The 57,671-nt window shown below is 42.6% G+C and carries 44 protein-coding genes and 1 tRNA gene (2 of these 45 running past the window's edge); 6 read left to right on the plus strand and 39 right to left on the minus strand.

What is annotated here, in order from left to right:
• The 9 genes from J0L60_11095 to J0L60_11135 form a co-directional block, all read right to left on the minus strand.
• On the minus strand, positions 1 to 683 hold the 5' end (the start) of the coding sequence (locus tag J0L60_11095; GenBank protein MBN8546663.1) for an FAD-binding protein. It extends 769 nt beyond the left edge of the window; the window shows 683 of its 1,452 coding nt (coding positions 1-683); its start codon is at positions 681 to 683; the stop codon falls past the left edge of the window.
• Positions 680 to 844, minus strand: coding sequence for a hypothetical protein (locus J0L60_11100; GenBank protein ID MBN8546664.1), 165 nt, complete (start codon positions 842 to 844; stop codon positions 680 to 682). The genes J0L60_11095 and J0L60_11100 overlap by 4 nt, the downstream gene beginning before the upstream one ends.
• Positions 845 to 985: 141 nt before the next feature.
• Complete coding sequence (locus tag J0L60_11105) at positions 986 to 2,647, minus strand: S41 family peptidase (protein MBN8546665.1); 1,662 nt, start codon at positions 2,645 to 2,647, stop codon at positions 986 to 988.
• Positions 2,644 to 3,291, minus strand: coding sequence for a dTMP kinase (gene tmk / locus J0L60_11110; GenBank protein MBN8546666.1), 648 nt, complete (start codon positions 3,289 to 3,291; stop codon positions 2,644 to 2,646). The genes J0L60_11105 and tmk overlap by 4 nt, the downstream gene beginning before the upstream one ends.
• A 4-nt stretch (positions 3,292 to 3,295) precedes the next feature.
• The gene (locus tag J0L60_11115; protein MBN8546667.1) at positions 3,296 to 4,204 is read right to left on the minus strand and encodes a YbbR-like domain-containing protein; all 909 of its coding nucleotides are present in this window, start codon (positions 4,202 to 4,204) and stop codon (positions 3,296 to 3,298) included.
• Positions 4,205 to 4,239: 35 nt separating this feature from the next.
• Positions 4,240 to 4,902 carry a BMC domain-containing protein gene (locus J0L60_11120; GenBank protein MBN8546668.1) on the minus strand — a complete coding sequence of 221 codons (663 nt, stop codon included), beginning with the start codon at positions 4,900 to 4,902 and terminating at the stop codon, positions 4,240 to 4,242.
• Positions 4,903 to 4,913: 11 nt separating this feature from the next.
• Entirely contained in the window at positions 4,914 to 5,195 is a 282-nt protein-coding gene (gene eutM / locus J0L60_11125) for an ethanolamine utilization microcompartment protein EutM (protein ID MBN8546669.1), read from the minus strand.
• Positions 5,196 to 5,269: 74 nt separating this feature from the next.
• Positions 5,270 to 6,382 (minus strand): PAS domain S-box protein, encoded by a 1,113-nt coding sequence (locus tag J0L60_11130; GenBank protein ID MBN8546670.1) that lies wholly within the window; start codon positions 6,380 to 6,382, stop codon positions 5,270 to 5,272.
• A 2-nt stretch (positions 6,383 to 6,384) separates the two neighbouring features.
• The gene (locus J0L60_11135; protein MBN8546671.1) at positions 6,385 to 6,966 is read right to left on the minus strand and encodes a TIGR00730 family Rossman fold protein; all 582 of its coding nucleotides are present in this window, start codon (positions 6,964 to 6,966) and stop codon (positions 6,385 to 6,387) included.
• Positions 6,967 to 7,110: 144 nt separating this feature from the next.
• On the opposite strand from J0L60_11135, the gene J0L60_11140 reads away from it, so the two are divergent.
• Positions 7,111 to 7,704 carry a hypothetical protein gene (locus tag J0L60_11140; GenBank protein MBN8546672.1) on the plus strand — a complete coding sequence of 198 codons (594 nt, stop codon included), beginning with the start codon at positions 7,111 to 7,113 and terminating at the stop codon, positions 7,702 to 7,704.
• A 2-nt stretch (positions 7,705 to 7,706) separates the two neighbouring features.
• On the opposite strand, the gene J0L60_11145 is transcribed toward J0L60_11140, so the two are convergent.
• Entirely contained in the window at positions 7,707 to 8,852 is a 1,146-nt protein-coding gene (locus tag J0L60_11145; GenBank protein ID MBN8546673.1) for a HAMP domain-containing histidine kinase, read from the minus strand.
• A gap of 409 nt (positions 8,853 to 9,261) precedes the next feature.
• Here J0L60_11145 and J0L60_11150 point away from each other — a divergent pair, with 409 nt between their 5' ends.
• Positions 9,262 to 9,429, plus strand: coding sequence for a hypothetical protein (locus J0L60_11150; GenBank protein ID MBN8546674.1), 168 nt, complete (start codon positions 9,262 to 9,264; stop codon positions 9,427 to 9,429).
• Between the two features lie 100 nt (positions 9,430 to 9,529).
• On the opposite strand, the gene J0L60_11155 is transcribed toward J0L60_11150, so the two are convergent.
• The 3 genes from J0L60_11155 to J0L60_11165 form a co-directional block, all read right to left on the minus strand.
• A tRNA-Ala gene (locus J0L60_11155) sits at positions 9,530 to 9,602 on the minus strand.
• Between the two features lie 47 nt (positions 9,603 to 9,649).
• Positions 9,650 to 10,831: an MFS transporter gene (locus J0L60_11160; GenBank protein MBN8546675.1), complete on the minus strand. Its 1,182-nt coding sequence runs from the start codon at positions 10,829 to 10,831 to the stop codon at positions 9,650 to 9,652.
• Between the two features lie 52 nt (positions 10,832 to 10,883).
• Positions 10,884 to 12,197, minus strand: coding sequence for a M20/M25/M40 family metallo-hydrolase (locus J0L60_11165; protein MBN8546676.1), 1,314 nt, complete (start codon positions 12,195 to 12,197; stop codon positions 10,884 to 10,886).
• 394 nt (positions 12,198 to 12,591) lie between these two features.
• On the opposite strand from J0L60_11165, the gene J0L60_11170 reads away from it, so the two are divergent.
• Positions 12,592 to 17,493 carry a DUF11 domain-containing protein gene (locus J0L60_11170; GenBank protein ID MBN8546677.1) on the plus strand — a complete coding sequence of 1,634 codons (4,902 nt, stop codon included), beginning with the start codon at positions 12,592 to 12,594 and terminating at the stop codon, positions 17,491 to 17,493.
• A 358-nt stretch (positions 17,494 to 17,851) separates the two neighbouring features.
• Positions 17,852 to 20,986 (plus strand): T9SS type A sorting domain-containing protein, encoded by a 3,135-nt coding sequence (locus J0L60_11175; GenBank protein MBN8546678.1) that lies wholly within the window; start codon positions 17,852 to 17,854, stop codon positions 20,984 to 20,986.
• A gap of 191 nt (positions 20,987 to 21,177) precedes the next feature.
• Here the strand turns inward: J0L60_11175 and J0L60_11180 are convergent, their stop codons facing one another.
• From J0L60_11180 to nadA, 19 genes are all read right to left on the minus strand, one after another.
• The gene (locus J0L60_11180; protein MBN8546679.1) at positions 21,178 to 22,554 is read right to left on the minus strand and encodes a glycosyltransferase family 39 protein; all 1,377 of its coding nucleotides are present in this window, start codon (positions 22,552 to 22,554) and stop codon (positions 21,178 to 21,180) included.
• 116 nt (positions 22,555 to 22,670) lie between these two features.
• Positions 22,671 to 23,831, minus strand: coding sequence for an ATP-grasp domain-containing protein (locus J0L60_11185; GenBank protein ID MBN8546680.1), 1,161 nt, complete (start codon positions 23,829 to 23,831; stop codon positions 22,671 to 22,673).
• Positions 23,832 to 23,839: 8 nt separating this feature from the next.
• Positions 23,840 to 24,475 carry a hypothetical protein gene (locus J0L60_11190; GenBank protein ID MBN8546681.1) on the minus strand — a complete coding sequence of 212 codons (636 nt, stop codon included), beginning with the start codon at positions 24,473 to 24,475 and terminating at the stop codon, positions 23,840 to 23,842.
• 61 nt (positions 24,476 to 24,536) lie between these two features.
• The gene (locus J0L60_11195; GenBank protein ID MBN8546682.1) at positions 24,537 to 25,466 is read right to left on the minus strand and encodes a glycosyltransferase family 2 protein; all 930 of its coding nucleotides are present in this window, start codon (positions 25,464 to 25,466) and stop codon (positions 24,537 to 24,539) included.
• 198 nt (positions 25,467 to 25,664) lie between these two features.
• Complete coding sequence (locus J0L60_11200) at positions 25,665 to 30,851, minus strand: T9SS type A sorting domain-containing protein (GenBank protein MBN8546683.1); 5,187 nt, start codon at positions 30,849 to 30,851, stop codon at positions 25,665 to 25,667.
• Between the two features lie 277 nt (positions 30,852 to 31,128).
• A complete protein-coding gene (gene argF, locus J0L60_11205; protein ID MBN8546684.1) occupies positions 31,129 to 32,061 on the minus strand; it encodes an ornithine carbamoyltransferase in 933 nt (310 codons plus the stop codon).
• Between the two features lie 12 nt (positions 32,062 to 32,073).
• Positions 32,074 to 33,018, minus strand: coding sequence for a carbamate kinase (gene arcC / locus J0L60_11210; protein MBN8546685.1), 945 nt, complete (start codon positions 33,016 to 33,018; stop codon positions 32,074 to 32,076).
• Positions 33,015 to 34,334 (minus strand): GTPase, encoded by a 1,320-nt coding sequence (locus J0L60_11215; protein MBN8546686.1) that lies wholly within the window; start codon positions 34,332 to 34,334, stop codon positions 33,015 to 33,017. Before J0L60_11215 ends, arcC begins: the two co-directional genes overlap by 4 nt.
• Before the next feature lie 15 nt (positions 34,335 to 34,349).
• Positions 34,350 to 36,182 (minus strand): glutamine--fructose-6-phosphate transaminase (isomerizing), encoded by a 1,833-nt coding sequence (gene glmS / locus J0L60_11220; protein MBN8546687.1) that lies wholly within the window; start codon positions 36,180 to 36,182, stop codon positions 34,350 to 34,352.
• Between the two features lie 102 nt (positions 36,183 to 36,284).
• A complete protein-coding gene (locus J0L60_11225; GenBank protein MBN8546688.1) occupies positions 36,285 to 36,965 on the minus strand; it encodes a class I SAM-dependent methyltransferase in 681 nt (226 codons plus the stop codon).
• A gap of 8 nt (positions 36,966 to 36,973) precedes the next feature.
• The gene (locus J0L60_11230; GenBank protein MBN8546689.1) at positions 36,974 to 42,727 is read right to left on the minus strand and encodes a hypothetical protein; all 5,754 of its coding nucleotides are present in this window, start codon (positions 42,725 to 42,727) and stop codon (positions 36,974 to 36,976) included.
• Between the two features lie 88 nt (positions 42,728 to 42,815).
• The gene (locus tag J0L60_11235; protein ID MBN8546690.1) at positions 42,816 to 44,456 is read right to left on the minus strand and encodes a hypothetical protein; all 1,641 of its coding nucleotides are present in this window, start codon (positions 44,454 to 44,456) and stop codon (positions 42,816 to 42,818) included.
• 3 nt (positions 44,457 to 44,459) lie between these two features.
• A complete protein-coding gene (locus J0L60_11240; GenBank protein ID MBN8546691.1) occupies positions 44,460 to 45,035 on the minus strand; it encodes a sugar transferase in 576 nt (191 codons plus the stop codon).
• Between the two features lie 184 nt (positions 45,036 to 45,219).
• Complete coding sequence (locus J0L60_11245) at positions 45,220 to 45,912, minus strand: SDR family oxidoreductase (protein ID MBN8546692.1); 693 nt, start codon at positions 45,910 to 45,912, stop codon at positions 45,220 to 45,222.
• Positions 45,912 to 46,487, minus strand: coding sequence for a GTP cyclohydrolase I FolE (gene folE, locus J0L60_11250; protein ID MBN8546693.1), 576 nt, complete (start codon positions 46,485 to 46,487; stop codon positions 45,912 to 45,914). The genes J0L60_11245 and folE overlap by 1 nt, the downstream gene beginning before the upstream one ends.
• A gap of 2 nt (positions 46,488 to 46,489) precedes the next feature.
• Complete coding sequence (locus J0L60_11255; GenBank protein ID MBN8546694.1) at positions 46,490 to 46,906, minus strand: 6-carboxytetrahydropterin synthase; 417 nt, start codon at positions 46,904 to 46,906, stop codon at positions 46,490 to 46,492.
• A gap of 3 nt (positions 46,907 to 46,909) precedes the next feature.
• The gene (gene bcp / locus J0L60_11260) at positions 46,910 to 47,368 is read right to left on the minus strand and encodes a thioredoxin-dependent thiol peroxidase (GenBank protein MBN8546695.1); all 459 of its coding nucleotides are present in this window, start codon (positions 47,366 to 47,368) and stop codon (positions 46,910 to 46,912) included.
• 56 nt (positions 47,369 to 47,424) lie between these two features.
• Positions 47,425 to 48,243 carry a phenylalanine 4-monooxygenase gene (locus J0L60_11265; GenBank protein MBN8546696.1) on the minus strand — a complete coding sequence of 273 codons (819 nt, stop codon included), beginning with the start codon at positions 48,241 to 48,243 and terminating at the stop codon, positions 47,425 to 47,427.
• Between the two features lie 32 nt (positions 48,244 to 48,275).
• Entirely contained in the window at positions 48,276 to 49,229 is a 954-nt protein-coding gene (gene nadA / locus J0L60_11270) for a quinolinate synthase NadA (protein ID MBN8546697.1), read from the minus strand.
• A 281-nt stretch (positions 49,230 to 49,510) separates the two neighbouring features.
• On the opposite strand from nadA, the gene J0L60_11275 reads away from it, so the two are divergent.
• Positions 49,511 to 50,626, plus strand: coding sequence for a DUF2334 domain-containing protein (locus J0L60_11275; GenBank protein MBN8546698.1), 1,116 nt, complete (start codon positions 49,511 to 49,513; stop codon positions 50,624 to 50,626).
• Positions 50,627 to 50,643: 17 nt separating this feature from the next.
• On the opposite strand, the gene J0L60_11280 is transcribed toward J0L60_11275, so the two are convergent.
• From J0L60_11280 to J0L60_11295, 4 genes are all read right to left on the minus strand, one after another.
• Positions 50,644 to 51,714, minus strand: coding sequence for a 3-dehydroquinate synthase (locus J0L60_11280; GenBank protein MBN8546699.1), 1,071 nt, complete (start codon positions 51,712 to 51,714; stop codon positions 50,644 to 50,646).
• The gene (locus J0L60_11285) at positions 51,711 to 52,268 is read right to left on the minus strand and encodes a shikimate kinase (GenBank protein ID MBN8546700.1); all 558 of its coding nucleotides are present in this window, start codon (positions 52,266 to 52,268) and stop codon (positions 51,711 to 51,713) included. The genes J0L60_11280 and J0L60_11285 overlap by 4 nt, the downstream gene beginning before the upstream one ends.
• 9 nt (positions 52,269 to 52,277) lie before the next feature.
• Complete coding sequence (locus tag J0L60_11290) at positions 52,278 to 52,985, minus strand: hypothetical protein (protein ID MBN8546701.1); 708 nt, start codon at positions 52,983 to 52,985, stop codon at positions 52,278 to 52,280.
• Positions 52,986 to 53,077: 92 nt separating this feature from the next.
• Complete coding sequence (locus J0L60_11295; GenBank protein ID MBN8546702.1) at positions 53,078 to 55,153, minus strand: peptidylprolyl isomerase; 2,076 nt, start codon at positions 55,151 to 55,153, stop codon at positions 53,078 to 53,080.
• 173 nt (positions 55,154 to 55,326) lie between these two features.
• Between J0L60_11295 and J0L60_11300 the strand changes: the two genes are divergently transcribed.
• Positions 55,327 to 55,911 carry a TetR/AcrR family transcriptional regulator gene (locus J0L60_11300; protein ID MBN8546703.1) on the plus strand — a complete coding sequence of 195 codons (585 nt, stop codon included), beginning with the start codon at positions 55,327 to 55,329 and terminating at the stop codon, positions 55,909 to 55,911.
• Here J0L60_11300 and phoU read toward each other — a convergent pair.
• The 3 genes in view from phoU to pstA are tightly spaced (at most 4 nt apart) and all read right to left on the minus strand, a layout consistent with a single transcriptional unit that may run on beyond the window.
• Positions 55,908 to 56,615, minus strand: coding sequence for a phosphate signaling complex protein PhoU (gene phoU, locus J0L60_11305; protein MBN8546704.1), 708 nt, complete (start codon positions 56,613 to 56,615; stop codon positions 55,908 to 55,910). The two genes, J0L60_11300 and phoU, sit on opposite strands and share 4 nt — an antisense overlap.
• Before the next feature lie 4 nt (positions 56,616 to 56,619).
• Entirely contained in the window at positions 56,620 to 57,381 is a 762-nt protein-coding gene (locus tag J0L60_11310) for a phosphate ABC transporter ATP-binding protein (GenBank protein ID MBN8546705.1), read from the minus strand.
• Positions 57,378 to 57,671 carry the 3' portion of a phosphate ABC transporter permease PstA gene (gene pstA / locus J0L60_11315; protein ID MBN8546706.1) on the minus strand. Its footprint extends 651 nt past the window's final position, so the window shows 294 of its 945 coding nt (coding positions 652-945); the start codon falls outside the window, past its right edge — the gene reads right to left on this strand; its stop codon occupies positions 57,378 to 57,380. The genes J0L60_11310 and pstA overlap by 4 nt, the downstream gene beginning before the upstream one ends.

Here is a 57,671-nt window from a genome sequence, read left to right on the forward strand (position 1 = left end):
GTATCAAAATATGCGGTCATCGTAATTGATTTCTGAGGCTTGGGGATAAGTTTTAGCAACACCTTGGTAAATATTCCAAGCGTGCCCTCACTCCCGATCATTACATCCTTAAGATTGTAGCCGGCAACATCTTTTACATTTTTCCCGCCAACTGCAAGTAACTCACCATTTGGCATGATAGCCTCAAAACCAAGTACATAGTTTTTTGTAACGCCATACTTCAAACCCCTCAATCCGCCGGCATTTTCAGCTACATTTCCGCCAATCGTACAAATTTTCATGCTCCCCGGGTCAGGCGGATAGAAGAGACCGATCTTTTCCACTTTGTTCTGCAGGGTTTCAGTTATTACTCCCGGTTCAACCCATGCGGTAAGGTTCTCATTGTCAATTTCTATTATTTTATCCCATCGCGTCATTACCAGTACGATGGAATTTTCTACCGGAACAGATCCTCCGCTGAGTCCGGTACCGGATCCGCGGGGCACAACTGCAAATTTTTCCTCATTTGCAAGTTTCATTATAGCAGCAATTTGTCCTGCATTTTCCGGAAAAACCACTGCTTCGGGTAATTGTCTGAGAATCGGTGTGCCGTCGTAAGAATAGGCTTCTTTGTGAACAGGATCGAGAAGGAGGTTTTTTTTGGTTACTATCTCTCCCAGTTTGGAGAGAGTTGAATCTTTCATTTGACGAATCTCTGTATTACGAATTTAACTGCGTAGCCGGTTGCAAGCGCTATCGCGATATAAGTGGCTATCAGTTTTACTCCATCCATTGTAACTATGAATGTCGATTTATAACCCCTCCAGCCACAATTTGTACATCTGTAGATCTTGAACCAAGTCAAATTTTTGATAGCCCCTTCCAACAGACTTCGGGTTTTCGACCTTCTGAGTGTATTGTACTGAGTGCAGGAGGGACATTTTGAAAAGGACGCATCCCTGTGAAAAACTACTTTCTTGGATTTTAATCTTCGCTTTTGAGCCATTTATTTGATTGCCAGTATTTTTCGATAAAGTGGTTTGTTGTTGATTATATCAAGTGCGGTCTTGAATTGCAGGTCATTTATTAGTTTGTATCTGATTCTGAAACCGCTGTTGTGGTATCTGCCCGAAAGTTCGGTGAGAAGCTCTGCCGCAATTTCGTCCTTCTGAAAACGAAGAATATCTTTGGATATGCTGCCAATCTCTTTTGATAATTCATCAAATTTGACCTGCAAATGTACATAATTTTTATCTTGTCCGAAAGTTTTAACGAGCTCTTCGAGCTGACTGCTCTTTGGATGCTTAAATTTATACTTCTTCAATTCAAGAAACTCCCTGAATTCTGCAAAAAGCTTTTCACTCTTTATTTCGTTAAAATTACTGTTTTTGTGCTTCTCATAATAAGCATTGACGAATTCAAAAATGAGTCCTTTCGCCAAAAGATCTTTTAACAAATCCGATTTCTCCGGTGTAATAACTATGGAATCGGGTACAATTCCCCCGCCACTATAGACAAGACGGTTGTTCTTCGTGCGAAATACTGCTGTTAGCACGGAATCATGTTTGCCTATAACTTTGTTTTGTGAAGCATAATCAATTTTTTGGATGCTTCTTCCCGAGGGTGTGTAGTATCTCGAGGTGGTTATCTTTAAAGAGGTATTAAAACTTAAGGAAGTGATGGTCTGTACAAGCCCCTTACCAAATGATTTTTCACCAATCAATACAGCCCGGTCGTAGTCCTGTAATGCACCTGCCACAATTTCTGAAGCAGACGCAGACCCGTCATCAATTAGAACTGCCATTTCCACTTTTCCGAGTAACGGCTCCTGTTCTGCAAAAAATTTCCTGATAGAGACAGAGTCCCGACCTTTAGTAGTGACAATCAAACTGCCTTTCTCCAGGAATTTATTTGAAACATCGATAGCCATATCGAGAAGTCCGCCCGGATTTCCGCGTAAATCAAGAATAACCGATTCGATTTTCCTTACCGAGGCGAGTTTTGCAATCTCACTCCTCAGCTCTTCACCGGCTGTTCTCGTAAATCCTGATAATTTTATATAGACATTCGAAGAATTTTCGGGTACAAATCCGGCATAGGTTACATTCTTTACGATAATTTCTTCCCGCATCAGGGTGAAACTTAGTGTGTCGGCTGGATCACCTCTCCTCACCTTAAGATCAACAAAAGTGCCGGGTGTTCCTTTTACAAGCTTTGAAATTTCGTCATAGTTGGCGGGTGAAACCCTGGTGCCGGCAACTTCATGTAGCGCATCCCCGGGAAGCAATCCCTGTTTTTGAGCCGAATAACCGTCAAGAATTTCAATTATAAGGACATTCTCTCCCCTTATTCCTACCGTAATACCGATTCCACCATACTTCCCTTTTGTCATCAGTTCGATATCGTCCTGACGCTTCTCGTCAATAAATGTGGTGTAAGGATCAAGTTCTTTCAACATTCCTCTGATACCGGCACGAATAAACTCTTCAGCATTGATCTCGTCAACATAATTCAGAGTTATTTCTTTATAAACCCGGCTGAAAATGTCAATATTCTTACCGATTTCATAGTAGATGTCACCAAAAGCAGAATAGGCACCAAGTGACAGGCTGACAGCAAAAAATATTACTATCCACTCGGCTCTTTTCTTAAAAAAGTTTTTCTTCAAAGCAACTCCCGGTTTTTCTTTTCAAGACTGAAATTCATCGTCTCATTTAAAATCCTTACAATATCCAAATGTATCTCTGTGGCATCTCTTTCACCATTTACAGTTTTAATCCTGTCGGTATATTCGATGGAGATTCTTTCGTAACCGTCAATAACTTTTTTATAAAATTGATCGTTCGATTTCTCTATTCTGTCAAGTTCGGCATCACATGCATGTTTTCTTCGTGCTGATTCTTCAATTGAGATTTTTAGATAAAAAGTAAGATCCGGAACAGTTCCACCGGTCGCAATCTCGTTTATCTTTTTAACGGCATCCCCATTCAGTCCCCTTCCAAATCCCTGATATGCAGTAGTGGAATCATGAAACCGGTCTGCAATGACGACCGCACCTTCATTTAGCAAAGGTCTTATCACTTCCCTCACAACCTGCGCTCTGGCACCTGAAAAAAGAAAAATTTCTGTTTCATCACACATTTCAAGGTGTTTCTTGTTCAGCAATATTTCTCTGATTTTTTCGGAAATTTGAGTTCCACCCGGTTCACGAACTATATGGACTTTCCTGCCAAGACGCTCGAGGTAATCTTTCAAGAGGTTTATTTGTGTGGTCTTGCCACAAAAATCGATTCCTTCAAAACTTATAAACATGCTGTTACTGCTTTACTAAATATTTGATTCTGGGTGGTTTTACATCAATAAAAGTTATGTTGTCGGGAAGAACTATATTTGGCAATGCGGTTCCTGTGGAATCACTTACCAGTTCCCTGTAATTTAAAAGTGCTTTTACATCTTCCGGTTTTAGTGCCCCGATTCTGTCGATACCTCCTCTTACAACAACTGTAACTTCTTCGGGTACGAGTACTACTTCCTTCCCTTGTGGATTCTCGATCACTACAAGTTTAACACCCTCTATCTCCCTGTCCGCAATTTTTTGTACATCAATTTCTGCGGTAACTTTGGCAGGAAATATTTCCAAACCATCAACCAGATCAAGATTAATCTCGATCGTGGTTTTCTCTTTCAAACCGGTCAATTCCATTCTTTGAGACTTGATAGATCTGATTTTATCTGTCAGTTGTTTACTCCCTTTTATCCTCACACGGTCAGGAGTTATTTTTACTCTGCTCGCCAATCCAAATCCTTCTTCATACTGCAACACCAGATCGAGAGTTACGGGTTTTTCGGCGTATTCCACTTCCTCCGTTTTTATCTTAAGAAATGAAGGTGAAATATCTACAACTGTAAAGTCGGAAGAGAGCCACCCGTTCTCGGAAATCAGAGTTCGAAGATTTATCTCCGAATTAACATTCTCTTTCGATATGGGAATTACAAATTTATTCTCCGGATTGAAATAGAGGGAAATAAATTTCCAGCCTGAACCTTTTAACTTCACATTAACATATCTGGGTATGGTGTAATCAACGGCCAGATTAGGGGGCAGGTTTGTATAGGCTATCGGGATGGATGAATTTAAATAGAAATCTCCGGACAAGGTTATGAATATCCATGCCCCGGCAGCTAAAAGCAGGGAGACAATTATTGATGGCAGATTTTGCTTCATTACTGAGTGCCGTGGATCCCGGGTCTTTTATCCGTTCAGGATCCTTTGCCTAAAGCAGCGAAAAGCCTGAGCAATTCTTCTTTATTGGCAACCGAAATCTCCCTCCCTTTTATCGGGAAACCGGCGGTTGATCTGGCAAGTGTTCTTAAATCGGTTACCTTCATCTCCTCCAATCCGGCCGGCAGCGAAATTTTTGTCACTTCCTGTTGCGGTTTTGTTTCCGGGTTCTTTTTAGGGGGGCTTGCCGGTTTCGCCTTTTCAGCTACTGCCGTTTTAGCAACAACAACTTTCGGTTGAAGTGGCGGCGAAGGTTCATCTTTCGATACAAGCCGGGGTGTTTCCGCTGTGGACTTTGGGGCTACAACGACGGTTTCCGGAGATTTCTCAACTTTAACACTCTCGACAATCTCCGTTTTTTCAACCACACCCGGGACGATAAAATCCAGTTGCAGATCGGGACGGGGTATAACATGGGTGGATACAAGTTCACCAACCCGCGAAGCAGCGGCTGCACCGGCTTCCACCGCCGTTTTTACAGCCGCTGTTTCACCAATTATTTTAATTGTTATGAGTGCCGGATTGGTTTTTTCTCTCCCGATCAGTTTCACATTGGCTGCCTTGCACATCGCATCGGCAGCTTCAATGGCTCCTACCAATCCTTTAGTCTCTACCAATCCCAATGCGGGTTGCTGTCTCAATTCTGTCCTGCTTATCTTGGTCTGTTAGGAATAATCAGTTCTACATCGCTGTGTGGTCTTGGAATTACATGAACAGAAACGAGTTCACCAACTCTCTGAGCCGCAGCAGCACCGGCATCAGTGGCTGCCTTAACAGCACCGACATCTCCGCGTACCATTACTGTCACATAACCACCACCGATGGTCTCTTTTCCAATCAATTCAACATTGGCGGCTTTAACCATTGCGTCTGCTGCCTCGATTGCGCCAACCAATCCTTTTGTTTCGATCATTCCTAAAGCATCTAATGCCATTATCTTCTCCGAAATTTATGTTATTTTGAACTATAAAATAGTCAGTAGAACAATAATAGTCAATTTAATTCTTACTATTGTGGCAATTCTACCGTAAAAAACATTGAAGTACCCTTGCCCGGGGCACTTTTACACCAAATTCTGCCGTTCAATTTTGTTATGAACTCGTAACACAGAGTCAAACCAATGCCCGTGCCGGCCTCATTTGCCGTTCCGTGGCGAGAGCGAATCCCCGGTTTGAAGAGTTCTTTTTGTATCTCATCGTCCATTCCGATCCCCTGATCATTAATGATAAACACCGCCTCATTCTTTTCCTCCCTGATCTCAATCTCAATCAGACCGCCAGCCGGACTGAATTTAATCGCGTTGGAAAGAAGATTCCGAATCACAGTTTTTATCATCTCCTCATCGGTATAAACGACAACAAGAGCATTCCCTGAAAAATCCACTTGCAGATTCTTCCCGATCAACTGTCCTGCAAGTTCACCAACGACCAAAGTGGCAAGGTCATTTAAGAGCACCACATCTTTACTGACTGAAAGATTGCCTGTCTGGCTTCTCGCCCAGTTCAAAAGATTCGATAACAGCCCGTAGGTTGATCTCGACACATTTTCGATCTGACTCAGGAAATAAAACCGCTGTTTCTCCTCGAGTGAGTTCATATCCTTCAATAACAGTTCAGAGAATGAGATCAAAACATTGAACTGGTTCTTCAAATCGTGAGCAATAATTGAAAAGAATTTATCCTTTGTCGAGTTGAGTTCACCGAGCCTTTTGTTCATTTCCATAATTTTTTCTTCAGCCTCGAGCCTCTCCTTGATGCTTCTGAGTACTGTAAGAATAGCGTTTTTCCCCTGAAAACCCACCATTGTCAGAGACATTTCAACAGGAACCGGGTCCCCGGTTTTTCTCCTTAAAAGCCGTGATGACACCACAGAATCGTGGGTCATAATCTTCTCAAGCTCCTCGGCATTCTCTATCTGTTCATCACAAAAAACAGTTGAGAAATGTTTTCCTACAATTTCAGATTTCTTAAAACCGGTTGTCGATTCCCAAATATTGTTGACCTCGAGAATTTCTCCGGTTTCACCATCGACAAGCATGAGATAATCGAGCATCTCATTAAAAATCTCCCGATAACCGTCACTTTCCTTTTCACCGGATTTTTCCCGAGCGAATGGGTCCATTTTCACACCAGAGCTTTGTTTATATCATCCTCGCTCCACGCGTGGGAGTTATCAATGGCATCGTAAATTCTTTCGGAGCTTTCCACCACCGTGTACATCTTCAAATGATCCCTCCCCAAAAAATCCTCCGTGACCGTGTGTTCCATAAATTCGAGCCATTTATCGTAAAACCTGTTCACATTTACAATCACCACGGGATTTGTATAATGACCGAGTCGTTTCATTGTGAGTACCTGATAAAGTTCTTCCATGGTACCACTTCCACCCGGCAGCACGACAATTGCGGAGCTTCCTTCAATCATCTTTAATTTCCGGCTTTCCATGTCACCGGTCAGTTCAAGAGAGGAAATGTCGTCTCTTCCCCATTCCAAATCCATCATAAATTCAGGAATAATGCCCGTCACCCTTCCGCCTGCCGACAAGGCACCGTCAGATACAGCTCCCATTAATCCGTGCCGCCCTCCTCCGTACACTAGAATATCACTCTGTGAAGCGATAGTCTCACCCAGACGGAATGCATCAGAAAGGTAAACTGCCTTTGATTTGGTGCTTGAAGCACAGAAAACGGCTATTCTTCTATCCATCGATTTTATTAAATTCAAAATTGAAATATAGGTATTTCAAAAATTCCCGTAAACATAAAAATAAATTATTGTCATCACATTCGAAGAATAGTAAAATGTCTATATTTGCAGGAACTTATATGCATTTATTTAAGTAAAACCAACATGAAAACTTCAAAATTAATCACTATCATAGCTTTGTTCGTGGTTTTTGCTCTTTTTCCACAATCACTGGTAAAGACAAAAGCCGGGATCCTCGTTTCATCAGGAAATGACCTGGTTAAACTGAAATCAAACTCCACACTAAAAATTGGAGATAAATACCGAATACTCCTTCAACCTGATTCGGGTGGATACGGTTATTATGTTCTGGTAAGCGGGAAAAGTGCCAAGTCTCTTTTTCTCGGAAGGGCTTATAAAAATCAGATTCTTGCCTACCCCGGCAAGGGCGATTTCGTAAAATTTCCCTCTAAAGGCGATCACCAGCTCTTTCTGATCTATTCACTAAAGAAAATATCGGATATTGAATCGTTATTTAAATCGAAGGATGAAGCAAAGGCGGATGATTTCCTGAAACTGGCGGGAAAGATTAAAAAGCAGACAAAACAAAATGTTACGGATGATTCACAGGTTGATATCATTATCGCCGGTAACGCCAGAGGTAATCAGGATGTGCTCGACAAGGATTTTCTGCAAAAAGTAAAACCCTTCGCCACGAAGGATATACTTTTGCTTGAATACAAAATTAAAGTTAAATAAGTCTAAATCAGAGCAGGGATTTTGACAAAAAATTTGGAGCCGTTCCCCTCTTTGCTTTCAAAGTAGAGGTCGCCCCCATTCTTGAGCATGAATTCTTTTGAGAGAATCAGACCAAGGCCTGTGCCCGATTCCCCGTCTGTGCCTTCACGCGACACGCGATATCCCAATTTAAACATCTTTTTCTGTGACTCTTCAGAGATTCCAATGCCACTGTCTGCCACGAATACTGTAATAAATCCCTCTTCGACAGTGTAACCGACATGAACAACCCCACCTTTGGGTGTAAACTTCAGGGCATTTGTAATAACATTCCTGATTACAGTATCCACCATGTTTGCGTCAGCACAAACGGAGAGCCTTTCATTCACTGAATTAATCAAATTAATCTCTTTTTTGATAATCTGCGACTCACACAACTTCAATATTCGTTCTATGGTTTCCTGAAGATCAAAGGGGACAGGTTCAAAATCCATGTTACCCGTGCGGAGTCTGCTCCAGGCAAGTAGATTTTCGATCAGATTGTAAACCAGTTGAGCCGATTCATACATTCTTACAGAAAAATCTCCAAGGTCTTCCTTGCTAATCTCTTCATAATATTTCGCAATGTACTCTGAAAAACCAAGGAATCCGGTAAAGGGATTTTTCAGATCGTGGGCAATCAAAGCAAAGAATTTATCTTTGGCTACATTTTGCTCTTCAAGTTCGAGGATAACTCTTTCAAGGTCGTTTTCTGCCCCGTTTTTATGATCAGAAAGAGTTGGTGGTGGATTTTGAGAAAGGATTCTTTTATAAAGATTTAATCTTTTTTCGACCAGCAGATTATCTGCCGGAAAGATAAGGTGATCAGACATCAATTCCCTTGAATGAGCACTTAGCAGTCGTACTTCTGTTGATCCTGAAACAAGAACGAGCAGTTTCCCTGACCCTGCTTTCCCGCTGAAGAAATTGAGTGCATCTTCCACCAGCCATGTGTCTTTCGTGAAGAAGATGAAAATCACCGACACACCCGCAAAACTCTGCGATTTATAGTTCGAATAAGTAAACGATTTTGCAGAAAACCCGCCCGGAGAGAGCAACTTTCCGAAAAGACTCATATCTATCAAGTCTTCGCCGATTATAACGGCAGAATATTTTATCGTCTCTTCCATAAGTATCTTTTGAGCGGCATTCCGGATTCTATGAAAATTTTGTGATTAATGGAAACGAAAATATAAAAAACAATTACATATTTATGTAATTTGGGGTGGAGAGAGTAATTTTAATACATATTTGTCAGTCAGATTTTGTGAAAGTAACCTGATTTGGCCGAAGAAATGAAATTAGTTCGAGTATCCCTCTAAGTTAGGAGGACCTGAATCCCAACCTTAAATATTAATCTCAATTCCCGAAAAATCAAATCCAAGAATTTAATAACTGTTTTTTAAGGGTGTTACTTTACCGGGTTGATCAATACAATAATGTCCGAATGGTTACTCAAACTTGTCTTTGCCCCTATTGAAAGGCATTTTGTGGTCGATAAACAGTATTGTCAGGCTTTTTGATACCGGGAAGCGGGAAATGCTTGACACATTCAGCATGGTACATTATTTGAAATCTTTGAACCCCATCGAGGTATTTGAAGCAGGTGAAGCATTTTTTGTGGCACAATTGAACGAAGGAACGGAATATCTGAATCTTCCGGCACCTGCCGAAGGTGAACAGATTTTTAAACCCGCTAACAAATAAACGGGTTTTACCAACAAATTTTAACTAAAATTTTGGTTTGTAATAAAACAAAAAACCCTGCAACAATTTATAAAATAAAGAGTTACAGGGTTTTTTCCGGTGGAGATAAGGGGAGTCGAACCCCTGACCTCTTGAATGCCATTCAAGCGCTCTCCCAACTGAGCTATATCCCCGGAATTCAGACTGCAAATATAAAAAAAATTTATTTTCTGTGCAAAACTTACCTTGATTCTGGTGCCAATTTTGGAACTTCTGTCTTCATCCGCCACATCAAAACCACTCCGAGTATTGACATGAAGAAACAGGCAATCCACATCCACTTTGATCCCAAACCCTCCATCATGAAAGCACCAGTAGCGGGACCTATGAACAAGGAGATATTAAATACAAGTTGCAGGAATCCCATGTACATTCCCTTCGAATTTACAGGGGCTATTTCCGCAAGATAGTTTGCAGAGGCGGGAGAAAATATCATTTCGCCAAAGGTTAATATAACCATGCAGATTACAAGTGCAGGGACTGTGGTGGAGAAAGCAAACATTCCGAATCCAATTCCTGTGAGGATGCCTCCAAGACTGAGCAGTTTTCGATCTTCCCAGTCAGTCATTGCATTATTGATCGGCACTTCCAGGAAAATAATCATTATGGTGTTCACTAAAAAAAGGACGCCGATGAAAGGTTCAGGAAACTTAAGTTCATTCACCACATAAAGCGAAACGGTACTGATTTGCGAGAAAAAAACAATGTAAACAGGTGACAAAGCTATTACATAGTAGATCAGTCTTGGGTCCTTGAACGGATTCAACTTTGTTTCACCAGCCTGACGCTCTCTTTCTGCAACTTCCCTCCGTTCCTTTTCCTCCCTCGAAAGCGAGGTGAAATAGAGAAATGCCAATGCTGACAACGAGGTCAGTCCATCGAAAATGAACATCCAGTGATAATCAAAAATTATCAAAAAGCCTCCGAGAAGGGGACCTATACTGAATCCAAGATTGACTGCAAGCCGGTTCAGTGCAAAAGCTATTTTACGGTCTTCGGGCTTGACAATCTCCGATATCAACGCAAGGTTTGCGGGTCTGAAGCCCTCACTCACCCAGGAAAGAAGTGTAGTCAAAACGATTATCATCCAGAATTCATGAAAAAACGGAAAGATAAAGAGAACGACAGCACTAAGAAAAAGGGAGAGTTTCATTATCGGCATATTGCCAAACTTGTCTGCCAGTTTTCCGACAACCGGACCCGCTGCGAGGGACCCGATTCCATAAGCCGCCAGCACATACCCGGCGTAATCTATCGAGTATCCCTGATATTTTGTCAGATAGATTGCGAGAAATGTGAGGAACATCGACCCGGCACGGTTGATGAATGTTGCAAAGGAGATAGCCCACATGCTCTTAGGCATCCGTGCGAGCGAACTCCATGGATTTATTTTCCGTAATACCGGTTTTATTTTTTTAGAAACCAAACTCTGAAATCAAAATTGTTAATATTGTTATAGCCACTGAACCGAGTTCAAGTTCCCGATGATTAACGGCTTCAAAAACATCATTATCTGAATGGTGAAAATCGAAATATCTCTGGCTGTCGGGAACATAACCAATGAGTGCTCTGGCATTTTTTATTCGTGAAATGTCGGCACCACTTCCCCCTTTTCTGAACCATTCGATACCTGTTCTTTTGAAGTAAGGGAGCCACGATTCCATTTTACTGATAATTTCGGGAGTCGAATCCACACTAAACCCCCTGGGAGTGAAGCCACCTCTGTCAGATTCTATCGCCGCATAATGAATGTTTTTTTCAGTAGCGGCAAATTCGCCATAACCCTTTCCACCAGCAAGCCCGTTTTCCTCGTTTGCGAAAAGTACAACCCTTATAGTTCTTTTTGGTCTGAATCCGGTTTTTTTGATCAATTGAAGAACTTCCACAGCCTGTACACAACCTGCTCCGTCATCGTGAGCCCCGACCCCTTTATCCCAGGAATCGAGGTGACCACCAGTGACTATTATTTCATTTCGTTTTTCGCTTCCCCATATCTCTGCGATTATGTTTCGAACAGTAGTTGTTCCCTTTGTTTCGCAATTGAGCTCAAATTCGAAAATGTAATTCTCCGGATTTGGGGACTTGGCGATTCCGGCTAAAATTTTATTCAACCTGATTGCGCTCTGCACTCCAAGTGCTGCGGCAGGAATTTTAGGAATCGTATCGAGGTACCTTAATGTACCCGTGTGGGGAGTGTCGTCAAAATTGGAAGCTACTGAACGGATAAGTACCGCTTTCGCACCGTAGGCTGCAGCTCTGTAAGCCCCGTTAACCCGATAATTTACTGCAGGTCCATACGATTCAAATGACTCGTAAACATCCTGTGGGAATTCGAAATTGAAGAAGACTATCTTCCCTTTTACTTCCTCTTTTCTTTTATCGAGTTCATCAAAACTGGAGATTTCGATAACCGCGCCTCTTAAGATTCCTTCCGTACCAACTGAACCACCCAGAGCGGCGATGTTGAAGTATGTGTCAGCTCCGGAGTTTTTCCCGCGTAACTTGAATTTCTCTACATTCCCTCTCTGCCAGTTCACAGTAGTAAAAGATTGAGTGTAAACAGTGTCAACTCCAATTTCTTTTAACTTCAGGATGAAAAAATCTTCAGCTCTCACAAGATTTTTACTTCCGGCCAATCTGTTACCAATCTTGCAAAGTTCACGAAGCAGATTATAACCGAATGTGTCAACCAGGGCAGTTCTGTGCATCCTTCGAAAAGTCGTCTCCAATGTGGAGTCGGTTTTTTCGATGGATTGAGAAGCGGAATTAAAAGATAATACAGACAGGGCGAGTAATAATACGAAGAAAAAGCGTCTCATAAGCCGATAAAGGTACCTGAAAAAATGAAACGCAAAGATACTTTAATCAGAGTGAATATTCAATGAAAATAAATATGGGTGAATCGGGTATTTATTCCGTTGAGGCAGCGACGGTCGGGCTAAAACATTCTGCTGTTGATATACCAACTTCAACTTGTATCATTATGAGACATTTTTGGCAATTATTCTCATTTTGAAAATGGGAATACCTTCATTTTAATACGAAAACAGAGTAATACCTTTTGGTACGGTTTTTGCATATTTATTCTTATTTTTTTAATCATTTATAAGTCAGATGAAGAATATGCCGAATAACAAGACAATTTTTTCTAAGGCTATTGCGATCGCAATATTCCTTACTCTGTTGCTCACAGGCACCACAGAGCTTTTCTCCCAGGTGACAACTCCTTTTCAGCCCAGGTTTCAATCCAATGAGAAGGGTGATATTCAAATTTTTGGAAATGCTCTGTTGAAATGCCCTGCCGGTAATTGTGGCGGGAACAACAACAGCTACAGCATGGTAAATATTGATATTGACGGTGATGCCGCCACTTTCAACTCCAGCTCTGCAAATTTTACCCTCCCTGCAGGTGCAACTGTGCTCTGGGCGGGCCTATATTGGAACGGCATTTCGACAAATTCGGCAAGGAACACGGCATTATTCAAAACACCCGCATCGGGTGGTTATGTAAGTCTGACAGGTATCACTTACGACAACAGTTACGGTTATCAAGGATTTAAGGATGTAACTTCCCTTGTCCAGGCAGGTGGCACCGGCACATATATGACAGCCAATGTCAGAACAAACACCGGTACAAACACATGGGCGGGATGGGCACTTGTCGTAGTTTACAGAGACCCTTCAAAACCACAGAGAAACCTTACGGTATTTGATGGTCTGGCAAATGTCAGTACGAGCAATGCAAATGTAAATATTACTATAAGTGGATTTACCACTCCCCTTTTCGGTCCTGTGAATGTTGCCCTCGGCGTGGTTGCATATGACGGTGATGCTGATCTAACAGGTGACGCTCTCAAATTTAACAATCAGGTAATTTCAAACGGTTTGAATCCTGCATCCAACTTCTTCAACAGTACAATCAGCAGATTAGGCACAGCGATTACTGACAAAAATCCAAACTATGCAAATCAGTTGGGACTTGATATTGACATCGTGGATGCAACCGGCAAATTGAGCAACGGGCAGACAAGTGCGGTGCTTAATCTTACCACGGGCGGTGAAAGCTACAACCCGGGTGTTGTAACAACCGTTATCGACATCTTCGCTCCTGATATTAACATTACTAAAAACTTTACAGATCTCAATGGTGGAAGTGTAACCCCCGGTGACACTCTTCTCTACACAGTCAGCCTTGTAAACAACGGACAGGATGCTGCCAACAAAGTGGTGGTTGTCGACTCTATTCAAAATCACATGACCTATCTCCCCGGAAGTATGGTAGTTACAAGCGGTGCAAACAGCGGTAACAAAACTGATGCCGCAGGAGATGATCAGGCATTTTTTGCTTCCGGAAAAGTTAACTTTAACCTCGGATCTAGTGCAAACGCCTCAACCGGAGGTAATCTTAATCCGGGTGAATCGACCGCTGTCAGCTTCAAAGTGGTCATTGACCAGCCACTCCCCGACAGTCTGAGTGCAAACAATTTCGCTTTGGCAAGCTACAAAAGTCAGTCCGTTCCTATTAGAGACTACTCAAGTCAGTCTGCTACAGTTACAGCACCAATTATTTCATTGTCTGATCTGTCACTCACAAAAACAGTTTCCAACTCCGCTCCCGTGGTAGGAAGCAATATAGTTTACACAGTTAAAGTGACTAATTCAGGACCGGAAATTGCCACCAGTGTCAGTGTTAACGATCTTCTCCCCGCAGGTTTACAGTTCGTCAGTTATTCATCTTCAACCGGAACATATGACGATGCCACCGGGGATTGGGTTATCGGCACAATGAATCCGGGCAGAACCGATTCATTAAGAATCACCGTATTGGTCAATGGTACCACCGGAATCACTAACTTCGCTGAAGTAAAATCCCTCGATCAAACAGATCCTGACTCGAGTCCGAACAACGGAAATCCTGCAGAAGACGATTATGCTTCTGTCTCGATTAATCCCGTCAACTCTGCAGACTTGAAAATAAGGAAGCTGGTTACCCCTGCCAATCCAACTGTGGGTTCAACTGTCACTTATACTATTACGGTATCAAATGATGGTCCCGGCAATGCAACCAATGTGATGGTGAATGATCAGTTGCCTGCCGGAATTTCCTATGTTTCCCATACCGCCTCCCAGGGTTCTTATATACCCGGTACAGGTGACTGGAACATTGGAACAATCAACAATACGGGTGATGCAGTACTTACACTTGTCGGAACAAAAACATCACCAAATATAATTACTAACATAGCAGAGATTACCGCTGCCGATCAGTCCGATCCATTTCCACTGGACAGAAAAGACAGCGCTACAATTCCTATACAGGTAGCCGATCTTTCTATCAGCAAAACCGTTTCGCCACAGGCTCCTCAGTATGGTCAGCAGGCAACTTTCAGGGTTGTTCTTAAAAACAACGGACCAACTGCTGCCACAGGTGTGATCGCACAGGATTCACTCGTTAGTGGATTAAGCTATGTGAGCTCAAGTGTAACACAGGGTGTCTACGATCCCGTATCTGGCGAATGGTTTATTGGTACGATCGCCAATGGTGACAGTGTTGTATTGTTGATTACGGTAAATATAACATCATCAACCGGTTTATCGAATACCGCATCGATCAAGTTTTCACACGAGATAGACCCGACTTTGGGTGACAGAACTGCAACCGTTAACTTTACGGCAGCCTCTTCCGATTTGAGTATCCTGAAGACTGTTGATAATGCAAACCCGGGTGATGGTTCAACCATTAACTACACAATTACCATTACAAATAACGGACCGTCAGCTTCGACAAATTCCACGGTATATGACAAACTGCCGAATGGTCTGGTTTATCAGTCTCATTCAACATCGCAGGGTCTTTACACCATTGCAACAAATCAGTGGGAAGTCGGTCCAATTCCTTCCGGCGGTTCGGCAACTTTGCAAATTTCCGCCAAGGTAATCTTTGACAGTCTCAGTGCGACTGTAATCAATCTCGGACCCGCTACGGGCTTCAACCTCTTTGTTCTGAATGATTTCTCAGCACCTTCATCGGATGTCGAGGGGAAAGCCGCAATAGGAAGGGATGTGAATGTAGCCGGTTACAGTTTTGGCGACAAGTATCCTAACTCGAACGGTACTGAAGATATTCTGATAGTCGGAAGAAATCTTACTTATATCTCAGGAGCCATCTATTCAGGCAATGTGGTGTATGGCAATTCAACCAACCTGCCGATTAATGGTGTCTCCATCAATAATGGAACACTTAGAAAAGATACAGTAATAGATTTCGCTGCAGCAGCTACATATCTGCAGAGTCTCTCAACTTCCATCAGCCTCTATCCTGTGAATGGTACCACCCATTTCGAATGGAACGGACTCGAACTTACGGGTACAAATCCATTTCTGAATGTCTTCTCAGTGACAGGAGCACAACTTTCTCAGGCTAACAGCGTGGCATTGAATGTACCAAACGGTTCGGCTGTTCTGGTTAACATCAGTGGCACAAATGTAAGCTGGACTGGCGGACTTACAGTAACAGGAACCGCGAAAGAAAATGTAATCTATAATTTCTACGAAGCCACTGCTCTCAGGATTGTTGGAATAGACATCCGGGGTGCCGTCCTCGCTCCATTCGCTTATGTAACTTTCCCTTCGGGTGTTCACAACGGACAGATGATAGCCTATAATGTTACCGGAAGCGGACAGTTCAATCTTTCCAATTTTATGGGAAATATTCCTATAAACAAAGATATCTGGAATGTTGCAGAGATCATGTCAGCCGATCAGTATGATCCCGATTCAACCCCGGGTAACAACGACCCTTCAGAGGATGATTATTCCAAAGTCAAGATTCATGTCACTAATATCGTTCCGGCTCCAAACCTCAACTTCGGCAACTGGAACTATATGGCTAACTTCGGTCAGGATCAGATGGTAATGACCATAGCCCGTGACAACACAACTAATCTGTTCGCAGGAACTCTCGGAGGTGTGGTTTACAAGTCAACTGACAACGGTACCAACTGGACACAATTACTGAACACTATCAATAATGCCACTCTCATTTGGAATATCAAGGTACTCTCGAACGGGAAAATTCTCGCTGCTACTGAGCAAGGTATCTATATCTCCTCTGATAATGGTGCAAGCTGGGAACTCTCCACACTGAACGGGAAAGATACCAGATCGATTGTTGTTGATGCTCAGGGTATCATCTATGTTTCCACCTGGGGAAGTGGTGTCTATAAATCAGCCGACAACGGTAATACATGGACAACCATGAACACAGGTCTGACTAATAACAACATCAACACCCTCGCAATAAATGCGCAGGGTACCCTGTTTGCCGGTTCATTTGGTGAAGGAGTTTTCAGATCAAACGGTACGGGTTGGGATCGCCTCTCAGGAGACAACCATTTTGTCTGGACACTTTATGTTGACGGTCAAGGTTCACTAATTTGTGGTACTTATGGAAGTGGCGTTTTCACCTCAAACGATAACGGATCATCATGGACACACCTTGCCCTCTCTTCTAACCTGAACTACACCTACGGTATAACAGGTGATCAAAATGATAACCTCTATTTCATCTCCTTCACAGGAGGTGTTACCGTGAGAAATCACCAGACAGGTGCTTTCAATATGCTTGGACTTTCTGCTCTTGGCGTAAGTTCAATCTATATAAACCAGAACAATCAGGTTATCGTCGGTACTTCACCCGGTTACCTCTATAAAAACGATTCACCATTGACTTCAGTTCAGACAGAAAACAACGGTATCCCCGCAAAATTCGAACTGAATCAGAATTTCCCGAATCCGTTTAATCCTTCGACTCAAATAAGCTTTGCAGTGCCACAAAAATCGTTTGTGTCTCTCAAGATATACGATGTTCAGGGTTCTGAGGTTGCAACTCTCGTTAATGAAGATAAAGAACCCGGTTTCTACTCGGTCAATTTTGACGCTAAAAAACTCTCCAGCGGCGTTTATTTCTATAAAGTTGTCGCCGGTGATTTTAACGCAGTAAGAAAAATGATTTTACTCAAGTAACGCAGTAATCCAATAATGCAGTAATGCAGTAATTTTTGTGGCATCCGGGGTTCGGGTGCCATTTTTTTTATTTGCTTCCATTCCCGTCCCACAACCATTATAATTCCGTGTAAAAAAAAGTTAATTTTCCCTGAAACTGTGCTGTACCTCACATATTTACCCGATGACTTAAAAAAATATCTTCTGATCTGAAAAAAAATGTGATAATTAACTTTGATTGCAATAATACTTTGATTACATTAATGTAGCTAAATTTTAATAATCAGTTAACCGTCTGATAAAGGCGGTTCGTCGGCGGAAAATCATCATCTGACGAAAATATTGTTTTTAATCACCTCATAATCAAAGGAACAAATACATGAAGTATTTAAAGTTCTTTTTATCAGTTTTCGTTCTCTTCTCGCTGGCATTCACTCTGAATGCGCAACCAACAGTGAACATAACAGCTCCTGCAGCGGCTTCGATCGGGGTTTCACTTACCCCGACACTCACATGGGATATTCCCGCCGGAACACCACCTTACAGCAGTACCGTGAGCATCTACAGTGATGTCACGATGACGACACTCGTCTATACTCTGAATGTTGGTATTCTAACGAGTTTAGCCATACCGGGCGGAACTCTGCAGAACAATACACATTACTGGTGGAAAGTTGAAGTGACGGATCTCGGAATGGGAGGCCCCGGAAGCGCAACCTCCGATTTCGTTACCCTTCTCGCTACTCCAGTTCTTGCCTCCCCTGCCGATGGCTACATTTCCAATACAATGACTCCAACACTCTCCTGGACAATGGACGATAATAAAGGAAATGTAAGATACAGACTTCTCACGGGAACTTCACCCGGACTGACCGTTGGAGCGAACCTCAACACAACTACCGGTGTAAATCCCGGTTCACTTTCAACTACACCTTTGGCTTTACTCCCTGCAACCAAATACTGGTGGACAGTGAACGCAGAAGTAAGCGATGGAGGTGCGCTGAATAATGGTGAGTTTAAACAGGCTTCTACCGAGAGAACTTTCTATACACCCCTTGATGTTCTTACCACTCCTATAAACGGAGTTACCGGTCATACACTCGAACCGACCTTCGCCTGGACAGATGTGAATTTCGAGACAGAGTATGAACTTAGAATTTCAACTGCAGGTGGATCACAATTGGCTTTCGATGCAGGCCTCCTTTTTACTGATCTTGCAATCCCGGCGAACACTACTTCAGTTATCTACAACGAAAATACACTGAATGAAGGTCCCGGAGCAACTTATGCTTTTCCTTTGACCGCTAACACTACCTACTACTGGCAACTCGTTGCAAAAGATGGCAGTGTAAGTATTCCATCCCCAATCTGGCATTTTACCACATACCCCGCGGTTACTGTAAGTCAATACAATCCGGGTGTTGGTGACTCAGTCTTTTTGAATGATGTCATCTTCTCTTATGGTATTAATCAGGCAACCAACGACCTGAAGTTCAAATTACAGGTTAAAGCAGCTCTTGCACCTCCTGTTAAAACAGAATGGCTCACTTCCAATTTTACCGGAACATCAGTTAATCTGAATCAGACAGTCAACCTTTTGGGAGGAAAAAAATATTACTGGAGAGTTGTTCTATTGAACAATTCAAATCAGGTAATGGCTTATTCACCAACGAGCTACTTTAGCACAAGCGGTGGTGCAACCGTTCCTTATCCTTCATGGCCTGTCGGCAATCCTCAGGTATATACTAATGCTCCACAACTTTACTGGTACACTGCCGGTTACAGCCCCGACATCACATTTGATGTACAGGTTAAACTGTTACCTATGGGTGCACCTGTTTACAGTGCAACCAACATTACAAACATCTACCATCAGGTAGGTTTGAACCTTCTCCCCGGTACATTATACTACTGGCAGGTTAGAAGTGTTTACAAGAGAGGCACTCCTGATGAACAGACATCTGCCTGGAGCACTGACAATACCTTCACCACATGGGGAGTAGGTACTGTTGTAGTGCCAAATCCTTCATATCCTGTTGATAACCTTTTGGTTTATACAGCATCACCATATCTTTACTGGTGGCTTGGTCAGGACGGTACAGGATTAACCTACATACTTGAGTACTCTACTTTTAGCAACTTCTCAAGTTCAATTACGCTCAGTGCAATTCCAAACCAGTTTGTACAGCTTTTTGGTTTGATTCCCGGACAGACTTATTACTGGAGAGTTAGATCCACAAACGGAGTTCAGGTCTCTGCTGCTTCGGTAACTGCTTCGTTTACGGTTGCAGGTGGTGTTACCAATGGATTTACAGTTCTTAACTGGCCAACAGGTAATCCAACTGTCTATACCACAACCCCAACCCTCTCCTGGTACCTTGAAGGCTCACCAATGGGCATAACAGGTTACCTCGTCAGATGGAAAGTCGGTTCCAATTCATCGAACTGGGATGTCGATTATTCAGGTTTGGCATCCGTTGGTGATGTTTACAATACTTCTTACACATTTTCAGTACCTTTCGCTGAAGGTCAGGTTGTATACTGGGCAGTAGCTGCCACAAACGGTATTACACACTCAGCCTGGTCGAGTGATCATTTCACAATATACAGTGGAACCACCCCGGGTGCACCAGTTATCTCGTGGCCCTCAGGAAACGCACTCATTTATACTGTAGACCCTCAGTTGAACTGGTGGGTAAATGGTTCAACAAGTGGAATTGTCGGCTATCAGGTTGTGTACAGCTACTCTGATGTCTTTGCACCTGCTGCAACTACAACAGCCTACTCAACCGGTACATCTTTGAATATAACTGGTCTCGTGGAAGGCGCCACCTACTGGTGGAAAGTAAGAGCCCATCTCGGTGGTCTCTCTTACGGTCCATTCTCTGCAGTTGAATCGTTTACGGTTAATCCGGGTTCATTTGCCCCTGTTACTCCAATCGTCGGAGGACCAAATAATGTTATGATCGGTACCACAACTCCGATTGTATCATGGGCACTGCCTACAGCTCTTCCTTCAGGTGCGAAATTCGAACTTGAAGTTGCTGACAATTCACAATTTACAGGTTCAACTGTATTTGAAAACCTGACAGCAAATAACAAGATGCTTCAGGGTTTGACAGCCAACAAGAGCTACTTCTGGAGAGTAAGAACCAAAACCAGTGATGGAAGTTATTCATTCTATTCAGGAATGGGTAAATTCAATGTCATGGATGGTGCAACCGATGTGAAAGAAGTTGCAGAAATCCCGAAAGAGTTTAACCTCGATCAGAACTATCCGAATCCGTTCAACCCTTCAACAAACATCAGATTTGCCTTACCGGCTGATGTGAATGTGAAACTTGATGTTTACAACACCCTCGGTGAAAAAGTGGCTGAACTGGTTAACGGTCCTATGACTGCAGGAAGTTATGCGATCGCTTTTAACGCATCAGCATTACCTTCAGGAATCTACTTCTACAGAATTGAAGCCGGAAGCAATGTTGCCGTTCGCAAAATGATTCTGATGAAATGATCTGAAGGCTGAAAAGCGAAGGCTGAAATCTGAAGGCTGATGGATGAATGACGAAGGCTGAAAAGCGAAGGCTGAAGGCTGAAAAGCGAAGGCTGTTGGCTGAATCAATCATAACTTTCAAGTCAATCTAATAATTAAAAAGCCGCTCCTAAAACGGGCGGCTTTTTTATTTTAAAAATCGTTGGGAGCAATTATTTTTTGAAAGGCAGCTTTATTTTATCTATCGAGAAGACAAGTACACCGAGCACAAGTGCTTCAACGGGGAACTTGAATCTGCTGGCATCGTTGATTGTGTTGAAAATAACATTGGTAAGCAGGAGTGCATCAATGACAAGTATCAGGGAGATGATGATGAAATTCACTTGCTCTTTCACATTCCTTGTCAGTTTAATAAGCAGGTATGCAGATACAATAACAAAAGATACCATCACCAGCAACCAGTAGAGCTTGTGCAGCATGATCACAAAACCGGGTAAAACATTGAAATTAATGTCCCCTTTCTCCGGTGCATTCTGCAGGCTCGATGAAACCCACAATGAATATACAATCGAAACCACCCTGATCAGATTCACTTTCCCGGAAGTCTGTTGATATATTTCATCATAAAAGCCCCCGAGTTTTTCGTTTAAAAGAGCTTCATTTGCTGAATTTATTTTGTAGTAATCAAAAAGTTTCTGCGTAGCTTCGTTGTAAACTTTGTAGCCGATAAAAGAACTTGCGAGAGTTTGCTTGTTTTCCTCACCAAGAATATTCATCCAACTGTTTGCATCAATCCGGTTTTTTGCTTGAATTTTATCCCTCGCATCAAGAAATATTCGCAACACTTCCGAATTTTCAGCACTCACCTTCACATTGCTGTCGATTGTTGCAATGAGGGCATTTCTTCCGACATAAAAAGGGACACCCGTTCCTTTTTTTGCCCCTCCCGAAACACCGGCTCCCGGAAACAATCCGAAATTACCATTTACATTCATATTTACGAAACTCCAGCAAAGAAGCACTGCAAGAAGTGGCAATCCATACACAGCAGGTTTCACGAATATCTCTTTCACAAAACTTGTACCGGACTCTTTTCGCAATATAAATAGTCTCACAGCGATTATGATAAAAAATAGGGGCAGAAGCGGAATCAAGTTATATCGGGAGAGAATCGTAATCCCTGTCGATACACCGGCATACGCATAATATTTGTTGTCACCCGAGACGATTGCCTTGAGTAATAAATAGATCGAGAGTGTAAACAGAAACCACGACAGCACTTCTGTAATGAACATGAAAGAATAGTAAAGTGCTGACAGATTAAAAAATGTCAGATAGAGTATCAGGTTTTGCTTGTTTTCGGAAAGTCCAACCAGTGAGAATATTTTTCTGACAAGTAAACTTGTGCAGTACATTAAAAAAAGCTGTATCGCCAGAACAAGATTTGGCAGGGCTGCATATCCAAAAAGTTCGATCAGCCCGGCAAGAATCAATGGATAAAGCGGAGAACGATATGGGAAAAGGACAGAATTGAGTCCGAGGAACTTTTCGGCGTAACGGAGATAATCGGCACAATCTCCTTCATCCAATACAGGAGTAAAGTAGAAAAACAGGATGATTGTAACAAATGCCAGAAAATATTCCGGTTTGCGCTTCGAAAAATTTTCCTTTATCAGTTCTGTCAGTTTTTCGGAAATCGTAACCTCTACCCGGTTATTATCTGAAGGATGGACGGATCATATTTGAATTTCCCTGACTGCGACTTGTACATAAACGATGCCGCCCTTTGGTTGCTTTCTCTCACTTCGGGGAGTTGGTAACCGACTTTGTAATACACCTCTGTCTGAACAATCTCGGGGTAAAGAAGTGTATTGTCGATAACTTCTGTAATGACGCCGGGTTTTGGTATTTCGTAATATATTCCCGAGAAAGCCGGATCATTCAATACAGGTTCTTCAAACTCTCCCATAGCCACCTGAATTGTCCCCTTCAGGAAATCATACCCGGTTGAGAGTTGAACAAGGTGTGAGCCGATATAGTCGCCACCCATTCTTGCCCCTGTCTCTACAATGTAGACCTTATCATCCATTGTCACAAGCACCTCGGTATGAGAAGCACCATTTGTCACTTCGAGAGCATCCAGTGCAGCAGTTACTGTTTTAATGATTCCGGTTCTGACTGTTGCAGAAAGATCTGCAGGTTGATGCTGCCCGCTCTCCACAAAATATGGGGCACCTGTGGTCTCCTTTTCAGTTATTTGAAGGAAGTGGTGCTCACCTCTGAATGAAATCATCTCTACACTGTATTCTTTTCCTGTGACAAATTCTTCGATTACACATTCACCAGCAAACGATTCCGTTATGGCTCGCGCTATGGCATCAGACATCTCAAACATGGTCTCAATTTTGGTTACTCCCCTGCTTCCCGATCTGTCAACCGGTTTTATTATGAGGGGATATTTGAGATGGTTTGCATCAATGCTCCCTGTACCTGAAGTGTGCTTTACAAAACCGGGACAGAGTACACCACGCTCTGCAAGTCGCTCACGCATAAGAAATTTATTCGTTGTCAATGTAGAGCATCTCATTGTATTACCGGGAAGACCAAGTTTTTCCGCGAGATAATTCACAGTGATTGAGGCGAGATCGGAGCCGATTGATACAACTGCGGCAGGATCCAGCTCCGCTGCTATGGAAAGGATCTCATCTTTTTCTATAATCGAGACAGGATAAAACCGGTCGCAAAACTCCCTGCCAACGGCACCCTCTTCCCATGCAAACACATGTGTCTCAAAGCCCATATCACGGGCCTTTCTGATTAGAGGAACCTGAAAATTGTTTGCACCGATGATTACAATTTTTTTCATTAGTAGCTTTATTGTAATGAAATTGAGGCGAAACGGAAAGGATTGCCAACGCCTTTTACATTGTCGGGAACATTTTTTGTAATCACAGACCCGGCACCTATCACACATTCAGAGCCAATGGAGATGTTGTTTGCTGTCACAGTCCCGGAACCGATAAATGTACACTCCCCTATCTCAACCACCCCGGAAATCACCACCGCAGCACCAAAATAGCTGGATTTTCCAACAATGGAATTGTGAGAAACGACAGATGAATTGTTTAACAAGACACCATCTTCCAAAATCACTTCCTCATCCACATTACACAATGGATAGATGACAATACCACTGCCAAGTTTTGCAGTTTTGCTTATATAAGCAGTGGAGTGAATAAGATTGTAGAGTTTCTTGCCTGTCGATCTTAATTCAGCGAAAATCTCCCGTTTTAACTTCAAATGATGATAACCAAGACAAACCATATATTCGATGTTTGAATCTGAATTATCTCTGTAACCGTAGAAGGGTGCCACCAGTCCGGGATTCTCCTGATGTTTTATATCGTCGAAATAAACGAATTTTACCTCTTCCGTGCTGTCACCGAGTATCATTTTCTCAAACTGGACTCCGAGAGCTCCGTAACCAATTAATCCAATCGTTTTCAACATTTTCCTCTTCTACTTTTCTCAGTGGCAAAAACTGAGAATGCATTTGTGAAACAAGATGCTCTCATTTTACCTCTTTCCTTACAAGGAAGTTGGGTCGTTTTGTCGATTTCATATTAATTCTGTGAATGTATTCACCGATGATTCCCAAACCCATAAGTATGCTGCCGATCCCAAATCCCAGAATAATCGCAAATGTGGCAAACCCCGAAACAAAATCATTAAAAATCAATTTTCGCAGGATTACATAAATGGTATAAATAATCGACAATCCAAAAATCCCGAAGGAGGAAACAGTCAAAAACCTTACGGGGAGATCGGAAAAAGTTACAAAAACATTAATCGAGTGATTTATCAGTTTCATCAGGGTATATGAACTGCTGCCGGCTTCACTCTGGGAGTGGCTGACACTCACACTTGCAACATTCGATGTGATCCACGAGAGGTAACCATCCAGAAAAGTGTAGGAATTACTCATCTCTGTTGTGTGTTTGGCTATCTCAGTCTTTAAAATTCTAAATGAAGTATAGTCAGGGTGCAATTCGGGGATACCAACGGCAAGAGCTTTTTTCATAATTTTCGAGGTAATATTCCGAAACCAGTTGTGTTCCCGTTCCGAATAGTTTCCGTAGACGAGATCGTAATCCCCTTCTTTTTGCTTGATGATCAGTTTTTCAATGTCTTTCGCAGAGTGCTGGAGGTCTTCATCCATTGTAATGATGAACTCACCATTTGCAGCATCTATTCCGGCTATAATCGCATTATGCTGACCAAAATTCCGTGTTAATGAGACCCCTCTGACTACACCGGGAAATTCTTTGCACAAATCCTGAATCACGCTCCATGAATTATCCCTGCCACAGTCCCACACAAAGATGACCTCAAAAGAAAAACGGAGTCTGTCCATCTCTCTTTTAATATCGGCAAACAACCTGCCAATTGTCTTTTCACCCCTGTACACGGGGACCACAAAAGAATAGTTTGTCATCAAAATCTTTTCAATAAAGGGATTAAAAAGTGCAAAATCGTGTCTTAAAACTTAAAATAACCTGATTACAAAGTTAAGACTCAGGGCTCTATGTGCAAAGAGTTATCTAAAATAAAAAAGCCGCCCCGGTTAAGAGCGGCTTTTTAATTATCACTTTTCAGCCTTCGTCATTCAGCCTTCAGCCTTCGCTATTCAGCCTTCAGATTATTTCATCAGAATCATCTTGCGGACTGCTACATTGCTGCCGGCTTCGATTCTGTAGAAATAGATACCAGAAGGTAAAGATGATGCATCAAAAGCTATTGAGTAGCTGCCTGCGGTCATTGGTCCGTTAACCAGTTCAGCAACCTTCTCTCCGAGAGTATTGTAAACATCAAGCTTCACATTCATATCGGTTGGTATTGCAAACCTGATACTTGTTGAAGGATTGAATGGATTTGGATAGTTCTGTGAAAGATTGAACTCTTTCGGAACTTCAGCAACTTCCTTGATATCGGTTGCTCCATCCATTATTTTGAACTTACCCAAAGCTGAGTAGTAGGAATAACTTCCATCATTCGTTTTTGTTCTTACTCTCCAGAAATAAGACTTGTTCGGTGATAAACCTTGAAGTGTTTTATTGGCAGAAGTAAGATTCTCAAAAACTGTTGAATTAGTGAAGTTTGGATTTTCAGCAACTTCGAGTTCAAACTTCATTCCTGTTGTCATAGCTGCGGGAATACCCCATGAAATAATCGGCGAGGTCGTTCCAACCATTACATTGTTGGGACCACCAACTATCGGAGTAGCAGGAGCAAACGAACCGGGATTTACAGTGAAGGATTCAACTGCTGAATATGGTCCGTAAGAGAGACCTCCAAAATGGGCTCTTACTTTCCACCAGTATGTTGCGCCTTCTACGAGACCTGATACATCCAACCATGTATTTGTTGAGTAAGTGGTTGTTGTTGCACCATTTGCAAATACATCAGAATAACTGTAAACAACTTCATAACCGACGATCCCGCTTGTGGAACCATTAACCCACCACGAAAGTTGTGGATTGACAGTAAACAAGAGTGCGTTACCAACAGGCCACGAAAGAACCGGAGCACCGGGAGTACTTCCACTGTAGATTGTGAAGTAATCAGATGCCCATGTTGAAAGTGTGGTACCATCAGATGCCGCAACAGCCCAGTAAACCACCTGTCCTTCGGCAAATGGTACTGTAAAACTGTAGGAAGTGTTGTGAACACCGGCAACAGTAACAGAGCCGGTAAAATCAGAATTCCAGTTGCTTGAATTCGAACCGATTTTCCATCTAACCCTGTATTCTGTGATTCCCAGCGGGGATCCTTCCAGATACCAGGTCAGGGTAGGCAGGGTTGTGTAAACTGTGGGGTTACCTGTAGGCCAATTGAGCACAGGATAACCATTAGCAACGCCTCCGGCTACAGTAAACATTCCCAATGCTGAATTAACCGACTGCATCAGACTGTTTTGTGCACGAACCTGATAATAGTAGGTCCTGCCGGGTGTAAGATTTGATACCTGAACAAAAAGAGATGTCCCGGCAGGGTATTCCACAGCTCCCGTCATGGACGGGTTGTCACTAATCCTCACAAAAAAGTCAAGACCTGTTCCGGCTTCGCCAAGATACCAGTAGATATAGGGCGCGGTAGTATAAACAAGTGCATTGTTAATCGGATACGATAACTGTGGAGTTACGAGTGCTCCTCCGCCCCATGGCTGGAAGATCTGGTATGCACTCCAGTTTGATATCTGCTCATCAGGTGTACCGCGTTTGTAAACGCTTCTGACTCTCCAGTAATGGTAGGTAGCTGCAGTAAGTGGTGTAGTTATCTGATGATAAATATTCGTTATGTTAGTACTTGAGTAAACTACAGGTGATGCTATGGAGCCTGCCCTTACTTCAACATCAAAAGTGATTTCGGGACTGTAACCTGCGGTGTACCAGTTCAATTGAGGAGTGTTTGTATACACTCTCACAGAATTGACCGGCCACGATGGATAAGGAACTGTTGCTCCACCACTGGTATGGAAGTAACTTGTCGGCGAATATGCCATTACCTGATTTGAATTGTTCAGAAGAACAACTCTCCAGTAATATTTCAATCCACCTAATAGGTTAACAGTCTGGAAAAGGTCTGTTGAGGTACCGGTGAAATTGGAAGTCAGCCAGTCTGTTTTGACAGGTGCCACTAGAGCGGACTTAACCTGTAACTTGAACTTCAACCCGTTTGTTGCCTGGTTGATTCCGTATGTAAACATTGCATTGTTCAGATAGACGGTGTCACCTGTACCCGGATTATGCTGACTTACAGTTACAGCCGGATAGGTCGTAAAATGCCAAATTGGCGATTTAATGCTTACACCGCCATCTTTGGCAACCAGTTGCCAGTAATATTTGGTATTTGGAGTTAACGGGAATACATACTGTGAACCCGGTCCCTCGTTAAGCGTATTTTCATTGTAGATTACTGAAGTACTGTTTGCAGGAATTGCAAGATCAGTAAATATAACACCGGCGTTGAAATCGATTTGTGTTCCACCCGCTGTCGAAATCCTCAATTCATATTCGGTTTCAAAAGCCACATCAGTCCATGCAAACGAAGGCTCAAGGGTGTGTCCGGTTACTCCGTTGATTGGAGTGGTGAGTACATCAAGAGGAGTATAGAAAGTCCTCTCCGGAGAAGCCACCTTAAACTCACCATTGTTTGCGGCTGATCCATCAAACACTTCAGCTCTTACTGTCCACCAGTATTTTGTTGCAACTGCGAGACCGACAGGATTGAGTGTCAGTGTTCCCGGGTTTACTCCTGATGTCACATTTGTGTTTGCAGGGTCGGAAAGTCCCGGAGATGTGCCAACCAAAAGCTTATATCTGACATTCGATCTGTTGTTTGCTATAGCCCAGCTTAAATCAGGTGACATCACGAGTGATTCAAACTCGGTTGCCGGTGAAGTAAGAACAGGAGTGTCAAGAAGGGTGGTAAAAGTTATTACCGGGCCATTGTTTGTAACATTTGCACCGTCAGTGACGACGATTCTCCACCAGTATCTCCTGTTATACTCGAGAACAGCACCAGGAACCACATAGCTGAGTGCTCCACCAACATTCGCAGAATGAACCAGAGTAGTTAAACCGGGGTCACTGTAGATCTGAACTGTGGCACTAAAAGCCGGTATTCCGCCGGTAATAGTCCATTCAAGAGTTGGTGTAAGGGAAAGAAACGCCTGATTCACAGTTGGATTTGTCAAAGTGACTGCCGGGGCTACATAGCCAAATGCTGTGTACAATCCCAGGGAGTTTTCTCCGGTCAGTGTAAAAGTATTAGCAACTATATTATGTGTACCGGTAAGCACTGTCCATGAAGTGCCGTTATCTGTGGATTTAAAGAATTTCAAATTCGCTTCCGGATTTCCGTTAAGCTCCGAGTCATCGTATCTTAAAACCAGAGATGCATTCAAACCGGTGTTTGTGGCAGGAGCAAAAGAATATGTTCTATTAATACCTGTTGCCGCACCATAACCGTAGGCTGTGTGCGCTCTCCTTACCAGAGTTGCGCCCAAATTTGCGGAACTGGTAAGGGATGCACCAAATCCTGCAATATTCTCGTTGGAAGGAGCATTGATCGCTCTGCTGGAAAGCAGCTCACCGTTCGAGAAAAGATTTGAACCTGTCTCAACGAGGCTTCCGGTCATTCCAATAGAGACCATGTTACCTCCGACATTAAGAGGAATGGCTAGTCCAAGATTACCCAATATTCCAAGGCTCCCGGCAAGTGTGGTGCCCGATGCTGTAAATGTCGCATTTCTGTAAACAGAGGACGACATTATGTTGGCTGGAGGAGTGAGTAAAGTGGAGACATCAAACCCGACATTGTCATTGTTTGAAGGAGTTAAACCTGTGCTCCAGTTTCCGGGAGATGTTGTTTGGTTATCCACACTCCCTATCCAGGTATGAAAAGCTGTTGAACTTACAAAATCAACATCCTGCTCAATATTTACCAGATCGAGGTCAAGAAGATCGCTTGCAGTGTTTAGTGCTCTGTTTTGTGAGGTATGAGCAATCTGGTCGAGTCTGTAGTACGCAGTCAACCCGCTTTCATTTCCGACAAGAGAACGGCTCATATTGGCAACTGTTTGCTGATGAGTTCTTACGCTTTGCCAGATTCTCAACTCATCGACCATCCCGCTGAAATAGTCAGTAATTACACCGGTTGAACCAACTGTTACATTACCACCAGTGCTGAAAGAAGTCGCAGCGGTATCAATTGCTACAAGCTTTCCGTTTCGGTACAGACTTCTCTCACCTGTCGAGCTGTTGTATGTTGCAGAGTAATGATTCCATGCCACATCAGTCGCTCCGAGAGATGAAGCCAGAATGTCGGAATCAAATGCGATAAAAAATCCGTTCGGGTTATCAGGATCACCCGGTGAAAGAAAACCAATCTGAATCAGGTTTGGACTGGAGCCGTGCGAAAACACAACCTGACGGGAACCGGTGTTCCCGGCTTTTGCCCAAAACTCGACTGAAAAATCAGAATTGTTTGAGAAAGGCTGGAATGAGAGTGCATACTCATCAACTCCGTCAAGCGAAAGGGCATAACGGGGACCCGCAGTTGAACCGGAGACCGCCCAGGTTGGGTCGGTAGTCTCAACAGTACCGTCCATTCCGAGATATACATTGTTTACCGGTGAATTTCCGCCATCCGAAGGTAATTGTCCGGTACCCTCGTCAAGTGTTAAATAAAGCGGCAGGTTTGCGGTACCGGATGTTTCCGGCTTGTACATATCTCTTCTTATTTCAGTCGAAGTGCGTGTACTGCTCCAAACCTTAATTTCATCCAGTTTCCCGTTAAACGGAGCAGCACCGGATCCATCAACTCCAAAATAGATATTACCGATCGATGAGGAAGCACCTAATTGGGTTACGGGAATTGAAGCAGAATTGTAAAGTATACCGTCAACATAAATCTGAAATGCTGATGCTGTCTTAACCAGAGTTACATAATACCATTTTGACTGTGTCAAAACAGGAGTAACCCCGTTCATAAAGAAGTTACCACCTGCAGAGAAGCGGTCAATTCTGGCATTTAAAAAACCGGCATTCAACCAAAGTGTATACTGAGCTGTACCAACAAAATTGTGGTGCTTGTGAAACAATGTTTGATCGCCGGCAGCACCGGGATTGTTGGGATATACCCACATGGAAACGGTGAATTGGCTTCCACCGCCGAAGTTTAGTCCGCTTCCCGATCCTGCGTCTACCTTGACAAAATCATTGACCCCGTCAAATGAGAGCGCATTCCCCCCGTTTTGGGCATAGACGCCGAAAGGAATCAGGATTATGGATAAAACACGCAAAAAGTATTTTGAATACCTCATCTGCTTGTTCCTTTATTAATTGAGGTGATTAGAAACTTTTTTTTCGATAAAACTTATAGTTTTGTCGATGAATTCTATTTATTTTTCGATTAAATAATTTTTATACTCCACGATTATAATGTAATGAAAGTATTATTAATTACCAAAAGAAAAATGAACAGAAGCGTGCGAGTATTTATTTAAGAGTGCCGTGTGTTTTAGATCACATAAAAAAAACCGCTCCATCTCTGAAGCGGTTTAAACGACCAATACCGAAGTATTATTTAAGTTTTGGAAATTACATCACCAAAGCCATGATTGCTTTTTGAACATGGAGTCTGTTCTCTGCCTCATCAAACACGATTGAATTGGCTGAATCTACCACCTCATTTGTAACTTCTTCCTCACGGTGAGCCGGGAGGCAATGCATAAAGAGATAATCATCTTTTGCGTTCGCAACGAGGTTGTTATTAACCTGGAATCCGGTGAATCTCTGATTTCTCTCCTGAGCCTCTTTTTCCTGTCCCATGCTTGCCCAAACATCTGTATAAATGATATCGGCATCTTTGCATGCTTCAACCGGATCGTTGGTGATTACAACTTTGGAACCCATGTAATTGGCGTTCTTCTTTGCATTTTCAACTATCCATCCGAGAGGTTCATAACCCTTGGGTGAGGCAATGGTTATATCCATTCCGACCTTCGAACAACCGTTCAGAAGTGAATGCGCCATGTTGTTTCCGTCTCCAATGTATGCAAGCTTCAAGCCCTGGAATTTTCTTCTCTTTTCAAGTATTGTAAAAAGATCAGTCATTACCTGACAGGGGTGAAGGAGGTCGGTCAGACCGTTAATAACGGGGATTGATCCGTATTTAGCGAGTCCCTCAACATCTTCGTGCTTGAAGGTTCTGATCATGATTCCGTCGAGGTATCTTGAAAGAACTTTCGCAGTATCGCTGATGGTTTCACCTCTGTTCAATTGCAAATCGTTTGGTCCGAAATACATTCCGATGCCACCGAGTTGCCAGATACCGACTTCGAACGAAATTCTTGTTCTGGTTGACGGTTTTGCGAAAATCATTCCGAGTGTTTTGCCTTTAAGGAGGTGATGCTCTTCACCGGTATAAAGTTTTTCTTTAAGAGTTTTGCTCAGATCAAAAATCTGCCACATCTCTTCGAGTGTAAGATCATTAATGGAAAGAAAGCTCTTTCCTTTCATATTTACTGCCATAATTTTAGTCCATTAGTTAGCGATTATTCTTGTTCCCGGATTAGCTTTTCCCAGCTCGCCGGCTTCTGTTATTACTGCTCTTTTTCCGCCATTCTTAACGAAGTTCACAGCAGCCTGGATTTTAGGACCCATGCTTCCCGCTGCAAATTCTCCATTTTTAATGTGCTTTTCGGCTTCATCGACTGTGATTTCTCTTAAAGCAACTTCATTCTCCTTCTGAAAATTCAGATATGCCTGAGGGACATCTGTGAGAATTACAAGCTCATCAGCCCCGATCTGGTTTGCCAGAACCGATGAAGCGAGATCTTTGTCGATGACAGCCTCCACACCTTTCATGGTGCCATATCCGTTTTGGATAACCGGAATTCCACCACCACCCACACAGATGACAATATGACCATCATCGGTAAGTTTTTTTACGATGTGTGCTGAACGGACATGGGTGGGCACAGGCGAAGCGACAACCCGTCTCCATCCCCTTTTGCGGGGATCTTCACGGAATTGCCAACCGTTTGCTTTCGAAAGGAGGTCTGCCTCTTCTTTCAGGAAGAATTGGCCCACCGGTTTCGTTGGATTTTGAAAAGCAGGATCATTGGCGTCCACTTCAACATGGGTTACCATGGAAATGACTTCTTTTTGTATGTTGTGCTGAAGGAGAAGTCTCTCCATCTGCACCGCAATGATGTGGGCAATTTGCCCTTGCGACTCGGCAACACATACATCAAGAGGCATTTTAGGGAGCAAAAATTTCTCGTAACCTGCTTCATTTTTAAGTATCAGATTACCCACTTGAGGACCATTTCCATGCGTTATAACTACTGTATATCCGCGAAGGATGAGGTCAACGAGACTCTTGCACGTATTGAAAGCATTTTGTTCCTGCTCCCTTATAGTGCCTGATTGATTTCCTCTAAGGAGTGCATTGCCGCCGAGTGCTACGACGGCAAGCTTGCTCATAGAAGTCCTTTTTCTTTCAGAATCTTCTCTAAAGTTATTCCGCCAATCTCCTGCAGGTCATATCCCACTCTGGTAGATGGTTTGTTAATCTTCAGAATTCTTCCAAGATCGATTGGAGTACCAATAACCACACTGTCACAGTCGGTGGCATTTATGGTATCTTCCAAATCTTTCACCTGGTCATCTCCATAACCCATTGCAGGGAGAAGAACACCAATTTTTGGATATTTTTCATAGGTTGAAGTAATTGATTTTACTGTCCATGGTCTCGGATCAACAAGCTCTGCAGCACCATAATTCATGGCAGCCACGGTTCCGGCTCCGAATTCCATCTCACCGTGTGTAAGAGTTGGACCATCTTCAACCACAAGAACTCTCTTACCTTTGATCACTTCCGGGTTGTCAACTGTGATAGGTGAAGCACCATCAATTATCTGAGCTTTTGGATTCACCGATCTTATATAGTTACGAACTGAAAGTACATTCTTAGGTTCAGCCGATTCAATTTTGTTTATAACAACAACATCAGCCAGACGAATGTTAACATTGCCCGGGTAATAGGTTGATTCATGACCCGGTCTGAGGGGATCTGCTACAGTAATTGTGAGATCTGGTTTATAGAACGAAAAATCGTTGTTTCCGCCATCCCAGATTATAACATCAGCTTCTTTTTCTGCCTGTGCAAGGATATCGCCGTAATCGACACCTGCATATATTACACCACCGTTTGCCACATGTGGTTCATACTCTTCGATCTCTTCGATTGTGCACTTGTGAGTTTTGAGGTCTTCAAGTGTACCAAATCTCTGTACCCGCTGTTTTTCAAGGTCACCGTAAGGCATTGGATGTCTTACTGCAACAACTTTTTTGCCGGCTGCTCTGAGAAGCTCGACAACTTTTCTTGAAGTCTGGGATTTTCCACTCCCCGTTCTTACAGCAACAATCGCGATCACCGGTTTCGATGATTTAAGCATGGTCTGTTTTGTTCCGATAAGTGTGAAGGAGGCGCCGGCAGCATTAACTTCGGCAGATTTGTTCATTACATAGTTGTAGGGGACATCAGAATATGAGAAGTAAACTTCATCTATATTCATCTCTTTTATCAGTTTGGTGAGGTCTTTCTCGTCATAGATCATAATACCGTCCGGATAAAGTTTTCCTGCTAGTGATGCAGGGTACTTTCTTCCGTCGATATTAGGGATCTGAGTAGCCGTAAAGGCTTTTACATTATACTCCTCTTTATCCCTGAACCAGGTATTAAAGTTGTGAAAGTCTCTTCCTGCGGCTCCCATGATAAGGATGTTTTTCCGCTCCATAGATTCTCCATTTTGTTATTCAACTGTTACGCTTTTAGCTAAGTTTCGTGGTTGATCCACATTTAAGCCTTTTTTCATCGCAATATGGTATGCGAGCAGTTGAAGCGGAATGACCGTAAGAATGGGCATCAGTATCGATCTTGTCGTGGGTATCTTTATGGAGTAATCAGCCAGATCATCGATCTGTTCATCATCGTTGGTGGCTATTGCTATTACAACTCCTTTACGGGCCTTTATCTCTTCGATATTACTTACAATTTTATCGTAAGTAGCATCTTTAGGCGCTATGAATACCACAGGCATGTTTTCATCGACCAGTGCTATTGGTCCGTGCTTCATTTCTGCCGCGGGGTAACCTTCTGCGTGAATGTATGAAATTTCTTTCAACTTCAGAGCGCCCTCCAATGCCACGGGGAAGTTGTACCCTCTCCCTAAATAAAGGAAGTTAGTGGCATTTTTGAATTTTTCTGCAATTTGTTCTATTAAATCGTTTTGTTTTAAAATCTCTTTGGCATACTCGGGAATTTTCTTGAATTCTTCCACGAGGCTCTTCCCCTCTTCCAGAGTGAGGTTTTTACGCCTTGCGAGCAATATTGTAATTAGAGCAAGGACGACGAGCTGCGAGGTAAATGCCTTTGTGGATGCCACACCAATCTCCGGACCGGCGTGTACATAAACTCCCGACTTGCTCTCCCTTGCGATGGAACTCCCTACAACATTACAAATTCCAAGACAGAGTGCACCTCTCCTTTTTGCTTCTTTCAAAGCTGCGAGAGTATCGGCAGTTTCACCCGATTGCGAGATAAAGAAAACCGCATCACCGGGTCCAACAATAGGATTCCTGTATCTGAACTCGCTTGCATACTCCACTTCAGTTGTCACTCTGAGATATGTTTCAAACATATACTTCCCTACCAGTGCAGAGTGCCACGAAGTACCGCACGCAATGATGATTATCCTTTTTACATATAGAAGATGGTCGAGAACATTTTCCAAACCTCCAAGCTTCACATCACCATTTTCCAGAACAAGCCTTCCCCGAATCGAATTTTTAAGGGATTCGGGCTGTTCCATAATCTCTTTTAGCATAAAGGTCGGATAACCACCTTTATCTATCTCATCCAGAGTCATCTCGATTTGATGAACTTCCTTGTCAACCTCGATATCCTCAATGGTTTTTGTGAGATAGTGATCCTTAAACACTTCAACTATCTCCCCGTCTTCAAGATAAACCACTTTTTTTGTGTGTTGAAGTATCGCCGATACATCAGAAGCTACAAAATTTTCACCGTCACCAATTCCCAAAAGGAGTGGAGAACCTTTTTTGGCTGCAACGATGCGGTCAGGTTCCTTGGTGTAGATTACTGCAATGCCGTAAGTTCCCTCAACTTCGTTGAGACCACGACGGACTGCCTCAAAGAGGGTATATCCGGACTTTATGTAGGTATCAAAGAGATGTGCCAAAACTTCAGTATCTGTTGCACTTTTAAATTTGCAACCATGCTGCTTAAGGCCGGCTTTGAGGGTGGAATAGTTTTCAATTATACCGTTGTGTATCAAAATCAAATCACCGTCATCGTTCGAGTGAGGGTGCGCATTCACTTCATTCGGTTCACCATGAGTCGCCCAACGGGTATGCCCAATACCTATCGTTGAATCGATTCCGCTTTCAATAACTGCTTTTTCAAGTTGAGCCACTTTCCCCTTAATCTTGGTTACTTCTATGTTCCCTTTTCTTATAACACCAAGACCGGCAGAATCGTAACCCCGGTATTCCAAACGCTTCAATCCCTCAATAATTACGGGTACGCAACTGTTGTTTCCAATATAACCGACTATTCCACACATGGCACGATTCCTGTGATTGAAAAATAATAAAATACATTATTCAAGATAAAAAACTTTAACAATATGGAAAACTCTTAAACGCACTAAAAAAAATATTTTGGTCTATTTTTTACAAACAGCGAATATAATGTAACGATTTTTCGAGGGTACCATCTTTTCGAGAAAACCGTCAAGCTTTCCCAACATCCTTCTTTGCCCCTCTGATCTGCCAAAAGCACCTGTAAAGCCGGCGGTTTTGAAAGAAAATGAGGAAAACATGCCACACAATTCCTCCGCCTCCTCAATCGTAATGTACCGCCAGTAGGATGCCCATTTGATGAATTTTTTGCGAAGAAAAGTGTGAATTGGAGATGCTACAAGGTTTTCTGCAAACAGGAGTACTCCACCCGGTTTCAACACACGGTAAATTTCGGATATTCCCTTCTGTTGATTTTCTTTCGAACGAAGAGCTCCAAGTACCGACTTGAACATTACCACATCAAACGATGAGTCAGGGTATCGAAGTGAAGTCAGATCGGCATTTTCATAGGTTATCCAATTGGTAACCTGATACCTCTGATGCATGGCTTTTGCTTCACCGGAAACTCCTTCAAGGTCGGTAGAAGTAACAATTGCTCCCTTATATGCAAGCCAAAGGGAGAGACCACCATGCCTCTCCCCTATCGCAAGAGCTTTTTTACCTGTAAGATCACCTGCCAGTCTACCAAAAAAAGGGAGGCACTTCGACCAGTTAACAACATCCCACTCGATTACATCTTTAACAAACTGTTCGCCGGAAGTCATATAAAGGTCTATTTAACCTTCGCTATTTTTTCGATGGTCGTTTTTGTACGGTCTTTGTACTTTGTGATAAGTTTATAAAGATATACACCATTCGCTATTTCGTCCCCGTCTTCATCCCTGCCATCCCAATAGACTTTATTCAAACCAATCTGCATTGCTGTCGATGGAACAACCAGTTCCTTGATAAGTCTTCCGGCAATAGTGAATATTTTGATTTTCACCTCATCGGGCGGAATATTTCCACGCAATTCATAAGTGAACCAGGTCTCGGTTGTGAATGGATTCGGATAATTATATATCTGCTGAATATCATCTTTGTCATAGATGAAAAACTGATACTTCTGGGCTACATTACTGTACGGTATGTCAGACGCATCTTTTGTGAAAACCTCAAGTGTTTGCTTACCCTGTTTCAACCATGGCTTCCAGGTCACATCCAGTCTGGAATTGGGCCAAGGGGTGTAAGAGGTGTTGACAGTGTCTTTTTTGAAACCTACAGGTTTTCCGTTCAGCACTATACTCAACCGTGTTGTATCGAGTGGTAAAGGGCTGTTATCCGTGAGCACAATCTCAATAAGCGGGTTACTCGAAATAATATCACCATTTATGAGATCCCGCTTATCAAATGTGATCGTAAAATCAGGTTTTATGGTGTCACGCGTAACATAGAAACTGTCAGCTCCAATGTTATTGAAGGTGTACATTTCGGTTCCCTCCATTGTGACAACAGCGCGAACCTTGTTGTTGAAAACTATCTTTGAAGTATTGATCGTGTGCGATACAGTATGAAATGTATCCGCTGCAATTTTGAACTTTTCTGTGTAGAAAGGTTCGTCGGCATCTCCAAGATACAATTTCGCTGTGGTGGAATCAGAGGGCACTTTCCCGATATTCCTCACTTTAAGCGAGACAGTAATGTCAAAACCCTGAATCAGGCTGTCGGGATCGAATGTAAAATCGTTGTTTGAGATGGTTATCTCCGGTACCTCGGTTTCGCAATCCACATGTATCGATCTGATAAACATCGGGTTGGTCGTGGAGTACGATGTGTCTTCCATAGAAACTACGGTTCGCATATAGGGATATGCCTGCGGACTGTACCCTGAGATATCAAAACCATTTGGTATACCGACACGAAGTGTATCCCACTGTCTTGTAACACTGTTAAGTCCGTGGAGGTCAACCTGATAGAGTGAGGTCGCATTGCTTGTCACGATTTCATAATTAACCTTGTTCCATTTCGTAGCCGGTCCGATCTCTTTGGAGACAAGTTTTCCCTCAGAGTCGAGATAATACCCGGCAAAAACAGCGATGCGCTTTTGTATTGTATCATTTCGACGGTAAACGGTGGCATATATTTCGTCACTGTCTTCGTCATAAACCCACGAATAGAACCGCTTCAAGTCCCTTAGAACTTTGGTGTCCCAGCTTAACCATTCTCCGAGGTAGCTGCCATCCGAAAGTCTGGCTGCCATGAAAAATCCGGAAGCGTAGTCTTCGTACATATACAGAATATCACCAACTATGAAAAAACCGGCTACCGATGCATAAGGCTCGATAAGTGGAAGTTCGATGTCCCGTTCAACACTCCAGTTTGCTGGATTAAACACTCTGACTATGGAAGCTCTTCTTCCGTTGATCCTTTTGTTTGCGAAATTGTAGATTTTACCGTCGTATGCGGCAATCATATACTTACCAACAACTCTCTCATCTCCAAAATCAAAATCGAGCAACCCTTGAGTCAGCTGTATACTGTCAAGCTTTCCGACAGTCGGTTCCACTTTGTATAAAACATTTGAGTTTTCACCCGGATAGTAGATATGCCCGTTAAGGTATGCCATCTGGAGCCGGATCTGTTGCTTAAACCCGGGAACAGTACCGTAAAATTCACCCTGATTCGTTCCGTTTTTACCGGTACCGACTATATAAATTTGTGACTTGCCGTCAGGATTTCTTTTTTGAACATCAAACCAGTAATCAGCGATATAAAGATATTTGCCGTCGGTGGTCAAACAAGTCATGCCTACAGTATCAAGCTCCTCTATATGAGTTAGAGCGAACTCCCGTTTCAATCTTGGATTTGACGGTCTCGGAACTTTTCGTTCAGTGTTAAGCAAAAGCCCGTCGTAAATCTTTGAATAAGTAAGGTTTTGTATCTCTGAATTCAGGAGCAAATTGCCTTTAAAGTAATAACCCCTCTTTTCACCATCAACGGAAGAGTAAGTTCTGGGTGTCGACCATCTGCCGTAATCCTGTCCGTCAACAATCCGTGCCCGCCAGAAATATCTTCCCGGAGGAAGTACTGATAATGAGTACTTGAGAAGACCTTCATTTGCTTTCAAATTTTCCAGCACAAAAAGTGGTGATGCAAAATTTGATGCGGTATCTATTTCAACACCGTAAACAAATCCTCTGTTTATGTAGTACCCGATGTCAGCAAGCTCAATATCCGTCAGTTTTTGTGAGGTAAACCCGTCGGGAGGGTACAGAAGACTCGGTTCGGAAATATCATAAACTGCGATTTGTCTTTGCCCTTTGTTGTCAGTCAGATCGTCTTCATCCACGAGTCCACCGGGATTTATCTCTGCGAAAATGGTTATCAAACCGCTTACCGGGGTTGCCCATTTGAAAGTGAGTGAATCGTTATTTCCAAATACAGGAACCCGCTTTGTACTGATAATCCCGGAAGTATCACCGGCTGAAAAACTTAAAGTTACATTTACCGAATCACCCGTTTTTATTCCATAATTGGACATTTTCACCATCATCGAGAGTGTGTCGCCCTTTAGCGGAGTAGTGGATGAGAAACTCAGATCATTGTTTGCAATTGCAAAATCGGGTTTTGTTGGTACAGCAAGACGGAGTCCTGATTCGCCAAGGTATGTAAGAAGTGCAATCTGGTTAATATAGTAACCAACCGGCGGAGTTCTTACTTTTGCCGCAAGAGTGGAAAGACCGGTAACATAATTCTTAAGATTAAACATCTCATCGAAGAGAAGGCCGTTGAAATATGTACCAATCTGCCAGTGAGTAAGACCCGAACTTCCGAAAAATCCGATGGCGCCTTTATTTGGAATTTTCAGGAACTGCTCTCCAAACACATCCTGATTGTCGTAATGGGCTGTGTAGCATGTAACGCTTATTACAAAAGGAAGTCGGTCGTCATTGTGCAACTGATAAATGTGGTTATTCGTGAAAATGAGATCCCACTGGTAGCCGCCTCCATGTCCGTAATAATTAGCAACCACAACCCCCTTGTCGAAAGCTGCCAGAATTTCGGGAGTTGATCCGGCATATTTTTGTTCTTCCGGATTGCTTGGGTATCTGCAGTACGCGACCGCATTAAAACCCTTTGGCTCGAGGAAATTGTCTTTTAACTTCAGCGACTCTCTGTTGAATCCAAACTGAAGCTCATCCTGCTCGTCGATACCGGAAGACATCAGAAGAACCGACTCCCTCCATTTCTTTGTATTGTCACCCGGGTAGTTTTCCACTTTCCCCATGACAATATTTCCTTCCTCAATTGTCTCAATTGAAAGACGGGAGATTGCCATGTCGGGAGTAATGTCTTCTCCGGTTAAAGCGACTAAAGAATTGTCGCTCGCAGCAATTCCGTACTGAATCGAGTGGAAAGGAAGTGAGGGGATATAGTTTTCCCTGCTGTCGGGAAGAATTTTTCTGTAGTCAAAACTCATGTCACCAACGAGTGTTACATACAGCGGTGCCGGTCTGCGGAATGATTCAAAAGCATATTTCAGGAATGATTTTATCGCGAACGGATCCATCAATCCGCCGGAAAACTCGTCGTAAATTTCCATCACATCAACGCTGTAAACCCTCAATGGAGTCTCACCGGGGGAAATCGGGGTCGTCCTGCGAAACTGTGCAAGTCTCTCGGCTATCTGTTTGAATTTCGGGTGATAGACAATGATGTAATCAGCTTCGTTATTTGGATTTTTGATATTCGAAGGTACATCCACTTTTATAGAGTCGACTCTTAATCCATAATCGGCATCGACGGCGAAATAGTCAATAATCTTGTCTGACTGGACCGAATCCTGGAAAAGAACATCCCCCTGTGGATTTCTAAGGATCCAGGGTTTGATTATTCTTTCGGCTCTGTCAGGAATGTAAACAAACATTGTATCGCCTGTCCAGTTGAATATCCAGAATGATCTGTTACCCGAAACACCAATCGGATTCTGGAAGCGGAAATACTCTCCGGCAGCACGATGGAGACGCCAGTACTCAAGTTCATACCAGTTTACTCTGAGCTCATCATTCCGGTCGTCAAGGCAGATATTGCCGTCAGTTACTACTTTAAACTGATTACCCTCGCTGGCAATAACAATTGAATCGGTTGTAATATTGAATGTGGAGTCGAAGAGAATTTTATCCTGTCCGTTCCATTTCAGATTGGCAATTTTTCGGTCGTTGATAAACAGATTGACACTGTGAACGAAATTACACGGGTAAACTGTTGTTGTAATTCCATGTATTTCAGCGCGAACACGTAGAAAAGGTCTTTGAGGGTCAAGGTCCGGCAACCGCTCAAAACGGTGGGCAAATCCATTTTCGGGCACTCCTCTAAAGGCATTGATTCTTTGCCAGAACCAGTAATCTCTGTTTCCGTTTGGAGCCCAGCCTAATCTTTCATAAATTTTGTCTTCTTCAAAATGAAGTCTGTCCACTGAGTAATTTAGACCTGCAGATGGAGCAGAGATGGTTCCGTCTCTGTCCTTGTATCTCAGCCCGCTTGTATCAGCCTGGTAGGAGAACCAAAAAACATTCGACTTATTGTACAAATTCAGGGTAGCATTCGGGGATGCAGGCATCGAGTCACCGGCAAAAATGATGTAACTCCTGCGGGTAAAAATGGAATCATTTTCGCCATAGATTGCCAGAGGTACCTCCCCTTTAGGTCCAAATATTTGCAGTTTTTTGTTCTGAATTTGGAGGTTTGCAGGCATTCCGGCCTCAATAAGTTCCTCGTAAGTCAGTTTGTAAATATTTCTTTTGTTCAGATACAATTTTAGATATTGCTTGGACGGGTCGTACCATTTGGTCTGCGAAGCGGGGTTGTCGGGAAGATTTGATTTTTTCTCACCGATCCACTTTTTGGCATCTTCAAAGTTAATAATTGTGTTTTTCAGAAACTGAGCGGTCGCCTGGTCACTGACCGGTGTAACCATGAATGCATCACTGTATTCGATGTTATAATCGATTCTTACAGTAATCGAATTGTATCTTACGAGTTCCCTCGACACAGGATTGTATTGATACGGTGAAACAATTACAGGTTGAATTTCAGAGAAACGGAATGAATATCTTCCTTCGAGACGGGCAAGCACACTCGGGAAATAACGGTCGATATTGTACAGGTCTTTGTCGAAAAAGAGCAATTCCGGTTTAAAGGCGATTGAATCGACGAGAGAAAAAGGAAGGATGAAACGGTTTTCAGTCTCCCCTCTTTCAGAGGCAATCACGGATATATTTGGTTTTGAATTGTAGCTTATTCCAACCGAAACTGAATACTCAGGTATTGCAGGCTCCCCTTCCTTCATGAAATACATTCCATCTCCCGGGAAATACGAGAATTTCCGTCCGCCAATCAATGTATCCCTGACCTTCGTAAAATTACGGAGATCAAACTTTACCACCATGTATTCAGGGGTTTTTTCGAGAATTACATACTTTTGAGGGAAGATTTCGGCAATTAAGGCGAGGAGAAAGAGGATAATTAAGCCGCGAAGTCTGAGCATAAAATAAACCGTTGTTTCTTGAAATTAAAGTTCAATTTACAATGAAAACAAATTGTAAAACAAGAGAAAAAATTAATATCTTAAATGGTTAAAAATAGAACAGATTTAGGGTTGCGTAGAAATAGCTTTCAGGGAAAGGCTCCAAAAAATTGCTTTTACGGTAAATATAACCCGCTTTTATGACGGTGTTTGCTCCCGGCACAAGATTCATCGAAAGTTCAACAAGCGTTGTGTTCTGAAACTCCCCGGAAAGGAACCACGCGTCTTCATTCGAGAGGGAATTGGTGCTTATAAAAAAAGAACCGCCATGATTTTCCAAAAGGTTTCCGGCCGGATCGTAGATGTTTTCGCCATGCCTTATATGTTTGTAATCCAAAGAGAAACGAAGATATGACTCCACTTGCCAGTCGAGCCTCAGATTTATCATGTCCGAGTTCGGCTTCACATCCAGTCCGAGAGGGAAACTGTTGTTAAGGTATGCCAGGTCCTCTCCTGCCGCGGGGTGTGCGAATGTGTAAGGTCTGACGAAATAATATGTGGCACTGACCGTAAGCTGGTCTTCGAATGAAGGGATATACATCACACCGGCGAGGAAAGAAAACCGGTTGTTATACTTTTGAAATTGACCAGGAACCATATATTGGAAGTTGATGTCATCAAAGATAAGTGAACCTGTGAGTTCCACTCCTCTTGCTGGTCTGTATCTTGCATCAATACCGATAAGTGAATTATCAAGGTCTTCGAGTGACCTCTGCGCCGACTCCCAGAAAAGGAAAGGATTGAGGTAACCGAGCTCAAAGGAACGGTTGGAATAGATAATCGATTGCCAAACGGCAATTCTGACTTTACCCGACAAATCGGCCGAGATACGGTTCTGGGCTGCATATTTTTCTGTTCGGGCTTTGGTATCACCCATAATCACATTTCCGGGAATGATATACTGCGGCATCACAAGCCAGCCGTGCAGGTAACTGTATGTAAACAAATCAGTTTTAATGGCAAAACTTAACTTGTCGAACATCTGTGAGGTGGCTGAAATTTTATCTTTGTTAAAGAAGTTTTCTCCCCACACTTCCCTGTTTCGTGAGATCGAAGCGGAAAAAATATCCTTCTCGAAAAAGATACCACCCTCGGTGCCGTCAAAATGCTCGAGTCCTGTTCTTCTAAAAGTAAATTTCTGGGCCACCAGATTGTCGATCTGGTTTAGCTGTCTCGAACCGTAAGTATTTCCATTCCATGCGATTATGTAAGCCGAGAGCCAGTCCTTGTAAGTGAATCGTGCTGTACCGCCATACCTCAGATATCCTGCAGAATTGCCGTTGTAACCCTGAAGATTGGTACCATGTACTTTCAGTCCCAGTACGGGATCAATCGAGACATTGTAATTTTTACCCCGATGTTCATAAAGATGTTGGGCATAATCAGAGGTAAAATAATTGCTGAAGGTAAGTTTCTCGCCGGATTCATCGGAAAGGAAATTTTGCTTGTAGTAATCGAGTTCGGTTACAAAAGTTGTGCTCAATTCGGCCCGTTTGTTGTCGAGCTCTTTAAGGTGTTTTTTGATTTCTGAGTGACTTTTAGGAAGTATGGCATCGTCGTAATAGTTGAGATAACCCGAGATGGAAGCTCTTCTCAGGAAAAAGTAAACCGGATGTTCGGAATTTACGGGTTCAGGCTGGGAAAATAGTGTGGAAGAAATGAGAAAGGCAATTATCAGGACCTTTTTCAATTCTTATATGTTTCCTTCGTTTGTTATTACAACTTTGGGAGTTCTGAGAATAATCCGTAAATCTGACCAGAATGTCGCCTGACGGTAGTAGTCAATCTCCATCACAACTCTTTCCTCGGGTGACAAAGACTGCCTGCCGTTTATCTGGGAAATGCCTGTGATACCGGGTTTGAAATTGAAAACCTCTCTCTGCTCGGGAGTAAACTGATCGGTGATCTTGGTAAGTTCGGGACGCGGTCCAACAATGCTCATATCCCCCAGCAGGACATTTATTGCCTGAGGAATTTCATCGATGGATGTGCGGCGAAGTATCTTCCCGACTTTGGTCAAGCGGGGATCATCCTTTTGGGTGAAGTCGGGTCCCAATTGCTCGGCACCGTCAATCATACCTCTAAGTTTGATCATTTTAAATGGCTTGCCACCAAGACCTGTTCGATCCTGAATGAAAAAGGCATTACCTTTCGATTCAAGTTTAATAGCAATTACAGCTATCAGCAGGACAGGTGACGACAGAATCAAGGCTAAACTGCTCAAGATTATATCTGTGAGCCTTTTTATTAAACTTCCGGTTCTTCCCATAAGGCTGTTTATTTCTTCACCGTGCCAATTACTTCTTAAGCTATTCTGCAAATCGGCTATTTGATCTCCGTTAATTATCTCAATTTTGTAACCTTCAAAATTAATATTTGTTTTGATTTTATCAAAATCATTTAACGGAATAAACGACCTTATTCTTTTTTTATTTGACCCAAATCATATAAAACTACAAATTTCCGGTAACCGGTTTAAAAATGATCTCTTCAGGTACGATATTTGTGTCGTCTTTAAGGAAGCCAACAATAAATTTTGCGAGTGATTCAGGTTGCATCATTCTTTCCCGGTACTTCTCCCTCACTTTTTCATGCCAGATTGGTGTCTCGGTGGCTCCGGGCAACACATCTATTACTTTAATATTGTGTTCACGGACTTCCTCCCGCACCACCCGGCTGTATTGCAGCAAACCTGCCTTAGATGCGGAGTAGATGCTGCTCGCCTTCAACACATCCCTTGATGCAACTGATGAAATGTTTAGAATTGTACCTGAACCTCTCTTGATCATTGAAGGAAGCACTGCCTGAATAGTGTAAACAGAACCCAAAAGATTGGTTTTAATAATAGCGTCAACTTCCTCTATCGAAGTGTTTACAGCTTCCTTAAAAGTTGTAACCCCGGCACAATTTATCAGAATTGATGGTGCTTCCCCGTTCATTATGGTTTCAAAAAATGATTCCACACTCCCGGAAGAAGACACATCACATACGGCTGTTTTAAGATTAGGGGAATTGACAGCCCCTGAAAGTGAATCCAGATTTTCCCTGTTTCTTGAAGTGGCGATCACTTGGAATCCACCGGCAACAGCCTGAGCCACAAGTGCTTTTCCGATTCCCGTGCTTGCACCCGATATCCAGATGTTCATCATATTATTCTGGAATCTCCCGTCCTGATTAGACTAAGGAATTCCACTCTGGTTTTAGGGTCATTCTTAAAAACTCCATGCATGGTGGAAGAAGTAGTCGAGGAATTTTGTTTTTCAACACCCCTCATCATCATACACATATGATAGGCCTCCGAAACGACCGCAACTCCTTTTGGTTTCAGATAGGTATTAATGGTGTCAGCAATTTCTTTTGTCATCCTTTCCTGCACCTGAAGCCTCCTTGCGAATACTTCCACAATCCGTGGCAGTTTACTCAATCCCACGATTTTTCCGTCAGGGATGTAGGCGATGTGAACCTTTCCGAAAAAAGGAAGCATGTGGTGCTCACACATACTGTAGAAGTCGATGTTTCTTACCAGAACCATTTCATCGTACTCTTCATTGAATATTGCGCCGTTCAATACCTTGTTTATATCTTTTGTATAACCCGAAGTAAGATATTCATAAGCTTTTGCCACTCTTTTAGGGGTTTTTAACAGCCCTTCCCTCTCGGGGTTTTCACCAATCTCAGTAAGTATATGCTCTACATATCCTTGTACTCTCTCAATATCCATCTCTAATCTCCAAAATATTCAACGAAATTATTCTCTGTTTCATGTAATTTTATCTTGTAAAGTTTACCGTTCGGAATTTTATCAACCAGTTGATCCCAGATCTTTACTGCTATATTCTCTGCAGTGGGAATTACCCCTTTCATAAAATCAACATCGAGGTTCAGATGTTTATGGTCAACTTTACGGATCACATTATCTATGATTATTCTTTTCAACTCCTTCAAGTCCAGTACATATCCTGTCCGCTCATCTATCTCGCCTTCGACCACCACTTCCAGAATATAATTGTGACCGTGTCCATGATAGTTGTTGCATTTATCGTAGATTTCCTCATTTTCCGAATCTGAGAAATCAGGATTGTAGAGCCGGTGGGCTGAAGAAAACACCTCACGCCGGGAGACAAAAACTTTTCGTCTCATGATCTATTCGCTCAGAGCTTTCTTCACTTCTTCGGTGTGACCGTCCACTTTTACTTTGTTGAACACCTTTTTTATCGTTCCCTCAGGATCGATGACGAAAGTTGTTCGTTCAATTCCCATGTATTTTTTCCCGTACATGCTCTTCTCTTTCCACACACCGTATGCCTCGAGCATCTGTTTGCTTTCATCGCTGAGGAGTGTAAAATTGAGGCTGTATTTGTCTGCGAATTTTCTGTGTGATTTCACAGAATCACCGCTGACACCAATGATCGTTGCATTTACACCCTCAAAAATTGAAAGCTCATCTCTGAAGCTGCACGCTTCTTTTGTGCATCCGCTTGTGTCATCCTTTGGATAAAAATAGAGAACAACATTCTTCCCTTTCAGATCGGTCAGTTTTACTGTTTCACCGTCCTGATTCGGAAGTTCAAAATAAGGAGCCTTATCTCCGGTATTCAACATAAATTCATCTCCATAAAAGTTATAATCAATATATGTTATAACAATCTTTTTTGTTCTTAGTTCAATATCCCTGCACTTTTTGTCCAGCGGTCGAATCCTTCCTCAAGCTCTTTAAATGAATTGATAGCAAAGAGGACGGGCTGCAGATGCCAGACTTCATATTCCTGATGAATAATCTTTTCCGGATCAAAATTGTGAACTACAACCTCACTCCCGAGTGCATGATCCACCTCTTTAAAAGAGGAAACTATTCCCGCTCCGTATATCCTTCTTCCGGCGGGGGTGTTGATTAACCCAAATTCAACTGTGAACCAGTGAAATCTTTCAAGAAATATCTGTTGTTCCCCCTTTGCCCGAAGCGCTGCCTCACCGAACTTTTGGTAAAAATTCGCAAAGTTTTGATTGGTGAGCAGAGGCATGTGTCCAAAAATATCATGGAAACAGTCGGGGGCGGGGGTATAATCAATTTCATGTTTCCCCCTTACATAGTCAGTCGAAGGAAAAACTCTTTGCCGCAGTAGTTCGAAAAAATTCTGCGCCTGTATCAAGCCGGGTACCCTTCCGATTTTCCATCCGGTGGTGTCGTCTAAAACGGAACTCAGATGCTTTAACGAGGGTATTTTTTTATCATCGAAACCCATAAGTTCGACTCCCTTGATATACTCATCGCACACTCTCCCGTCAAGTAATCCGGTCTGTCTCCTGTACAATTGTCCCCATGTGTCATTGTCATCATCACTGTATTCAGGTGTGACAATTTGATCTCCCACAGGCGGAAGACCTTCGAGAGTCATGGGTATGCACCGCGGGTCAATCGCATCATCTGCAGCTTTTTCGTATGCACCTTTATATTTTGATTCTTTTTCATCCAACATTTTTGATCTCCGTTGTATGTTGTTAAATCCTGTTAACTCATCTCCAGCATTTTTTCGAGAGGTCTTAGTGCCTTTACCCTTATCACTTCCGGCATTGTAATCTCAGGTGACTTTCTCAACATGCACAGATACAACTTTTCGATTGTATTAAGTTTCATGTATGGACAGTTGTTGCAACTGCATGATTCATCCTCACCCGGAGCCGGAATGAATTTTTTACCCTTGACCGCCTTCTCCATCTGATATATTATTCCGGGTTCTGTAGCTACAATATATTCGGTGGAAGCATCCGTTTGTACAAATTTCAGCAGTGCAGAGGTGGAGCCGATAAAGTATGCCTTCTCCAGCAGATGATCTTCACACTCGGGATGAGCGATCAATTTTGCATCAGGATTCAGAAGTATCAACTCCTCAATTCTCCTTTGACTAAATGTTTCGTGGACGATACAGGAGCCATCCCAAAGCACCATCTCCCTGCCTGTCTTTTTCATTATGTATTTACCGAGATTTTTGTCGGGAGCAAAAATTACCGGCTGGTCAAGTGGAATCTGTCTCACAATCTTTTCTGCATTGCTCGAAGTGACTATGATGTCGCTAAGTGCCTTAATTTCTGCCGAGCAGTTTATATAGCTTAAGACAAGATGATCGGGATACCTGTTTTTGAACTCTGCAAACGGTTCTGCAGGACATGAGTCAGCAAGCGAACACCCCGCTTCGAGATCAGGAAGTAGTACGAGTTTATCCGGGTTAAGTATTTTTGCAGTCTCTGCCATGAAGTGTACACCACAAAAAATAATGACATCAGCCATCGACTCCTTTGCTTTCCTGGCAAGTTCAAGGCTGTCACCGATAAAATCTGCGAGTTCCTGAATATCTCCCGTCTGGTAATAATGCGCCAGTATTACGGCATTCATCTCTTCTTTCAGACGGATTATCTCCTTCTCATAGTCGATTGCCGTTTTGTTCTCAAGTAATTCTTTTAACATTCTATTCTTTTCTTATTCTCATTTTTGAAAAAATTTTCTCGGACACGGAAATTTATCGATAAATCAGTAAATAAAAACACACCAAATAAAACATTTTATTTTGGCACGATAATTGTAACAATATGGCACTCGATGAGATGTTCCTTATACCCTCCTTATAGTAACACACACTAACTGCCGGAAATGCGCCCTCTTTTCCGGCAGTTCCACTTTAAACCGGCTTCTCCCTGATTTACAATTTCGTATTTTACATTTTGGATTTTAAGAATTATCGATTGCACATGAAAAAAATATTAATATTTGTCCTCCTCATCACTATTTCGCTTTTTTCACAGGACAGTCTCGTATTTGTTATAAGAGTGGATGATATTCAATCCCGAAACACGACTTACATGCCTGCCGGCATAACACCATTTCAGACTGCTGTGGAAATGAGGGGTGGAAAAGTAACCTGGGCAGTGATGCCCCACCGATTGATCGAAAGCATGAACACAAACGGTGCACTTACCAAAGAACTGAAAAACACAGTTATCCGGGGTCATGAAATCTCTCAGCATGGATACAACCACACCTGCCCAAGGTGCAATGCTACGGGACATGAGTTTTATTGCGTCAACCAGTTTTACAACCACCCGTACTCTGTTCAGCAGCAGATGCTTCAACAGGGGATGACACTTCTTTTCGATTCATTGGGATACATTCCAAAATCTTTTGTGCCGCCCGGTCATTATGCAGATACAACCACATTTGACCTCCTGGTTGAAAACAATTTTGAATTTCTCTCTTCAACAGGTGTAACAAAGGATTATATATTCCCCGGGCTCTACAACCTTCGCATGCATCAGGAATATACCTGGCAACTAACCGAAGGCAGCTACAGATCCAAAATGACTCAGGCTCTTTTCGATATCAGAACCAACGGAATGTCTGACAAATATTTTGTAATTCTTCATCACGACCCTTTCATCAGACAAGGGTATTTGAATGGAATTGTTGTAAACTGGATGGGAGAATTGATGGACTCCCTGAACAGAGAGTATGGTGGAAAGATTAAATACAAAACTTTAAGCGAAGCAGCGGCATCTTTCAGGGATGTAGGAACTTCAATTGCCGAAACAACAACTTCCACACCGGAGGGATTTCAACTTCTGCAGAATTTCCCGAATCCTTTCAATCCTTCAACAAAAATCTCGTACCGGTTACCGGCATCAGGATTTGTCTCCTTAAAGATTTTTGACATGACGGGCAGAGAGGTAAGGAATCTGGTAGATGGGTATCAGGAGTCAGGCGAACATACGATTAATTTTGAACCGGGAACCGAATCCAGCGGGATTTTTATCTATAGCCTCGAATTTGAAGGAAAACGGCTCTCAGGGAAAATGCTCTATTTGAAATAGTGTCACCCGGGCGGCGTTTAAACTGTTGATTTCATGAAATTTATGGAATCGATGACATCGGATTTTTTTGCACTTACATCAATGTGAAGGTCGCCCGGTTCACCAATAAGCACAAATTTTACTTCACCGTTAACCCGTTTTTTATCACCCTGCATGGCGGTGTAAATCAGTTCAGAATCGTAACCTGCAATAGTCTTCTTGACGGGATATCTGCAAAGGAATGATACAACTTTATCAAAAGTGGAATTCGACATTATCCCCATCCTGTTCGCCAAAAATGCCGCACCCCTCATGCCTGCAATCACTCCGATACCATGCTTAATACCGAAGGAGGAAACTGATTCGATGGCATGCCCGAATGTATGGCCCAGATTCAAAGCGTGCCTCATCTTCAAATCAAGTTTGTCCTGTGTAACAACATGATTTTTTATATTAGCCGAACGGCTGATCAAATAAATAAGATCTTCTTCGGGGATATTGTTGGTACCATCCAGTTTTTCAAAACAGTATTCAAAAAAATCCTTTTCAAGCAGAGCATATTTCAACACCTCCCCCATACCGCTCAAAAGGTCTTCTTCAGGAAGTGTCTCAAGGAATTTCGCGGAGGTTATCACAGTCTCCGGTTCATAAAAACTTCCGATAAAATTTTTGTATTTGCTGTAGTTTACGCCCGTTTTACCACCTATGGAACTGTCGACCATGGCAAGAAGTGTGGTAGGCACATGCACCAGTTTTGTCCCTCTCATGAATGTGGAGGCAGCGAATGAACCTGTGTCACCCGTTATCCCTCCCCCTATCACAACGATGCAACTTCCTCTGTCTGCCTGATTCTCCAAAAGGAAATCGTATATCCGGAAAAGCGAATCAAATGACTTGTTCTCTTCGTGCGCCTCAAGAAGAAAGTGATTGTTAGTGAGAAGCAAATCACCAAAAAGCCCGGAATAAAGTCTCTTTACATTCTGATCAATTATATAAAAACAACTGTGCTTCTCAGAAAGAGTCACCAGTTTCTCTTTTACACCATTCAGAGTTGTGACGAGTGAGTAATTGAAAGAACCATTTGCACTCTCTATGGTAATGTTCCTCAAGATTTTCTTCCTTTATCGGGTTTTCCGGTTTTTATTCGTTTTACAATTTTATCGATGCTTTTACCAAAGTTGTCGGCTTCGGTTTCAATAGTAATGTGTGCAGATTCATATCCTGCTTTTCTAATCTCAAACAGGGCAGTCAGCTTTTTCATTCCTTCATCCTCGTTCATTTCGGAATCATTCTCGGAGCGAAACAGAGGGCGATTGGTCTTTTTTCGAATTCTTTGATAAATGACTGAAAGATCGGCTTTCAGGTAGACCAGCAAACCTGAAGTTTTGCAGATTTCGATATTTTCCTTGTCAATCAGTGTACCCCCGCCAAGAGAAATTACCGCACCGGAAACGAGTGTCAATGAAGCAAGTTTTTCCTTTTCCAGTTGCCTGAATCGAGTCTCACCCTCTTCAAGAACAATTTTTGCGACACTCTTTTTGATATCTTTCTCAATCTCCCGGTCGATGTCATAAAAGTCCCACCCGAGACAGTTGGCAATAACTTTTCCAAGCGTTGTTTTCCCCGTTCCCATAAAACCGGTTAGATAAATTCTTTCTTGCAAATCAGTTGCCTACAGACCGAATCTTAACCCGAGAAGGAAAGAAGTCCCCTCAAGAGAAAGTTTTTGATAGAATGCTTTTTTACCGAGATTTACAGGTTTTCCATTGTATGTTCCGTTTAGAGAAGTGTACTCCCCGTTAAATTCGACCTCCGGATCACGAAATTTCATGGTGAAAAAAAGGCTGGTTTTTGATTGAATAAAATATTCCATTCCGCTTAAAATATGTATACCATAAGATGCTCTCGATCCTCCCTCTCCCGGTTTGATCCCGGCTACTTCTCTGAGAGAATTGAAAAAATATAAACCTCCACCTCCGCCAATGTAAAAACGCCATTTCTCGTTGCTAAACGGGAGTCTGTATTCGAGTGATAATTCCACAGGAACAAATGTATAACCGTCTTGCACCGGAATAAAAAGTGTACCCGACTCACTGTCCACAGTCTGTCCGTAATACTCGGTTCGCTTTGAAGAATACTCGACGGAGGCAACAGCAGCGAGATTATTGGTTAACCCGAGACTCACCGATAAATGAGGGGAGAGGAAACTCCCGAATGATATCTCTCTTTCCCGAAGATCGTAATCAGAGATATTAGCGAATGGTAATATCCTTGAAGCTGTACTGTAGTTCAAACCGGCAGAAATACGGATTTCATTCTGTCCATTTATAATAAAAGGCAGGGTGATAATCAAAAACGATGTAATTAAAAAAATTTTCATTTCAACATTCAATTTATGATTATCGCATCGATATAAAAAACCCCACCTTGACCGCTTGTGGCAGATCACGAGGCGGGGTTAAAATTGTCACATCAGTTTTGAGCGAAGTATTTTACTCTTGCCTCTTTTTTCATGTGCTCCATCCACTGCTGGAAAGCAGCCTGACGGCGTTCACCGAGTATCTGATCTCTAATGGTGTTTCTCTGAGCCAGATATTTCTGCTCATCAAATGATTGTCTCATCTTAACTACCATTAAATAATATCCTCTGATTCCTTTTACAGGACCTGTAACTGTATTCAAAGGAGCTTTGGAAGCTGCATGACTAAAAGGATAGTCCATACCGAGTGACGGTATGTTTCCGGCTACGATAAATGAATCAGCAGTACCGAATCTGATGTTTTTGTCTAATCCGGGTGCTTTTGCAAGATCATTACCAATCTTTCCTTTTACATTATTCAAAGCTGCAAGAGCCAAAGCAAATTTCTTTTCTTTGATCACCGACGCTTTTACTTCTTCCTTCACTGTATCAAATTTCTTTATACCCGCTTCATTGACTTCACTTATCTGTGCAACAACCAGTTGATCACCAACTGTGGTTACGGGTGCAAAATCCTTCAGTCCCTCCTTGAAAGCAACTGCTACCAGATTTCTGCTGTAACCGAGTCCGGGAACTGCAGCCACTTCCTCAGTGAAAGGTGTGGTTTCCTGTGCAACAAGGTTTTTGCTCTTAGCTGCCGAGTCAAGTCCGATTTTCTTTGCGAGTGTAAGGAAGTCCTCAGCATCTCTTCTGAGAATTGTTACTGTCTGAGGTGAATAGTTAAGTTTTTTAACTATCTTCTCGACAACCATTTTCTTTGCAGAGCGTTCTGAAACTTTAATAATGTGATATCCGAAGTCAGTCTTTACAGGAGCCTGAACTTCACCAATTGGTCCGTTAAAACAAGCATCCTCAAAAGGTTTTACCATCGCACCTTTACCGAACCAGCCAAGATCACCACCGTTGGCGGCAGAACCGGGGTCTTTCGAAACTTCTTTTGCAGTCGCTTCAAAATTTTTCCCTTTTTTCAGCTCTTCGTAAAGTTTTGTAGCAGCGGCAAGATCTGCTTTGTCGTCACCCGACTTGTTCAGCAGAATGTGTGATGCTCTCGCAAACATATCCTTGCCTTCCACAACATCAGTGATTTTGTATATACCAACTTCACCATCACCGGCGAGTGGTCCGACAATCTGACCGGCTTTCAAATCACCTTTATAATTCTTCAGCGCTGTAGGCAATGTATTTACAGCAAAAGTGTCCTTTGAATAAGGGGCTTCACTCTGTGCTTCGACAAAACTCTGAAATGTGCTGACGGTATCAGTTTTTAATCTCTTGAGCACATTATTTAAAATAGTGAGAACTGCTGCCGAATCTTTTGCAGAAGGAACGATCTTAAATGTAACAAACTTCATCTTTCTGTTGGAATCCTGTCTGTAAAGAAAGCTGTTTTTGTTGTAAAATTCTTTAAGTTCGTCATCTGTGGTTTTAATAGTCGAATCAGGATATACATTAAGATCAAGAAGAGCATAATCAGCACTCATCTTAAGCTCCTGACTTGAAAATTTCCTTCTCATTTCCGGTTCGGTTACAAGAACGCCGGCGCTAACTATAGCCTGAAGCTTCTGGAAGAGGATTTGCTGCTTTATTTCAGCTTCAACCGCAATCAGGTTCTCTTTGTTACGCGGGTCTTTCAATGCAGCTTCATACTCAGCTCTTTTGAATACACCGTTTGAGTCCATAAATGACCGCTTCAGATATTCAGGGGGGTTTTCACCCAGTACAACATTGCGTATCTCGTCATCCGAGACTTTTATGCCGTATTTTTTGTATGCTGCTTCAAGTATCTTTAATTGAACGAACTGATCCCAAGCCTGCTCTCTGTACATCTGTTCATTCGACATGTCAGTAGCCTGACCGCTCTGCTTGAGACGGTTAAGATAGTTCTGATAAAAAGTTTCAAATTCCTGAATGTTAATTTTATCGCCATTTATTTCACCTATGGAGCCACGGTCAGCGTTCATCAGATTGCTGAAGTTCATATCACTGACTACCATGAATAAAATAAATATGCCACCAACTCCAAGAATGAACCACGGAGCTAAACTCCTGATCCTATCCATATAACCCATATTAAAGAATGCCTCCGGGATTTTTTTTAAACGAATTACAAATTTAGTCAGATTCCCCTTCAAAATCAATTTATTTATTAAGATTATTTTATTACTCTCTTAAATGCTGCCGATTTCAGAAAATATTCCCTATTTTTGTCAAAAAGAATTTCCGAGCAACTAAAGAAACACTGATGAACAGACTCCCGGACATATTAAAAGCCGCCGAAAGACGGTTTGTGAAGCATGGAACGGCAAAAACCACCCTTGACGAAATTGCCCGTGACTTGAGAATCGCGAAATCGACCGTTTACCACTATTTCGATTCAAAGGAGGCACTATTCCTCGCTGTCGTAAAAAAGCAAATAAATGACTATCTCACCGAGTTAAGGGAAATTTTTAACAACGAGGAGAAAAAATTTCCGGAGCGTTTCAGAAGTTATTTCTACCTGAAAGCGAATCTGAAAACAAAATATAAACTGATTTACGGCATGATGCTTGCGGAACTCGCTGAAAATACCCTTCGGGGTGAAAGAGAATTACTGGAGTCTCTTTTGAGGGATGAGGAACAGTTGATAAAACTCGTTTTCACGGCATACTTTAACGATGCCCTGAATACTCCAAAAGATGATGCCCCTCTACTCTTTGTAATGCAGACAAACATGCTCCCTTTTCTAAATGATTTCTACCTTTCAGAATCAAAGACGGAAAGTGAATCCCTTATGCAGAAGATGCTCGATCAGTTTGAGCTGCTGCTGAACAGTCTGAACAACTATTAGCCCTCTTCTGTAAATCCGGGACCGGTTGAACTGTCGCCTTCGAAAAATTCGCTGTAATTGTGGCGAACAGTTCTTGCCTCCACAATAAAATATACATCCTCGGCTATATTGGTTGCGTGATCACCTATTCTCTCAAGCTGTCTGCACATAACCATGTAGGCAACTGCCTCATCGATAGAATCCCGCTCCTCCTTCATAATATCGATGATCAGCCTGTGATTCTCCACATTTATTCTGTCAAGGGCCTTGTCTGCCACAATCACCTTTTTGGCAAGAGGGAGATCCAAGCGGATAAATGAATCGATTGAATTCTGAATCATTTCTCTTACTATCCTTGCCATATCGAGAAACTTTATCCTTTCGAAAAACGACGGTTTTTTACCTTTCAGCAGGAAATTCTCACAAATGTTCACTGCTATATCCCCTATTCTCTCAAGATTATTGTTGATCGTCAGGGCAGACATCAAAAAGCGAAGATCGGCTGCAAGCGGATGATTTAGAGCAAATATTTTCTGGCAGGCTTTACTGATTTTAAGATCGTAGGAATCAACTTTCAAGTCAAGACTGATTACTTCTTCAGCAAGTTCGTGATCTTCAGTGGTTACCGCCTTCAGCGCAGATTCAACCTGTTCATCCACGAGGCTGCACATCTTAATCATCCTGCGTCTAAGCTTAAAAAGCTGAACATCTATTCTTTCGGGCATCCCGCTAAACCTTTATCCTTCCTGTAAGATATTCCTCACTGAGTTTTTTCTCCGGTTTTGTAAAAAACTTTATGGTCTGATTGGTTTCAACAAGGGTTCCCTCATTAATCAGCACCGTGTAATCACTGAGGGAAGCCACCTGCTGCAGGTTGTGAGACACCATTATAACAGTAACTTTTCTTCGAAGATCATAAATCAAGTCTTCTATTTTTTTTGTTGAAAAGGGATCGAGTGAACCTGTGGGTTCATCGAGCATCAGGATTTCAGGTTCTGAAATCATCGCCCGGGCAATCGTGATACGCTGTTGCTGTCCGAGAGAGAACCGGAATGCAGATTCATCCAACCTGTCCTTCACCTCATCCCACACGGATGCCTGCTTCAGTGCAATCTCAACTTTTTCACTTATCTCAGGTTTGTTTTTTATCCCTTGTAACCGGAGAGGGAACGCCACATTTTCGAAGACAGATTTGGCAAATAGAGCGGGCTTTTGAAAGACTATTGCTGCTTTTCGCCTCAGGTTGGCAATGTCAGTGGCATCATCCAACACATCAATGCCGTCGATCAGAACCCTGCCGGTGGAGGAATAATCGTTTTTCAGTTCGTTCAGCCTGTTTACTGTCTTCAGAAGTGTGGTCTTCCCGCACCCGGAGGGACCAATAAGACATGTGATTCTTTTATTTACTATCTCGAGGTTCAAATCTTTTATCGCATGAATCGAACCAAAGTTTACATTCAGCTTCTCGAATCTGATTTTTATCTCTTTCATTCGCCCTCGCCTCTGCTTGTGATTTTTCTGAATTTATGTCGTAAATAGATTGTGGTACCGTTGCAAACGATTGTAAGGAATATTAATACGAGTGTACCTGCATACTGATAAGGAAGTGTGGCTGACTGCGCAGTCGACTGCGTTGAAAGTATGAAAATATTGTAGGACAGGTAAAGAAATTGTTCAGTCGGGTCAATCAACGGGAAACAAAATCCGGGGACACAAAGATCGAAAACCGGCACCGAGGGGAGGAAAAATGCACATCCCAAAAAAAGCAGCGGAGCTGTCTC

It is taken from the genome of Ignavibacteria bacterium, from assembly GCA_017302895.1.
Lineage (GTDB): Bacteria > Bacteroidota > Ignavibacteria > Ignavibacteriales > Ignavibacteriaceae > UTCHB3.

Bases quoted from the DNA above. Each gene is read 5' to 3' on its own strand.
- J0L60_11135 (MBN8546671.1), bottom strand. From the start codon at position 6,966: ATGGATAGAAGAATAGCCGTTTTCTGTGCTTCAAGCACCAAATCAAAG.
- J0L60_11225 (MBN8546688.1), bottom strand. From the start codon at position 36,965: ATGACTTCCGGCGAACAGTTTGTTAAAGATGTAATCGAGTGGGATGTT.
- phoU (MBN8546704.1), bottom strand. From the start codon at position 56,615: ATGCCCGAAAGAATAGATGTTCAGCTTTTTAAGCTTAGACGCAGGATG.
- J0L60_11255 (MBN8546694.1), bottom strand. From the start codon at position 46,906: ATGAGACGAAAAGTTTTTGTCTCCCGGCGTGAGGTGTTTTCTTCAGCC.
- tmk (MBN8546666.1), bottom strand. From the start codon at position 3,291: ATGTTTATAAGTTTTGAAGGAATCGATTTTTGTGGCAAGACCACACAA.
- argF (MBN8546684.1), bottom strand. From the start codon at position 32,061: ATGGCAGTAAATATGAAAGGAAAGAGCTTTCTTTCCATTAATGATCTT.
- J0L60_11160 (MBN8546675.1), bottom strand. From the start codon at position 10,831: ATGCCTAAGAGCATGTGGGCTATCTCCTTTGCAACATTCATCAACCGT.
- J0L60_11140 (MBN8546672.1), top strand. From the start codon at position 7,111: ATGAAAACTTCAAAATTAATCACTATCATAGCTTTGTTCGTGGTTTTT.
- J0L60_11115 (MBN8546667.1), bottom strand. From the start codon at position 4,204: ATGAAGCAAAATCTGCCATCAATAATTGTCTCCCTGCTTTTAGCTGCC.
- J0L60_11145 (MBN8546673.1), bottom strand. From the start codon at position 8,852: ATGGAAGAGACGATAAAATATTCTGCCGTTATAATCGGCGAAGACTTG.
- eutM (MBN8546669.1), bottom strand. From the start codon at position 5,195: ATGGCATTAGATGCTTTAGGAATGATCGAAACAAAAGGATTGGTTGGC.
- J0L60_11215 (MBN8546686.1), bottom strand. From the start codon at position 34,334: ATGGAGCGGAAAAACATCCTTATCATGGGAGCCGCAGGAAGAGACTTT.
- J0L60_11130 (MBN8546670.1), bottom strand. From the start codon at position 6,382: ATGGACCCATTCGCTCGGGAAAAATCCGGTGAAAAGGAAAGTGACGGT.
- J0L60_11170 (MBN8546677.1), top strand. From the start codon at position 12,592: ATGCCGAATAACAAGACAATTTTTTCTAAGGCTATTGCGATCGCAATA.
- J0L60_11150 (MBN8546674.1), top strand. From the start codon at position 9,262: ATGCTTGACACATTCAGCATGGTACATTATTTGAAATCTTTGAACCCC.
- glmS (MBN8546687.1), bottom strand. From the start codon at position 36,182: ATGTGTGGAATAGTCGGTTATATTGGAAACAACAGTTGCGTACCCGTA.
- J0L60_11240 (MBN8546691.1), bottom strand. From the start codon at position 45,035: ATGGGAAGAACCGGAAGTTTAATAAAAAGGCTCACAGATATAATCTTG.
- folE (MBN8546693.1), bottom strand. From the start codon at position 46,487: ATGGATATTGAGAGAGTACAAGGATATGTAGAGCATATACTTACTGAG.
- bcp (MBN8546695.1), bottom strand. From the start codon at position 47,368: ATGTTGAATACCGGAGATAAGGCTCCTTATTTTGAACTTCCGAATCAG.
- J0L60_11230 (MBN8546689.1), bottom strand. From the start codon at position 42,727: ATGCTCAGACTTCGCGGCTTAATTATCCTCTTTCTCCTCGCCTTAATT.
- J0L60_11190 (MBN8546681.1), bottom strand. From the start codon at position 24,475: ATGTTGAAAACGATTGGATTAATTGGTTACGGAGCTCTCGGAGTCCAG.
- J0L60_11290 (MBN8546701.1), bottom strand. From the start codon at position 52,985: ATGAAAATTTTTTTAATTACATCGTTTTTGATTATCACCCTGCCTTTT.
- J0L60_11265 (MBN8546696.1), bottom strand. From the start codon at position 48,243: ATGTTGGATGAAAAAGAATCAAAATATAAAGGTGCATACGAAAAAGCT.
- J0L60_11185 (MBN8546680.1), bottom strand. From the start codon at position 23,831: ATGAAAAAAATTGTAATCATCGGTGCAAACAATTTTCAGGTTCCTCTA.
- J0L60_11200 (MBN8546683.1), bottom strand. From the start codon at position 30,851: ATGAGGTATTCAAAATACTTTTTGCGTGTTTTATCCATAATCCTGATT.
- J0L60_11295 (MBN8546702.1), bottom strand. From the start codon at position 55,153: ATGGGTTATATGGATAGGATCAGGAGTTTAGCTCCGTGGTTCATTCTT.
- J0L60_11310 (MBN8546705.1), bottom strand. From the start codon at position 57,381: ATGAAAGAGATAAAAATCAGATTCGAGAAGCTGAATGTAAACTTTGGT.
- J0L60_11175 (MBN8546678.1), top strand. From the start codon at position 17,852: ATGAAGTATTTAAAGTTCTTTTTATCAGTTTTCGTTCTCTTCTCGCTG.
- J0L60_11275 (MBN8546698.1), top strand. From the start codon at position 49,511: ATGAAAAAAATATTAATATTTGTCCTCCTCATCACTATTTCGCTTTTT.
- arcC (MBN8546685.1), bottom strand. From the start codon at position 33,018: ATGAGCAAGCTTGCCGTCGTAGCACTCGGCGGCAATGCACTCCTTAGA.
- J0L60_11245 (MBN8546692.1), bottom strand. From the start codon at position 45,912: ATGAACATCTGGATATCGGGTGCAAGCACGGGAATCGGAAAAGCACTT.
- J0L60_11300 (MBN8546703.1), top strand. From the start codon at position 55,327: ATGAACAGACTCCCGGACATATTAAAAGCCGCCGAAAGACGGTTTGTG.
- nadA (MBN8546697.1), bottom strand. From the start codon at position 49,229: ATGTTAAAAGAATTACTTGAGAACAAAACGGCAATCGACTATGAGAAG.